Raw genomic sequence first — 57,671 nt, 5'->3', positions numbered from 1 at the left:
TGACTTAAGTAAATTAGTTACAACGAATAAGATCAATGATCTGCTCATTTTATATAATGTGAATACATTTTATAATGACTCATCCAATTAATTTGATGATTTTAAGATAACTATTGGGTACGGGGGTAGAAGCTTATGGATATTAGTAAATTAAAACGCTGGCCAATACTACTGGGCGTGATAATTTTTGTTGCAGTCGTCACAGGCGTTTCAATTTTTGTTTTTGCCGGTTCTAATAAAGCTCAGGCTTCAGGATCTCTACAGAGTCCTGCAACTGGAAACAATACAATCTCGGATTCCTCCAACATAGAATCGACGGCTTCAGCAAATACCGCTCAAAAGGATTCCCCAAATACTGCTGATGCGCAAGAAACAAAATCACAACCCGTAACTTCTGCCAATGAGCCTGCGACTCAACAGGCCTCGGATTTTAAAGAATTCTTTAAGGATGATGCTTTCCTTGGTGATTCTATAACGGAAGGATTATCATTTTATGATTATTTAGATGACAGCAGAGTTATTGCTGAAATGGGTCTTAGTATTACTAAAGGTATTGATGAGGCTGATAAAATCATAGCTCTCAAACCTAAGCGTGTCTTTATACTAATAGGTTTAAATGAAGCAGATGACAGAACTTCAAGCAAAGTCCTTGTAGACGACTATACGAAATTAGTAGAAAAGTTAAAAGCCAACCTGCCAAATTCTCAAATATATGTCACTTCTATGCTTCCTGTTTTGGAGAACGTTGTTAAAAACCCCCACCTCAACAATGCTCATATTAAAGAATGCAATAATGGACTCATTGCGATGACAAATAAAGAAAATGTAAATTATGTTAATTTAGGCTCGATTTTGAATGACAGCAATAAAAACTTATATGAAGATGATGGTATTCATTTTAAATCGGATTTTTATCGGATGTGGCTAACCTATCTTGAGAACCTTCTTAAATAGCTCTTAATTTTATCTAATCGTGAGACTCCCACTTCTACAAGTGGGAGTGGCCCCCGTTCTCCGCTTCGGTGGGGGTAGAGTCCCCCACCGAAGCCCCGATGTTCAGCTTTAGCTGAACGAGTTCACTCACTAGACCTTGAGCCTAAGAACCAACCCGTCAAGTCCAAGTCAAAGAAAGGCATGGCGGGTTGGTTTAATTGCATCTAACAGGTGCTAATTACTAATCTTCTGGAAAAATCTTGATTTGGGTTTTGAGCGAATTTTCTTTAGGATAAGATTATACGCTTGTCAAAGTGAAACTTCATAAAGGGAGGCTTGAAAATGTATTCAAGTCTTTTTAAGCAGCTTGCCTTAAACACAAGTTTTATAATTACTATTGCCTATTTATTAAGCCTTACTCCCTTATTCAAAAGGACAATACAAGGAATGATTAATACAAAAGAAAAAATCATTCTCATCTTACTATTTGGAAGTGTAGGGATTGTTGGAACCTATATTGGTCTGCCGACAAAAGGAGCTTTAGCAAATTCTCGAATAGTGGGAGTCGTCGCCGGAGGACTTTTAGGCGGTCCGATTGTAGGTTTGGCTTCAGGGATTATTGCCGGAGGGCATCGACTGCTCTTGGGGGGATCAACAGCCGTGAGCTGTGGGATCGCGACAGTACTCAATGGTTTTTTAGCCGGAATACTAAGTAAACATGCTTCCAACAAAATGTTAACTTGGAAGCAAACTGTCTTAATTGGCATTGGTTCTGAAATCCTGGAGATGGCTATGATTTTGTTGGCTCAACCCACCTCTGCAGGTTGGGATGTCGTCAAAACCATGGGCCCTCCCATGATTGTGATGAATGGAATAGGAATTGCTATTTTTTATGGAATTGGGCAAAAGTCTATTCTTGAAGAGGAACGAATTGGTGCTCTGCAGGCACAAAAAGCATTATATATCGCGAACTTGACTCTCCCTATCTTACGGCTCGGACTCAATGAAGAAACGGCCAGGAAAGTCTGTGATATTATTATTGAACGCTCCGATTTTACTGCTGTGTCGATTACCGGAGATCATAATGTATTGGCCCATGTGGGCAAAGCGGCGGAGCACCAAACAGATGCCCTGGGGTTTATGGCTAAAGAGACGATGGAGAGTATACGAACGAGTGAAATAAAATTGGCTGTGAGTGGGGAAGAAAGCGGATCTTTTGAGAATACTGGCCTTCAGGGTTCGGCCTTAATTGTTCCTTTAAAGTTCAAGAACATTGTTGTAGGCACACTCAAAATATTCAGGCAAGGAAAAGGAAGTTTAACGAAAGTTGATTGGGAATTTGCCGAGGGGCTTGGGCAGTTATTTTCGACTCAATTGGAACTGTCGGCTTTAGAAACAAAGGCTCGCTTGGTTAGTAAAGCCGAATTGAAAGCCCTCCAAGCTCAGATTAATCCTCACTTTCTGTTCAATGCTATCAATACCATTGTGTCCTTCTGCAGAACAAACCCTGGTAAAGCTAGAGATTTATTATTACAGTTAGGTGACTTTTTTAGAATAAATTTGCAGAGTGGTAATCGTTTTGTCTCTTTACGGGAGGAATGTGATCATATTCGTGCTTACTTAGCAATTGAGCAAGCGCGATTTTCCGATCGCTTAAATGTCCAGGAACAAATTGCGGAGGAAACTTTAAATTGGCAAATTCCAGGATTAACACTTCAGCCATTAATCGAAAATGCCATTAAACATGGGATTTATCCCTTAAATTCAGGCGGACAGGTGATTATTTCGGCTGTTGAGGAGGAAGGTTATCTTGTGATAAAAATCACTGATAATGGAGTAGGTATACCCGAAGAAACCTTAACATTATTGCAATCAGGAGTAACCGTTCAAAGTAAAGGGTTAGGCATTGGCCTTAAAAATATTGAGCAGAGATTGAAATATGCCTACCATGGGCAGGCAAAATTCACAATTAAAAGTGATCTTGGCAGAGGGACTGTGGTGACTTTGAAAATTCCTGAAGTATCCCATTTGGAAATCGCCTAAGGAGTAGAATGCAATGAGAGTTATCGTAGCAGATGATGAACAGCCGGCCCGGGACGAACTTGTTTATTTACTGACTAAAATGCAGGGCGTTATGGTCATTGGTGAAGCCTCAACTAACGAAGAAGTATTGCATAAAGTAAGAGAATTGAAGCCTGATGTTGTTTTTCTGGATATAGAAATGCCTGACGGCTCCGGTATTGATACTGCCTTGAGAATTTCGAAGGATAAAGAATTTGCTGTCAAGCCTGCCATCGTTTTTGCTACTGCTTATAATCATTATGCTGTACAGGCTTTCGATTTAAACGCTGCAGATTATTTGCTTAAACCTTTCAAAGAGTATAGGCTGTTTGAAACGCTTCAGCGACTAAAAACTCGCATAGAAATAGAGAGAGATAAAGGATCTCTGTCCAGCGAGTTTAAAGACAAGTTAGATAGCATTTACGCCCTTCTTCGGACGAATAACGATAAATCGAAACTCAAAGTCGAAGAAAATGAAACGATATATTTAATTCCGATCGAAAACATTCTCTATGCAACGATTGAAGAGCGATCTGTCAGGGTGTTTGCAGATGATGGCAGTTATCTAACCCATTATTCCTTAAATGAACTGGAGAGTATTTTGGGAGACTCCTTTTTAAGAGTTCATAAGAGTTATATCGCCAATCTCAATAGAATTAGGGCTATTGTTCCTTGGTTTAATAACACATTCAATTTAACGATGGAAGATGATTCGAAAATTCATGTTAGTCGTACGCACGTTAAATCGTTAAGGCAACGTTTAAAACTGTAAATAATCCGTTCGGACAGGATTTATGGCTGTTTAGACATAATATCCTGTCTTTTTTGTTGAATTAAAGTTTAGTGAACTTTTTCTTTGTAAAATACAATCAGAATTGCAAATTTTGTTTGATTTATTAATGAAAGGCGGTGCGTAAAGAGACTAAATTTCTAAGATACTCTTTTTCTAGGGTGGTTCCTGTACTTAAATAATTGGTAAAGGAATGAATGACATGCACTGGTTACAGAATTACTCAGCATTAGGAAACACTGGTCTAACCGCATTAGTTGTTGCGATCCCGATCTTTTTCTTATTCTGGGCCCTAGCCATAAAGCGTATGAAGGGTCATGTCGCCGGACTTTTAACATTATTAATAGCAATTATTGATGTTGTACTCGTTTATAAAATGCCAGTTGGTGCTGCCGTTTCCTCCACAATCTTAGGGGCGGTCAATGGACTGTTTCCCATTGGCTGGATTATTGTTTCAGCCGTTTTCTTATACAATCTTACCGTTGAAGCTGGACAATTCGATATTATTAAAAGTTCTATTTCTTCAATCTCCAGCGATCGCCGAATGCAGGCCTTGCTGATTGCCTTCTGCTTTTCAGCCTTTATGGAAGGGGCAGCCGGTCAGGGTGCACCCGTAGCCATTGCTGCCGCTATGTTAATCGGTTTGGGTTTTGATCCCTTATGGGCGGCTGTGATTTGCCTTGTGGCCAATGTTCCGCCGGTTCCTTTTGGGCCTGTAGGAACTCCAACGATTATGATGGGGTCGGTCACCGGTATTAACGAAAATATTATTACTGCGGCTGTTGGTCGTGAAGTTTCAATTGTAGCCATTATTATTCCTTTTGCTATGTTAATCGTCATGGCCGGATGGAAAAAAACAGTAGAGGTTTTGCCGGCGGTTCTAGTGGCTGGGATTAGTTTTGCAATTCCCTTTTTCATTGTAACGAATTACCTGGGACCAACACTTCCAAGTATTGTTTCCCCGATTGTCTCTTTGTTTTGCATGACGTTGTTTCTGCGTTTTTGGAAACCCAAATCTATTTGGCGTTTTCCAAATGATCAGGAAATATCAGCGGCTAATGAACCTCACTATACAGGAGGTCAGGTTTTTAAGGCCTGGTCACCCTTTTTAGTGTTAACCCTCGTCATGGGATTTTGGAGCACGTCTATGTTTAAAGATTGGGTGGCGAAGGATTTAAAGTGGTTTGTTAATATTCCTCATTGGCCGGGTTTGGACGGTCTTGTTTATAAGGCTGCACCCATTGTAACTAAACCTGCCGTCTATGCAGCGAACTACAAATGGGATTTCTTTGCCGCACCAGGAACGGCTATGTTAGTTGCCTCAATTATCTCAATGATTATTTTAGGAATTAGTCCGGCAACCGGAGTAAAAGTTTTTAGCAAAACCTTAAAACAATTATTCTTCTCGCTGGTGACTATTGCCTCAGTACTTGGCCTGGCCTACTTAGCCAATTATTCGGGCATGTCGTATACGTTAGGTCTGGCGTTCGCTTCAACCGGTGTTATTTTCCCCGTATTCTCTCCGATTTTAGGTTGGTTAGGTGTGTTCCTTACCGGTTCTGTTACTTCTTCGGCCGCCTTATTTGGTAAACTACAGCAAGTTACAGCGGGCCAACTTGGCTTAAATCCTATCCTAACTGTGTCTGCCAGTTTAACCGGCGGAATCATTGGTAAGCTTATTTCTCCTCAATCTATAGCAATTGCTTGTGCGGCTGTAGGGTTAGTCGGGAGGGAGACAGATATCTTCAGACGTACTCTGAAATATTCGGTAACACTTTTGGGCATTGTTATTGTTATGATCTTAATTTTTGCCTATGTCATTCCGGGAGCTCTTCCTGTAATTGCTGCCCAGTAGAAAATCAGAAGGGGGTTATGATGATGAACGATAGAGTATTTGATTTGGAGCACCTGGCGAAATTTGATAAGAATGTTCCTCAGAAAGTGTCAGTCTATGAATCTGATAAAACACTGGCTGCCATGTGGTGCCTCGAACCAGGGCAAGAGGTTTTTTTGCATGCCCATCCAAATGCTGACGATGTTTGGATATGTTTAGAAGGGGAATCAGGACTTTACTTTGCCGGTGAAGGGCAAGAGGTGAACATTAAAAAGGGTATGGCTATTTTGGCCAAAGCGGGTCAAACTCATGGGATGAGAAATACAGGAACCAATCGCTTTGTTTTCGTGGGTGTTTGCGGACCTGTTCCCGTTGAGGTTATAAAACTGTAATTTTTCAAGCCTTAAGGTATAAGGACTTAGGTCAAACGTTTTTTCTTTGACCTAAGCCCTTTTTTGTTGCCTGAGTTCATGGCTTTTTTAAGATATTCGTATGTCCTCTTGCTGGGATAGTATATAATATGACTAATTCGTATGGTCAAACAGTGGTTCTTTCGCTGAGGACTTTGTTCTGCTGCCAGAAAGTATAACGTTCGGTTGTATACTTCACTCTAGTATAAGTGCTATTGTCTTGCCGCTTTTGCCAAAGGCAAACAAGCGCGAAGGCAGTGTCTTTGAGCAACAACTAAGCATTTAACGAGAACTTTTGGGAGGACTTATGGACTATTCGCGTGTTTTATTTGTCGCCCCTTATGAAGAGCTTGCCGAAGAGGCTAGAAAAACTGTTAAGGTACTGAAAAAGCCATGCTGCGTTATCGTGGCTGATATGAGCGAAGGGGCGGCGGCTGCCAAAAAGGCCCTTAATGATGGGGTTGAAGTAATTATCAGCCGTGGAGGAACAGCTTCCTTAATTCGTCAAGCCGTAACTATTCCTGTCGTTGACGTTGAGGTGACCGGTTATGATATCTTGCGGGCATTCTATCCTTTGAGGAATATAGAAGGTTCTTTCGGTATTATTGGTTTTCCTTCCGTTATTAAAGGCTGTCAAACTGTTGCTGAAATGTTTGGGCTTAACTATTTTATCTATGAACTTGAAGAAGAAAATGATTCGCTGCAGTCTCTGAATAAAGAAGAGTTGGCGCAAACAAAACTAATTATCGGTGACACTCTTGCTGTTCGCTATTCGGAAATTTTAAATCGACCGGTGCATCTCATTAAGTCTGGGCCGGAATCAATTGCTGCGGCCATTTTACAAGCTGAGCGGCTTATTGAAGCCCTGGAAAGGGATCGTGCCAAAACAGCTCTCAGTACTGTAATTCTTAATGCAGTTCATGAAGGTGTTGTTACTATTGATAAAAACGAGGCAATTGTTAACATCAATGCAGAAGCTTTAAAAATGCTGGAGCTTACTCCGGATATCTTAGGGAAGCCGGCCAAAATTCTATTCCGATCTCAATTGCTGGAGGGGATTCATTCAAAAAAACTCACGGGCCACCCTGAAAGGGTAAATGGAAGAGATTTAGTTATAAATCTTTACCCCATACTTGTTCGGGATATCCACTTAGGCACAGTAGTGACTTTGCAGAATGCCCAGGAGATTCAGCAAGCTGAATATAATATTCGCCGAAAGCTCTATCACAAAGGATTAATTGCCAAATTCTCTCTAAAGGATTTTATTGGAGACAGCAATTCTGTACGTTTGGTACTAAATCAAGCCCAAAAATACGCTCTTACAGACAGCAGTATTTTGATTCAAGGGGAGTCGGGTACGGGAAAGGAAATTTTAGCCCAGGGAATTCATCAAGTGAGCCTGCGTCAAAATGGTCCCTTCGTGGCTGTAAACTGTGCCGCCTTGCCGGAGAATTTGTTAGAAAGTGAACTGTTTGGGTATGAAGAGGGGGCTTTTACCGGGGCTCGCAAAGGCGGAAAAGCCGGACTCTTTGAATTAGCTCACAGAGGAACTCTTTTTCTTGATGAGGTCGGAGAATTGCCCCTTCATGTCCAAGCTCGTTTGCTGCGGGTTTTGCAAGAAAAGGAAGTCATGAGGGTTGGGGGTGACCGGGTAATTCCGGTGGATGTACGGCTTATCTCAGCAACTCATCGCAAACTGAATGAAGCCGTAGAGAAGAACGAATTTCGAGCGGATTTATTCTACAGGTTACATGTTTTAGGGTTAATGGTTCCCCCTCTAAGGGAACGAAAAGGAGATATCCGGCTTTTGATGAATCAATTCCTTCATGAGCTTGCTCCTAAATTGGGAAAGTCCAAGCTCAACTATACCGAAGAAGTTTATCAAGCCTTTGAAAACTACCATTGGCCCGGAAACGTTCGGGAATTAAGAAATTGCGTTGAGAAACTTATTGTTCTGTCTGAAACCGATTTGATCCCTCCGGAAAGTTTAATGGCTATTTCCTTTATTAAAAACCAAAACGAATCTGCCCATCTCTTTGGTCGATCTAATCTGAATGCTGAAAGCCAGCAAACGGCTCATTTTTCTCAGCTGCCTGAGACATCTGATCCTGCTGAAATCGTTATATCCATTCAGGGAAGCTTAAATGACATCGAAAAACGTGTGATTGAGAAGGTTGTGCTGTTAGAGAATCATAATCTTACCCGTGCTGCCAGACGTCTTGGCATTGACCGTTCTACTCTATGGCGCAAAAGACGCCAGGAGTGACAGGAGTGTCAGGGGGACGGTCCTTTTGACACACTCTTGCCATATTCAGAACAGGGCGTAATAGTGATTTTACATAGATTATTGCATAAAGCAGCACTGTTTTAATTTGCAACGCGACGTTGTTGAATTATAAAACAACGCTGCTTTTTCTGTGATGTAATCTATGAGCAAAGAATAATAATCTTGGCTCCAAACACCTAATTAGCCTGGATTTGAGTCTCTTAAGCTGCAATTTTAACAATTATTAAAATATGGCATGTTTTTTGCGTGACTAAATTAGGTATTAAATTTGGAGGTGAATCTCTTTGAAAAAACAAGCAGTGGTGATTAATGTTAAAGACAATGTAGCCACCTTAGTGGACGATTTTACATCGGGTACCGAAATTCATTATTTTATAGGAGAACAAGAACAATCGGTAATTCTTCTTCAGGATATCCCCCTTGGTCATAAAGTGGCTATTCGGGAGATTAAAAAAGGTGAAGAGGTTATTAAATACGGAGAAAGCCTTGGAGGCGCAACTGCAGATATTAAAATCGGCCAGCACGTTCATGTTCATAACATGGAAAGCTTGCGCGGTCGTGGAGATAAGTAAAAAGGGAGGATTTTATGATGGAGATTTTGGGATATAGACGTCCTGATGGTAAAGTAGGAATTCGTAATCATATTGCTATAATTCCAACGGCAGTATGTTCCAGTACAGTTGCAGCTAATATTGCAGCTCAGGTTCCCGGAGCGGTAGCTCTTCCCAATCAGCATGGCTGTTGTCAAATTGGAGCTGATCATGAACAGACTGTTCGCACATTGATTGGCCTTGGTAAGAATCCGAATGTTGCAGCAGTTCTAGTCGTCGGACTTGGCTGTGAAGGTGTTCCTATTCGTGAGGTCGCTGATGAAATCGCCGCTACCGGGAAACCAGTAGAGGTAATAGTAATTCAGGAAGTTGGCGGGACGCTCAAAGCCACGGCTGAAGGGCTCCGCAAAGCTGGTGAACTTGCCCGCAAAGTCGCCCATTTACAGCCCGAAAAAATAGACGTTAGTGAACTTGTTATGGCTATCGAATGCGGCGGTTCTGATTTCACCTCCGGCTTAGCTTCTAATCCGGCTTGTGGAATTGCCTCAGATATGCTTGTTGCCGCAGGCGGTACTTCTATGCTTTCAGAGACCACAGAATTTATTGGCGCCGAACACGTTTTGGCCCGTCGCTGCAAAACGCCGGAAATCGGAGAAAAATTAATCCGCTATGTCCGCGAATGTGAAGAGAGGGCAAAACTCCTGAACGTCGATATACGCGGCGGTCAACCAACACCGGGAAACATTGCCGGCGGAATAAGTTCAATTGAGGAAAAATCTTTGGGATGTATCCATAAAGCAGGACATGCCCCTATTCAGGATGTTTTGGCCTACGGAGAAGTTCCCAAGGGCAAGGGCCTGTATGTTATGGATTCTCCTGGTCAGGATATCGAGTCAATTACCGGTATGGTTGCAGGCGGAGCTACCGTCGTTATCTTTACTACCGGGCGAGGAACTCCAACAGGCTGCCCGATTGCCCCGGTCATTAAAATCACTGGCAACGAGCGGACATTTAAAATGATGGAAGACAACATGGATATTGATGCTTCAACCATTATTTCCGGCGAAGAAACAATTGAACAAGTCGGAAAAAGAATCTACGAGATGGTCGTTGAGGCAGCCAACGGGCATATGCCTAAGGCCGAAAGTCTTGGTCACAAGGAGTTTGGAATTTATAAAATTGCTCCGACCTATTAAGGGCCTGCCCAGGAAGGATAACAGGATATAGGAATTCGAAATATTCGACATGAGCTAAGGATTTTACGGATATACGTCTTAAAGAAGGGCTTCCACGATGTGGAGACCCTTCTTTTGTTGGCACTTTGCAAACGTTAGAACAAATTCTTCGATTTGGATCCAGTAACTGCAGGACGCTTTGGGCGTCTTTAAGTTATGGCGAGATCAATTAATGAATAGAGAAACAGCTATTTGTAAACTTTAAATCATTATCAACCTATGTCGAAAAAAATCGGAAAAATTTTTAAGAAAACTGCATTTAATTCTTGATTTATAATTAAATTAATTATAAAATAATAACAAGATAAATGCTCCGCTTTTCGTTGATAACCAATCAGCTTAATACTTAAAATCATTATATTAAGGGGGAAAAGACAATGAAAAAATATCAATGTACTGTTTGTGGTTATGTTTATGATCCGGCCCTAGGTGATCCTGATTCAGGAATTGCACCGGGCACTCCTTTTGAAGACATTCCAGAGGATTGGGTTTGCCCCACATGCGGCGTCAGCAAAGATCAATTTGAGCCTGTTGATTAAATGAGATTATGGAGGGATAAGAAATGACGAATTTGAGAGAATTATTTAAGTGTAGTATCTGTGGTAATGTGGTTGAAGTAGTAAATCCAGGAGCACCTGCCTTAGTGTGCTGCCATCAGCCCATGGAGAAATTGGAAGCGGGTGTTACCGAAGCCAGCACTGAAAAGCATATTCCCGTCATCGAACCGTCTGCTGGCTGGGTTAAAGTAAAAGTAGGCAGCGTTGCACACCCAATGGAAGAAAAACATTTTATTCGCTTTATTGAGGTGTTGACAAAAGATCAAGTACTTAGAGCGGAACTTAAGCCCAATGACCCACCTGAAGCACTGTTTAAAGTAAGTGCTTCAGAAGTCCTGGAAGTACGAGAATACTGTACAATACATGGTTTATGGAAAAATGCTCAGTAACTTAACAAAGATATATCAAAATGACAGACGGATTAATTTCCGTCTGTTTTTTGATCCAATCGCAAGAGGGGCTGTTGCATAATGAATATCTATCCGTTTTTATAAATAAAACCCTGCATATAAGTGGATTCGAACCACTATTTATGCAGGGTTTTGTTTAATGAGGGCGTTTATACATTTTGAAACACCCCCTGGTTCCCATACCTTGCTTCGGTGGGATAGAGTCCTCACCGGGCGCTGATGAAGAGTTGAAAAAAATGAGAAAATATTGCTTGGAGTTATAAAAGCCTAGTAAACTTATAAAGAAGGTATTTATATGTTTTTAAGGTATTACTCAATGGTTTTTTGATATAGAAGGGGAGGAGCAGGGAATATCTAAAAAGTATAGAATAATAAGAATATATTGATAACTAATTAAAACAGTTGGACCCTTTAACGGAATTGTGCAAGTTTCTCAGACTTCTCAAGAAGAAACTGATTTGAATAAAATTAAAGGAGTGATCAAATATGCTCCTGCGGGAAGGGACTAATAAGCGAATCTCATATTTAAACCTTGGCGACACTATTGCCAAGGCTGTGCGGATTTTCATGGATTTGAAAATTGCTATTATCCCCGTGTTAGATGGAAAAGGAAGTCTTGTGAGTATATTTAGCAGGAGCAGTCTCTATCGGGCGATCCTAAACGGAGCAACCCATCAAGACATTGTCGATCCTTACCTGATCAAAGAAGTGATCAGTATTTCCGAGGATATCTCCGACGAAGAGTTGGCCGATTTCGTAAAAGTGAGTCCCGTGGGCTCCGTTCCCGTCGTTAACAAGGAAGGCAAAGTCATTGGACTTTTATGCAAGGCGAACATGGTTATGACTTTGTTTAGGCACTCCGAACTGCTTAATGGTCAATTAAAAGCTATTTTAGATTCCATGCACAATGGTGTTATTGCCGTTGACAGTAAAGGCATAGTAACGCACCTGAATATTGGCGCCAGCCGTATATTAGGCTTAAAGTCTGAGAACTGTCTTGGGCGCGGGTGTAATAAGCTATTGCCGAATTTGGACTTAACTCCGGCTTTGGGCAAGGGTGAGGTTAAAATAGGATTAAAACATAAGCATGGCAACATTACCATGGTTGTTAACATAACTCCCTTAATTATCGGAGGCAGTATCGCCGGGGGAATTGTGATTTTTCAAGACCTAACAGATTTGGAGCAGGCTGCTAAAGAACTGGAGACGGTTAAAGCTTTAAACAAGACTTTTGATACAGTTCTTAATATTATTCATGATGGTATTATTGTGGTGGATGAAAAGGGAAAAACGGCATTAGTTAATCAGGCCATGGCAGATTTTTTAGCCTTACCTCCAAAGAGAATTATTGGAAAACATGTCACGGAAATTATGGCGGACAGCAGGCTTCATTTAGTAGCTGGTTCCGGTGTATCGGAAACAAGTGACGTTATGACAATTCAGGGTAAGCCGATTATTGTTTCCAGGTTGCCCATTGTTCGAGAAGGTGAGGTTGTGGGTGCAGTAGGTAAAGCAGTATTTCCCCAACTTGCTGAAGTCCGAGAACTTGCTGATAAAATAAGATTACTGGAAAACAAAGTAACTTTTTTTCAGGAAGAATTACAGAGAAACAAAACTGCTCAAGATATTATGAATAACATTGTTGCTGAAAGTACCGAAATGAAAAAGCTAAAGGAAGAAATAACGATTGTTGCCTCAAGCAGTTCCACTGTTTTAATTACCGGGGAGAGCGGCACGGGCAAGGAAGGAGTGGCTCAGGCTGTACATGCCTGTAGTGATCGCTGGAGAGGTCCCTTCATAAAGGTAAATTGCGCAGCCATTCCGGAAAACTTAATGGAAGCAGAAATGTTTGGCTATGTCAGGGGGGCCTTTACGGGAGCCGCACAGAGCGGAAAACAAGGACGATTAGAAATTGCCGATGGCGGTACTCTTTTTTTAGATGAAATCGGCGACATGCCTCTTGGCTTACAATCCAAGCTGCTCAGGGTTCTGCAGGATCGTGAATTTGAACGTTTAGGGAGTACTAAAAGCATTAAAGTTAATGTCCGGATTATTGCAGCAACAAATAAAAATCTTAATAGAGCTATTTCCGAAGGTCAGTTCCGAGCCGATCTTTTTTATCGTTTAAATGTTATCAATCTGCATTTACCCCCTTTACGGGAACGTTGGGAAGATATTAAACCTTTAACCTATTATTTCATCGCGAAATTCAATACTATTCTTAAAGGAAATGTTAAGGGTATTGCTGATGATGCCATGGCGGCCCTCTTAAACTATTCCTGGGCGGGAAATATACGTGAATTGGAAAATGTTATCGAGAGAGCTGTTAATTATACACGCAGCGGTTTGATTCGTTTAACCCATTTACCCAATCAAATTCTAAGCAACAGCACCTCTGAAAGTGAGGCAAATGTTGGCACGATCCGCTATCAAGATCAGATTGCCCGCATAGAACGGAACATGATTATCGTGGCTCTTGAGAAAGCCGGCGGGAACAAGACTAAAGCCGCCAAGATCCTTAATCTTAGTCGATCCAGGCTTTACGATAAACTGAATAAATATAACCTGAAAAACTAGCTGCTTCCCTACAGCCTATTTTTGTAAAGCGGCTCCTGTCGTCCCGAAAGCGGACACACTTTGAACAGATGTGTCCGCTTTTCGGGACGATTTTTTTTGTATCATCTGATGATTAGCAACGGCAGAGGCTGATGTATCAAGTGAATTTGAGATTAAAAAGGCCTACATTTGTCACTGGCACAGTAATTGCAAAATAATTCTTACGATTCGGACATATCAAAAATAATTATGATATTTGAATGGAGGAAGACAGATGCCCAAGGAAGTACAAAAGCTAAAAATAGTTAGAAAAAATTTCTACAAAGACGCGAAAATCTGTGCTTATGGCGAACGAAAGCCTGATTATTCAACTATGGGGCAGAAAATCGGCAATACCTTTGCGCGACAACGAGAGGTTGTATGCGTAGAGGCTTGCCGAACTCCGTATGGTAAATCTCTTGGGGCTTTAGTCGAGTATGATGCCGCTCAACTAGGAGCTTTAGCTATTAAAGAAGTGATCCGCAGAACTGAAGGCAAGGTTTCCCCTGGTGACGTTGACTATGTCATTATGGGTCACGTCGTTCAAGCCGGCTGCGGTCAGGTTCCCAGCCGCCAGGCCACTCTTTTGGCAGGACTTCCCGAACATGTACCTTCTATCACAGTGAATAAGGTTTGTTCTTCGGGCGTAAAAACCATAGATTTAGCCGCGCAAATGATTGCCCTGGGAAGAGCTGACATCGTCATTGCCGGCGGACAAGAGAGCATGAGCAACATTCCCTTTGCCCTTCCTGATATGAGACGCGGAAAGAGGATGGGTCTGCTCAATGCGGCCTGTGAAGACTTAATGGTTAAAGATGGCCTTTGGGATTCCATTTACGATCGGCATATGGCTATTCATGGTTCCGAAGTAGCCGATGAATTCGGCTACAGCCGCGAAGAACAGGACGAATGGGCACTTCATTCCCAATTGGCTGCCTCAGCTGCCATGGCTGCCGGAAAGCTTGATGATGAAGTTTTTCCCGTTGCTGTTAAAAAGGGTCAGGAGATTATGGAAAAGGATGAAGGGCCGCGTGCCAATTCTACCTTGGAAGGTTTGGCTAAGCTTGGACCGGTGTTCAATCATGTCAGTGCCGTAACCGGAAAGCCAGGGAGTGTAACTGCCGGTAATGCACCTGGTACGAATGATGGGGGAGATGTCTGTCTGCTGATGAGCCGCGCTAAGGCTGATGAATTGGGGATGAAGCCTCTCTTTACCATTGTGGATTATGCGGAAGTATCACAGCCCACGAAGGACATTGCCACAGTTCCCGGCCTTTCTATCAAGAAGGTTCTGGAACAAAACAAGATGCCCTTAGAGGATATTAAGCTCATAGAAATCAACGAAGCCTTTGCAGCCGTGGCTCTCGTAAGCGCCAGGAGTATTCTGGGGATGACCAAGGAAGAGATGTTTGCAAAGGTTAATGTCAACGGCGGGGCTATTGCCTACGGTCATCCCATTGGGGCCACTGGTGCCCGGATTGTCATGACCTTAGCCTATGAACTTAAACGTCGGGGCGGAGGGTATGGGGTTTGCGGAATCTGTGCCGGTCATGCTCAAGGCGACGCCATGCTGATTCGTGTGGATGCAGACTAAGGGCTTTAATGAGGTTATTAACACAAAAAAGATTGGAGTGGAGTTAGGATGGAATTTCAGCTCAGCGACGAAACCTTAATGGTCAGGGACATGGTAAGGAAGTTTGCCAAGAGTCAAGTTGCCCCTTTGGCTGAAAAAATTGACAAGAGCCATGAGTTTCCTATGGGAACCTGGAATAAAATGAGGGAATTGGGCCTGACGGGGTTTCCTGTTCCGGAAGAATGGGGTGGAGGAGGCGGTACCTATCTCGACTTTGCAATTATTGTTGAGGAATTAGCCAAAGCCTGTGCCTCGACGGCAGTTATTACCAGCGTACACACCGGTTTAGGCTGCATGAGTATTTACTTATATGGGAGTCAGCGTTTAAAAGAAAAATATCTGAAAAGACTGTCCACAGGCGAGATTATCGGGGCTTATGCACTGACCGAACCTAATGCCGGATCGGACGCTGGTTCGCTGAAATGCAGGGCCGAAGATATGGGTGACTATTTCCTGGTTAACGGCAGCAAAATATTTATCACCAACGGAGGTCAGGCAACAACCTATTGCACGTTTGTTAAAACTGATCCCTCACAGCCTAATGGTAAAGGGATTACCTGCTTAATCATTGAAAAGGACACTCCTGGATTTACCATCAGCAAGCCGGTTGAGAAAATGGGAATGCATGGTTCACCGACGGTGGAACTGAATTTCGAAAACGTGAAAGTTCCTAAAGAAAATGTCCTGGGAGAGATCAATAACGGTTTTGCTGTCGCCATGGGGCTTTTGGCCGGCGGCCGTATCACAATCGGTGCCCAGGGCCTGGGCATTGCTGAAGGGGCTTTGGAATATACTACTAACTACATCAAAGAACGACAACAGTTTGGCAAACCGCTGGCAGCGAATCAAGGTGTTCAGTTCATGATTGCCGAAATGGCTACTAAAATCGAGGCTGCCCAAATGTTAATTTATCGAGCAGCCTGGCTCAAGGACAATAAATTGCCTCATAACAAGGAAGCATCAATGGCTAAGTTTTTCGCCACAGATACTGCTATGGAAGTTACCACCAATTGCGTGCAATTGATGGGCGGATATGGCTATTGCTCGGAATACCCGGTCGAACGCATGATGAGAGACGCTAAAATCACCCAAATTTACGAAGGGTCTAACCAAATTCAGCGTATGATTATCGGACGGGAAGTTATCGGCCGCTTTTAGATTATTTGGAATTTACACGTTCGCTGAAGGAAGCATGAAATAACAGTGAGGGGGTTGTGTCATGGCTAGGCCTAAAGTTGTAAGCCTTACAGAAGCCATCGGGCAGATCAATGACGGGGATATGTTAACCTTCGGAGGATTTACAGTCTGGCGTCGTCCTATGGCTGCTATTTATGAATTGATTCGCCAGAAGAAGCGGAATCTTCACCTCGTAGAGGTCAATGGCGGGACACATGATGATATGCTTGTCGGCGCCGGCTGCGTTGGCATATGGGAATCGAGCTGGTGCGGGCATGAACTTTATGGGAAATTTGGCAGTAATCTTGCCCGCAGGATAGAAAAGGGTGAAATCTTATACGAAGATTGGGCCCATATCCATATTTTGAACCGGTTAACTGCCGGAGCAAAAGGTCTGCCCTTTTTGCCGACCTATTCTGCCATGGGCTGCGATATGTTGAATCCGGAGAATGACAATCTTGGTAAAGCGGGACTCCGTAATGGCTCCAATCCTCATATCGGCAAGCATAAATACATGATGTATAAAGAGCCCTTCACAGATTCTGAGATCGTCCTCGTTCCTGCCGCTAATCCGGACTGGTGCATCACCCATGTTCAAATGGCCGGTAATGAAGGAACTGTAAGAGTTGAGGGCTTAAAATTCAGTGACCAGGAAGTTATCAAGGCTTCGAAGCACAATATTATTATCACAGAACAAATTGTTCCAGAGGAATACTTGCGGCGGGAACCAACCCGCAATATGCTGCCGGGATACCTGGTTGACTATATTGTTGAGTTGCCTTGGGGTGCTCACCCAACGGGGTTATATGGGGTACATGAACCGGACGGTGAATTTATAGCCGACTTTTTTAAAGCGACTCGGACTCAGGAAGGCTTTGACCAGTGGGCTGAGGAATGGATCTTTGGTGTCAAAGATTTTCAGGAATATCTTAATAAGCTGGGGATCAGCCGTCTGGAGTCCCTAAGGGCCAATCCTGCTCTAGGCTATTCTTCGACAATGAAAAGGGGGTCGAGATAATGGAGAGCAAAAAAGGATATTCTAAACCCGGCGAATTTAAGCCCATGGATCTCTTAGCCTGTGCTGCTGCTCGAGAAGTTAAGGATGGTGAAATTGTCTTTGCAGGGACCGGTTTGCCGATGTTAGCGATCATGGTTGCTCAGCATACTCAAGCTCCTACAGCTGTATGCATTTATGAATCAGGTTCAATTGACGGCAGACCCATTGATCTGCCGACCTCGGTAGCCGATGCCCGCTGCAGTTATCAGGCAGCTGTGGCTGATGGTTTAACGGATGTCTTCGGGCAGCTCCAGTCAGGGAAGGTTGACTTGGCTTATCTGGGAGGGGCAGAAGTTGACCTCTATGGAAACGTTAACTGCACCTTTATGGGCGGTCCCACGGGCAAAAGGCTTACCGGCAGCGGCGGAAACTCAGATATTCACTCCCTGGCGAAGAGAAGTGTTTTAATTATGCCTCAGTTAGGTCAAAAACGGCGCTTTGTGGAAAGAGTCAGCTATATCACCTCGCCGGGTTGGAAAATTCCTCATTGGCCGGATAAAGAATGGGTTCCCAAACAACAAGTCTATGGCCCAGCCTTTAATGGCGGTCCGGCCGCTGTGATTTCTGATATGGGAGTCTATCGTTTTGACGAGCAGGGCGAAATGTACCTTGACACCGTTCATCCTGGTTTCACACCTGAGGAATGCCGGGAAAACTGCAGTTTCGAGCTTAATATTGCGCGATGTCAGGGTGAAACACTGACACCTACTTATGAAGAATTGGATTTACTTTACCAAGTCATTGATCCAGAAGGAATCATTATGAAATAAGAAGCGAGGAGTTTTGCGAAAATAGTAATAAGAAGAGGTTGATTTATCTTCCCGGGCGGAGATAAGTCAACCTCTTTACTATTGGGTGATAAATAACCTTGACAGGATCTTAAAATACCTACCACATAGTCATCACAATATCTTAATACAAATGCAATATCCTTAGTATGGGTGCGTGGTTATACTAACTGGTAGAATTTCTTGCGGATAAATTCTGTTAACCATTTGTTACATAGGTTTATCCCGAAGTTTTGATTTCTTGTGTTTAAGCTCTTGTGTTTAGCTCGATGAGGAAGAATTAGCTTTATTGATTTATTAATGTACGGTAAGGAGTTGAAAACCTATGATTCCCAAGGTCAAGCGCATCGATCCTTTCTTACTGGGAGCAGCATTACTCGCCGGGTTTTTAAATATTTATGGGATCTGGAAAGACCAATATGCCAATGCCTATTATACTGCGGCAGTAACAAGCATGCTGCAAAGTTTCCATAATTTCTTTTTTGCCTCCTTTGATCCAGGGGGATTTGTCACAGTTGATAAACCGCCGGTTGCCTTTTGGGTGCAGACACTTTTTGCTTCTATGTTTGGGGTTCATGGCTGGAGTGTTATCTTGCCCCAGGCTCTTGCAGGAATCGGGTCTGTTTTGCTGATTTATGTTCTTGTTAAACCTTCCTTTGGTCAAACAGCGGCTAGAGTTTCGGCTTTTATCTTTGCTTTTACCCCCATTGCAGCTGCTGTCAGCCGTACCAATAACGTCGACAGCTTGTTGGTTTTCACCCTCTTAGCGGCCGCCTGGTGTTTGTTTAGAGGGGCCAGAACGAGTAAACCAATCTGGTTTATGGCAGCTTTTGCTCTAGTCGGTTTGGGATTCAATATTAAAATGCTTCAAGCCTATATGGTGCTCCCTGCTTTTTACCTGTTCTATTGGCTGGCTTTTAAGGTTAATTGGCAGAGAAGACTAGCCATTCTCTCCGCCTCGACAGCGGTATTATTAGTCGTTTCCTTTTCCTGGGCTCTGGTTGTGGACAGTATACCTCCTGCGGATCGTCCTTATATCGGAAGCAGCCAAACAAACTCAGTTCTTGAACTGGCCTTTGGCTATAACGGTTTATCCCGTTTAACCGGGCAACATGGTCCGGGCGGCAATAAAAACCAAAGGCAAAGTATCAGAGGACAGTTTTCCGGCGGCTTTGCGCCGGATCAAGGTTTTGCCGCCAGGCCAAATAGTATCCAACGGAATAGCCCTTTTGGCGGTAATAATTCATCCGGCCGAACGGGACAATCAAGGCCGGAGGGAGGCGGCTTTTTCGGCGGCGGAGGCATGTTTAACACGGGGAAAGCCGGTCCTTTCCGCCTCTTCCAATCTCAATTGTCCGGTCAAATCAGCTGGCTGCTTCCTTTTGCCCTGTTGTCAGCGCTTGGTTTATTAATTGGAATCCGCAGAAAGCAGCTTTTGACGGACAAACAAAAGGAGAGTTTGTTTTGGCTGGCCTGGCTGCTGCCAATGATGGGATTCTTTAGTGTTGCGGGTTTTTTCCATTCCTACTATTTAATCATGCTGGGGCCTTCTATCGCTGCTTTATCAGGAGCGGGATGGGCAGAGTTCTATGGCTTCTATCGTAACCGCGAGGGTTGGAAAGGATGGCTGCTGCCCATAGGTGTTCTCGGTACAACCTTATTTCAACTCTATATTCTTTGGCCCTATCGGTTGCAAATTGGTTCTATTTGGACGATAAGCGTGGGGATTTTGGGATGTGTCTTTTCCCTGTATTTAGCTTTGTCTTTAATCAGGAGCAGGTCCGTAAGCTCAGAGCTTCCGCAACGTCAGCTTTTGTTCAGTCGAACTGCTGCCATCGGCGGATTGCTTGTTTTGCTGGCCGCGCCATTATATTGGGCTTCTACACCTCTTCTTTACGGAGGAAACAGTATGATACCTGAAGCCGGGCCTCAACTCAATCATGGCGGTCTCTCCAGGCTGACAACCCAGCCAGGGCGAGATGGGCGCCAAGGCTTCGGCGCCGATTCCATACCCGGTCAAGTACAAGATCAAAGGTCTAATTATCAGGGCAGGCAGGAGCAGTCCTTTAGTCAAGTTCCCGGACAGGGGCCGGGGCAGATGAGGGAAAATGTTGATACTCAATTAGTCACATATTTAGAAGCTCATAACACAGGCGAAAAGTTCCTGTTTGCTGCTGCCAATGCCGGTACGGCGGAAGCTTATATTATCCAAACCGGAAAGGCAGTAATGGCTATGGGTGGTTTTTCCGGTTCCGACCCGATTCTTACGGTGGACAAATTAAAGCAAATGATAGCTGCTAAAGAGGTTAAATATTTTCTGTTGTCCGGAGGAGGACAGGGAAGAGGCAGCTCAGATATTCAATCCTGGATTCGCCAAAATGGCAAGGAAGTTCCGCAGTCGGCTTGGCAATCCGGCTCGGGAAGCGCTCTCCAAGGAGGCAGAGGAATGTTTGGAGCTGGGACTTTATATGAAGTCAATCCGTAACAAGGAGGCAGAACTATGAGTACGGACATGCGTTATTCTATTGTGGTTCCGGTTTTTAATGAGGAAGCTGTCCTTGAGCAAACCTATCGGCGCTTAAAAAAGGTTATGGATGCGATCCAAGAACCTTATGAATTAGTTTTTGTTAATGACGGGAGCTTAGACCGTTCCGTTGAATTTATCAAAGGTTTTTGCGATCATGACAAATCCGTAAAGTTGATCTCCTTTTCCCGTAATTTTGGGCACCAAATCGCCATTACAGCGGGGATGGATTATGCTGTCGGGGCTGCGGTTGTTGTTATCGATGCCGATTTGCAGGATCCCCCGGAATTAATTATAGAGATGATTGCCAAATGGAAGGAGGGGTATGAAGTCGTTTATGCCAAACGCAGTGAGCGTAAGGGCGAAACACTTTTCAAAAAACTAACTGCTCGTCTTTTTTACCGAATTTTGCGTACCTGTACAGATATTGATATTCCTGTCGATACCGGTGATTTTCGTTTGCTGGACCGCAAAGTTTGTGATGCTTTGCAACAATTGCCTGAGAAGAACCGCTATGTGCGCGGCTTGGTAAGCTGGGTTGGTTTCAGGCAAACTGCCGTCGAGTACAGCAGAGATCCCCGTTTGGCCGGGGAAACGAAGTATTCTTTAGGAAAGATGATAAAGCTAAGCCTTGACGGTCTTACCTCTTTTTCTTTTAAACCGATCAAATTAGCGAATTATAGCGGGCTTTTTTTCCTGGTTATAGGTTTTGTATATTTGCTTTTTTTAATTGGCTTTGAGGCAGTTGACCATTCTCCAATCAGCGGCTGGAATCTTGTCTTAGCTTCTCAGTTTATATTAACGGGAATTCTTCTCACCATGATGGGAATTATGGGTGAATATATCGGTCGTATCTATGATGAAGCGAGACACCGTCCCTTATATATCGTGCAGGAATGTTATAGAAATGAAGAGAATGAACGGACAGTGAAGAAGATTGGCAAAGGTTACAAAGCGTCAACAGGAATTTCTTAAGTTTTGTGTCGTAGGAACCCTTAATTCCGCTATTGATTTGTCCGTTTTTGCCTTGCTCTTTGCCTGGGGAATTCCCTTGCTTCCGGCCCATACTCTTTCTTACAGCTGTGGCGTAATGAACAGTTTTTTGCTCAATCAGAAATGGACCTTTAAGGAATCTGCCCAGCAGCAGTCTATAAGACAACTTGTGCAGTTTATTGTCTTGAATCTAGTGACTCTGTCCCTAACTTACGGACTATTGCTTTGGGTTCACACCACTTGGGGATTTTCGATGCTTGTAAGCAGGCTTTTTTCCATAGCAGGAAGTGTAGTCATTAATTTTTTAGGCAGCCGTCTTTGGGTTTTTCGGTCGGCAAATAGCACAAGTGTTAATAGGCGAACTAAAATTTAGAACACTATTGATGTCTAAGCAATTCCAGAGTGTAATTTTACCTTTCAGGAGTTTAGATCCGGGTTAGTCAGATGAGTAAGTGTACCTAAGGAGTGTGAAGATTGTTGCCGGTCAAGAGGTCTTTATTCAGGTTAAGTGCGGTTCTGATCATTGCCGCCTCATTTTTTCTGTGTTTTTATGCTGTAGTTCATCATAATTCAAACACTGCATCCACTGGCAGAGTGTTTTCCCAAAATCAGTCTCAGAGCGTCCAGACTCCTCAGTTTAGCGGGCAACCCGCAGACCAGGGGCAAAATCAAATTAGACCCCATGAAAATGGAGTACAGGCTTCGCCCAACGGGCAATTTAACTCTAATGGCCGTTCCTTTAATCGGGGCACATTTCCCGGGCCAGGCAGAAGAAGCAATGCGGGTAATAGCTTTACCGTTCAGGTCGTTGCCTACACCGTATTATTTTTCCTGGCAGCTCTAGTTAGTTTCTTTATTCTTAAAAGTTCCCCAAAATATAAAGAGATTCTTGCCAAGCTGCTCATTGATAGAAGTAACCAAAGAATTATAATGGTGACTCTGATCTGTGCCGGACTATTACTTAGAATTGCCTTAGGTATCCTTATCGAAGGGCATCCCTTTGATCTCAATACCTTTAAATCCTGGGCCGCCTTAGCAGCCAATAATTTCTCCCAATTCTACGTAGGACGTCATGCCAGTGATTATCCTCCACTGTATATTTACATATTATATTTGATCGGTAAAATTGGCAGTCTCAAAGCGATGAGTGCTTATTATACCATTTTGCTTAAGCTCCCTTCGATCCTGGCGGATATAATCACTGCCCTCCTGCTCTTTAAGCTGGCCCGCAAATATCTCTCGGCGGAATTAAGTACCATGGTAGCAGCGTTCTATATCTTTAACCCAGCTGTTCTTGTCAACTCGACTATTTGGGGCCAGGTCGATTCCTTCTTTACTTTGCTTATCGTAACTGCGGTAGTTTTGTTAATGGAAAGAAAACTCGTTTATGCGGCCATCTTTTTCACGGCTTCAGTCCTTATGAAGCCGCAGGGAATCATTTTCCTTCCCATCTTATTTTTTGAGCTGGTAAGGCAGAAAAGCCTAAAAAGTATTGGTAAAGTTCTTATCTCCGGGTTGCTGACGGCGGTAACAATTATTTTGCCGTTTTCACTTCAGCAAAATCCCCTCTGGATTGTTAAGCTCTTTACAAGTACTTTGGGTGAATATCCTTATGCATCTGTCAATGCTTTTAATTTCTTTTATTTATTGGGCGCTAACTATAAAAAAGACACCTTGCCCTTCTTGTTCTTAAACTATCATAGTTGGGGATTGATTTTCATTGTTCTTGTAACCTTGTTGGCTTGGTTCGTATTTGCTAAAAGCAAGAAGGAGAGTTTTCTTTCGGTTTCAGCTCTCATTTTGATATCCGGCGTCTTTCTTTTTTCGGCCAGCATGCATGAGCGGTATTTGTTTCCTGCAGCAGCCCTGGCGCTTCTGGCATTTATTTATACCAAGGATAAGCGGTTTATGTTATTGTCAATAGGGGTAAGTGTTACGGGGTTTGTCAATACCTACCTTATTCTTTGCCAAACCAACGAGGGTATTAACCAAGCGGCTTTTAGTACTATACCGGTGATGACTTCAATTTTGAATCTTTGTTTGTTTTTATACCTTATTAAAATTGTGTGTGGGAAAAATATTTACGATTAGGTAGATTCTCCTGAAAAGTCCTTTTTGAGAGCTTTTCAGGAGAATCTTCTTATTAATAACAAACGGATTATTGACATTGGGTCTTGAATTTGCTTTTTTTCCTTAAAACATGTATGAGAGTTTTCCAATGACGAATACTAATTTAGACCAGATTCAAAGTTTTTTCAGAGGAGGCTCTCAGTGTGGCTAAGAAAATGAAAACAATGGACGGGAACCAAGCCGCAGCAGAAGCATCGTATGCTCTGACTGAGGTTGCAACGATCTTCCCAATCACGCCCTCTTCCCCAATGGCAGAAGGGGTTGACGAATGGGCTGCTCACGGCAAGAAGAATTTATTTGATCAACCTGTAAGAGTTGTTGAAATGCAATCGGAATCAGGAGCTGCCGCTGCAACTCATGGCTCCCTTCAAGCCGGAGCCCTGACGACAACCTACACTGCTTCTCAAGGATTACTGCTTATGATTCCCGAGATGTATAAAATGGCCGGAAACCTGGTGCCGGCAGTATTCCACGTTAGTGCCAGGGCTTTGGCGACCCATGCCTTATCAATTTTTGGCGATCATCAAGATATTAATGCTGCCCGGCAAACCGGTTTTACGATGATCTGCTCAAATGACGTTCAAGAAGCCATGGATTTGGGGTTTGTCGCTCATCTTGCAGCCATTAAATCAAGGGTTCCGGTTTTGCACTTTTTTGATGGGTTCAGAACCTCCCATGAGGTCCAAAAAATAGAAACGACAAGTTACGACGAGATTGGGAAGCTTGTAGATTATGATAAGATTAAAGAATTCAGAGATAGAGCTTTAAATCCCAATCACCCTGTTCTCAGAGGTACAGCCCAAAACCCCGACATCTATTTCCAAGGCCGGGAAGTTTCCAATCCTTTCTTTGAAGCCGTTCCGGATATTGTTGAAGATTACTTCAAAGAGATTAAGAAAGTAACCGGACGGGAGTATCATCCCTTCCAATATTACGGTGATCCTGGGGCGGAAACGATTATTGTCGCCATGGGTTCTGTCTGCAATACCATTGAAGAAACTATAGACTTCTTAGCCCAGCGGGGAGAAAAGGTCGGGCTTATAAAAGTACATTTATATCGTCCATTCTCCAAAAAATACTTTTTTGATGTTTTGCCTAAATCTGTTAAAAAAATTGCCGTTCTTGATCGGACAAAAGAACCAGGTTCGACGGGGGAACCTCTATACCTGGACATTGTTCAGATCTTTAATCATGAATCCTCAAAACCCATAATTGTGGGCGGGCGTTATGGTTTGGGTTCCAGAGACACTACTCCGTCACAGATAATCGCTGTTTATCAGAATTTGAAAAAGGCTCAGCCTAAGGATCGCTTTACCATTGGCATTATTGACGATGTGAGCAATACCTCGTTACCTATCGAGGAGACCGTTGACACCTCGCCGGAGGGTACTATACGCTGCAAATTCTGGGGACTCGGTTCTGACGGTACGGTTGGGGCTAATAAAAGTGCCATCAAAATTATTGGCGATAATACGGATCTTTACGTTCAAGGGTATTTTGAATATGACAGCAAGAAATCCGGTGGTACAACGATTTCCCATTTGCGCTTTGGCAAGAAGCCGATTAAATCCTCTTATATGGTGTTTGACGCTGACTACATTGCTTGTCATAATAGGTCATTTATTTATCACTATGACATTCTTAAGGGTTTGAAAAAAGGTGGAACATTTGTTTTAAACTGTCCTTGGAGTGCTGAAGAAATCGGAGATCATTTACCGGCTTCTTTAAAACGATATATCGCTAAGAACAATATCAATTTTTACATTATCGATGCTATTTCCATCGCTGGGGAAATTGGTCTTGGCGGGCGGATTAATATGGTCATGCAGGCTGCCTTCTTCAAATTAGCCAATGTCATCCCTGTTGAGGACGCTATTCAATACCTCAAAGACTCTATCCAGAAAGTCTATGGCAAAAAAGGCTCCAACATCGTAGAGATGAATCATAAGGCGGTGGATCGCGGAATTGAAGCTCTACATAAAGTGGAGGTTCCTGCTTCCTGGGCTGAAGTTCCGGATGAGGAAATGCCTGTCAAAGATGAACCGGAGTTTGTTAAAACTATACAAAGGCCTATGGCGCGTCACGAAGGAGAAGATTTGCCGACCAGTTCCTTTGTTGGGGTGGAAGATGGAACCTTCCCCTTAAGCACTACACGCTACGAAAAACGGGGAATTGCCGTCTATTTGCCTGAATGGCAAATCGATAAATGTATCCAATGTAATCAGTGTTCCTATGTTTGTCCTCATGCAACGATCCGTCCATTCCTCTTGGATGACAGCGAACTTGAGAAAGCTCCGGATACTTTCAAAACTAAGAAACCGATCGGCAAAGGGCTGGAAGGTTACCACTACCGTATTCAAGTTGCTCCCCTCGATTGTACCGGTTGTGCAAACTGTGCTGACGTTTGTCCTGCACCGGGTAAAGCCATTGTCATGAAACCTGCTGACCATGAAATAGAAATGGAATCCGAAAATTGGGAATACGCGATTAAACATGTTGCGGAAAAGCGTCATCTTATGGATGTTAAGTCCCTGAAAGGCAGTCAATTTGCCCAACCACTTCTCGAATTTCACGGAGCATGTCCAGGTTGCGGTGAGACACCTTATGCTCGCCTGATAACTCAGCTGTTTGGTGATCGCATGATTATTGCCAATGCCACAGGTTGTTCTTCAATCTGGGGGGGCAGCGCTCCTTCGGTTCCTTATACGGTTAATGCTGAAGGCAAAGGTCCTGCTTGGATGAATCCGCTGTTTGAAGATAATGCCGAGTTTGGTTATGGCATGTATTTAGGTTCTAAGCAGATTCGAGCAAAGCTTGCTCAATTAATGCGTCAGGGGTTAGAAAGTTCTCTCAGCGAGAATCTTAAAGATGCCTTCCGAGAATGGCTGGACAATATGGAAGACGGAGAAGGATCGAAAAGAGCTTCTGCCCGTCTGCTTGAAGTGATGGAGAGTGAAGATGCCGCAGGTAATCCGCTTCTTTGTGAAATCAAAGAAAAGAAAGACTATCTCATCAAACCCTCTGTTTGGGTTTTCGGTGGTGACGGTTTTGCCTATGATATTGGCTATAACGGCATTGACCATGTCATCGCCAGCGGTGATGATGTAAACATTCTGGTAATGGATACAGAAGTATACTCCAACACCGGCGGACAATCCTCAAAGGCCACGCAGACGGCAGCTATCGCAAAATTCGCAGCAGCAGGCAAGAAGGTCCGCAAGAAAGATTTAGGCCTTATTGCCACAACCTATGGCTATGTCTATGTTGCGCAAATAGCCATGGGAGCGAATATGAATCAAACGATTAAGGCGATTGCTGAGGCCGAAAGTTATCATGGCCCTTCGATCATTATTGCCTATGCTTCTTGCATAAACCATGGGATCAAATCCGGAATGGGAACAAGTATCCTTGAACAGAAAAAGGCTGTCGAAGCCGGTTATTGGCATCTCTGGCGCTTTGACCCCCGCCTTAAAGATCAAGGAAAGAACCCATTCACACTTGACTCCAAAGAGCCTACGGCTTCTTTCCAAGACTTCTTAAAGGGCGAAATCCGATACTCTTCTCTGCTAAACGTATTCCCGGATGTCGCACAAGAAATGTTCAACGTTGCCGAGGGCCATGCTCGGGATAAATACCAAACTTTAAAGCGTTTTGCAGAAATGCAATACTGAAAATCGGTTTATAAGTAAAGTGAAGAGTGAGGACGCTGCTTAAACCTTAGGTTTTTGTAACGTCCTCTTTCTTATTGGAGTTTACTTTACGGTCCCATGTCAGGTGCTATGCTTTTAGGTAAAGCGTGGGCAGCGAGGAGTATTTCAGTTAAAAAAGCAACGAATTATCCTACAAAGGGTTTACTTTTAGCAAGATATTGGTTAAACTTTATTAATTAGATCTACTAATTGGCTGATTTTATTAATCCTTTCGCATATGGCCTGATTTGGGTTTTTACGTTATTTCTTACAATCTTTTAGGCGTATAGTCTTATAATTCGGGGATACGTGGGGGATTGTAAATTTTAACCTTGAGTGAAGACTCATGGTGTAAGTTTAAGTTTTTATAATTTCGGTTAAAGTATGGAAAACAACGATGAAAAGGACAGTAGTTAAGAATCTGGTTCTTAGAGACATAATCCTTGGCTGAAAGATTATGACGAAGGTTCTTTATGAAGATCACCTTGGAGTTGGGCGGCTGAACTAATTAAGCTGCTCCGAGTGACATACGTTACATGTTTTGAGTGATTAACGGATTGTTTCTTGAGCAATCCATTAATAAAAAGGGTGGTACCGCGATAATTCGTCCCTAAGTCATAGACTTAGGGACTTTTGTTGTTATTGCCACAGTATTTTGTCACAATTAACTCATTGAGAAGGGAAGATAATCATGGCTGACTTCAAACCTTTAGCGGAGCAACACGTAGCTCATAAAGAAAGCGAAATAGCTGATTTCTGGGACAAAAATGAGATACTCAATAAAAGCATTCAAATTAGAGAAGGCAAGACTCCTTTTGTCTTCTATGAAGGACCTCCTACAGCTAACGGTAAACCGGGGATCCATCACGTTATCGCCAGAACTCTTAAAGATTCCGTCTGCCGCTTAAAGTCTATGCAGGGTTATCAAGTTAAACGCAAAGCCGGATGGGATACTCATGGACTTCCTGTAGAAATCGAAGTCGAAAAACAGCTTAAGCTTTCCAATAAACAGGAAATAGAAGCTTATGGTATTGCTGCATTCAATCAAAAATGTCGGGAATCCGTATTTAGCTATGAGAAACAGTGGCGGGAAATGACCAAACGGATGGGGTATTCCATTGATTTGGATCACCCTTACGTAACGTTGAATAATGACTATATCGAAAGCGTATGGTGGATTCTTGATCAGTTTTTCAAACAGGGTTTAATCTATGAAGGACACAAAATTCTGCCTTATTGTTCACGCTGCGGTACGGGGCTGGCTTCCCATGAAGTTGCCCAGGGATATGAGGAAATAAAGACCAATACTGTTTACGTAAAATTCAAGAAAAAAGATGCCGAGGAATACTTCTTAGTCTGGACGACCACGCCTTGGACTCTGCCTTCAAACGTGGCCCTGACGGTAAATCCCCAGGAACTATACCTGAAGGTCAGACAAAATAATGAAGTCTATTATGTTTCTAAGACGTTGTCGGCCAAAGTACTGGGAGAAGAGTTTGAGGTTTTGGACCAAGTCCTTGGCCAAGACCTTGAGCATGTAGAGTATGAACAGTTGATGTCCTTTGTAAAAACAGATAAAAAGGCCTTCTTTATTACCTTAGGCGATTATGTGACGACGGAGGATGGAACAGGAATCGTTCATACTGCTCCGGCTTTTGGTGAAGATGATTACAACACCGGGCGAAGGTATAACCTGCCTGTGCTTCAACCAGTTGATGAAACCGGTAAATTTGTGACTACACCCTGGGCAGGTACTTTTGTTATGGATGCTGATCTGGAGATCATCAAGTGGCTGCACGGGGAAGGAAAATTATACAAAAAGGAAAAAGTAGATCATAATTATCCCCATTGCTGGAGATGTCATACTCCGCTGCTTTATTATGCGAAACCGAGCTGGTATATTGAAGTTACCAAATTTAAGGATAAATTAGTCGAAAACAACAACCGTGTTGAATGGTATCCTGATTATGTGGGAGAAAAAAGGTTTGGCAACTGGCTGGAGAATGTCAACGATTGGGCACTGTCCCGCAGCAGATATTGGGGCACACCGCTTAATATCTGGAGATGCCAATGTGGGCATACCACATCCATAGGCTCCCGCAAAGAGTTAATAGAGAAATCTCTGGAGCCCCTGGATGAAACGGTGGAATTACACCGGCCCTTTGTTGATGGTATCCATCTTAAATGCGAGAAATGCGGCTCAACGATGACCCGTGTTACGGATGTAATCGATTGCTGGTTTGACAGCGGATCAATGCCTTTTGCCCAGCAACATTATCCTTTTGAAAACAGCGAGACTTTTGATCAAGTCTTTCCGGCAGATTTTATCTGTGAAGGGATTGACCAGACGAGAGGATGGTTCTATTCGCTGCTCGTGATCTCCACCTTTGTCAAAGGAGTTGCTCCTTATAAACGAGTATTAGTTAATGATCTGATCCTGGATAAGGATGGGCATAAGATGTCCAAGTCCAAAGGAAATACTGTTAACCCCTTTGAGTTGTTTGATCAATACGGAGCCGATGCTTTACGCTGGTATTTGCTCTATGTATCTCCTGCTTGGACTCCGACAAAATTTGATATTGAAGGGCTGAAAGAGGTGCAAAGTAAATTCTTCAGCACCCTCAGAAATGTTTATGCTTTCTTCTCCTTGTATGCCAATACGGATAAGCTGGATCCGAGAACGTTCTTTATTGAGTATAAGGATCGTCCAGAGCTTGATCGGTGGGCCATATCGAAATACAACAGTCTCCTTCGAGCCGTTGAGTCAGATCTCACTGTTTTTGATCTAACCAAAGCTGTCAGAAAGATTCAGGAGTTTGTCAATGAAGACCTTTCCAACTGGTATATCAGACGTGCACGCCGGCGTTTCTGGAGTACAGAACTAACGGATGATAAGAAAGCTGTTTACAATACCACCTATGAAATTCTTCTAGGTCTGTCCAAGCTGGTGGCGCCTTTTGCACCTTATATTTCTGAAGAACTCTTTAAGAGACTAACAGATGATCTGTCAGTTCATCTCGCAGATTATCCTGTCGTTGACGTACAGCTGATTGACAACGAGTTGGAAACAAGAATGGATTTGGTAAGAAATCTTGTAGGCTTGGGCAGAGCGGCCAGGGAACAAGTTAAAATTAAAGTTCGGCAGCCAATTCAAAAGATTTTGATCGATGGCAAATATCAACAATTAATAGACTATATGCTTCCCTTGATTCAAGAGGAATTAAATGTTAAAGAAGTTGTTTTTGCTCAGGATTTAAATCAATATATGAGCTTTAGCCTCAAACCCAATTTCAAAGTAGCAGGATCTATCTTTGGCTCGAAAATAAAGTCTTTAAGCAAAGTGCTGGCGACCCTGGACGCTTCTACGATCGTGCCTAAATTAGAAGCGGGGGAAACTGTTTCGCTTGAGGTAGAGGGAGAAACTATAGACCTGGTTAAAGATCATGTCATTACTTCGATTTCTGCCAAAGAAGGCTTTACAATGACCGTGGAGGACAATTTATTTGTAATCCTGGATACAACGCTTACGAAAGACCTGATTAATGAAGGATATGCGAGGGAGTTTGTTTCTAAGGTACAACAAATGAGAAAAAATAACGGCTACGAAATGATGGACAGGATTAATATCTTCTTTGATGGCGATGAGGAAATAAGCGAAGCCGTTACGTTGTTTGAAACCTATATTAAACGGGAAACTCTAGCCGTCACTATTGAGAAGGTTAATGATCCGAGTTTGGAAAGACAGAACCTTAATGGTCATAAGACAGGTCTGAAGCTGGAAAAACTATAATAATCAGCCGATTAACAGATACTCATAAAAAAACAAGAACTCCGTATCGCTTTCCACGGGTAGAAAGTGGTACGGAGTTCATTATTATTAGACTATAAAGTTTACGACAGATGTGTATGGGCTTGTTGCTCTCGCCGGTAATACTTAAGAAAGAGAATTTGTATCCACCCATTCTTTGGCGTTGAGTACGGATTCTTCACTGGGGATAGGAACATTCGATTCAGGTTTAACGTTTTCAATATGTCCACGCCAGGCTGCTGTATCGTGTCTTTCAATAGGGTTAGCGATAAACTTTTCCTTGGACTTATTTTCAGCCATTTCAATTACCTCCTTTAAAATTCAGGCTTAGTATTCCCGAATTTTTGATCTATAGTTTCTTAATTATTAAGGTCATAAGAGCCAATCATACTAGATAAAGAATGGCAGTCCTATTCTTGGAAGAGATAGACTGTCATTCTTATTAAATGCACCAAGGTATTATTTCTGAGACTCGTCTTTTTTCTCCGAAATGAAGGCATTAATACTCTCTTTGCGCCGCTCATTTTTGGATTCAATATCCTGTTTCTCATTTGCTGATAGTTCTTCAGCATGTTCATTAAGATATTCTTCAGCGGCATGCAATTTTGCTAGGGTATGGTTAATGTGTTCTTGCAAATGGACATCGTTATCGGCACGATTATCTGGTTTGGCCACCCTGATTCCCTCCCGCCCAAATTAGAATTCTTTTTATGATTTGCCTAATTTCTTCAATTTATACTGGAACGCTTCAAAACAATTTAAATTGATCTAATCGTGAGGGGCCGTTGCATAATGAATATCTATGCGTTTTTATAAATAAAACCCTGCATATAAGTGGATTTAAATCACAATTTATGCAGGGTTTTGTTTAATGAGGGACGTTTATGCATTTTGAAACAGCCCCTCACGATGTTCAGCTTTAGTTGAACGAGTTCACTTCTAACTTTTGCAGGTAATCTTTAAGTGTCCGTTTAAAATTGGCAGATTTTATGGTTCCTAAATCTGAAAAATGGGCCTTGTATGATGCATAATCGAACTCTTTGCCTAACTTTTCTCGAATGAGTGGTTCATACTTCAGGAGTAAGCGATTATTTAAGTTGTATTGATGGACTTCTATCGCTGGGCCAATCATTTCATTTGAGATGGATTGGCCCTGTTGAATCCTTCGAATGTAAAAGAGATTGCGTTCAATTAAATCATCTCCGATAATGCCGGAATGGGCTGAAATCTTAATTTTGGCAGGCAAGCTTTTAATAAATTCCAATGTTTTAATAAAGGCATCGAGATCATAATAGTCGAGATAGGGAATAGGGAACTCAACAAGATCTCCGACAAATAAAACAGAATCTCTCTGATCAAAACATAGTGAGGAGTCTATAGTATGTCCTGGGGCATAGATGAAATTAATATCTTCATCGGCTAAAGAGAGTTTTTCGCTAAATGTTAGTGTTGGATACTTTAGTTTGATTACCCCTTGATGGAATTTCCTTAATCTATTTAATTCAAAATCTCCGATCTCCTGCATCCGTTTTTTTGCTGTGTCATGAGCAATGATAACGGCATCTTCGAAAGCACAATTTCCCCAGATATGATCCCAATCTGAATGAGAATTAAAGATAAGGAGATCTTTGGGTGTTAATTGAGAAGTGAGATATTCCTTGACGACATTCATTGATAGAGGTCCTAAATGAGTATCACACAAAACATAGTGATGATTTCCCTTAATTAAATATATAGAAATATCGTCTTCGAAGGTAAAAATAATGCCTCGCTTGCCGATCTCGCGAATAATCATACGGTTTATCAACTCCAGATAAATTGTTGTCATCAATTATATCGTTTCGCAACTGCTTTGTGAACTCGTCATTTAGATGGAATGGAAAGAATAACAAGGTGCTTTACCATTGAGAGCAAAGCACCTTGTTTAAATTAAAGGGATATTTGGTTGACTAGCTATTGACTTTAAATTTCAGAATTTCTTCGGTAAGCTGTTTAGCAACCTTATCCAGTGCCTCTGCGGTTTCAGCAACATGCTCAACAGCGGTTGACGTTTGCTGCATTGAAGCCGTAACTTCTTCAGAGGCCGCTGCTGTTTGTTCAGAAACTGCAGATATGTTTTGTAAAACTTCAACGACTTTAGCATTGTTAGTTGAAGCTTCTTTCATATGATCTGTATTTTGTTGGATAATGCCATGAATCGTCTCAATTGCTTTGGAAATATCTGAAAATGACGAATCGACTTTGGTTACTGCAGACATTTGGGCAACAGTTTGTGTTTGAACCTCCTGCATAACCCCGACAGTATGCTGACTTTCATTTTGAATATCTAAAACAATTTGGCGGATGCCATTTGCCGAATCTGAGGACTGTTCTGCAAGTTTTCGTATTTCTTCGGCTACTACAGAAAAGCCTCTGCCCGCTTCTCCGGCACGTGCAGCTTCGATCGAGGCGTTAAGTGCCAGGAGGTTTGTCTGTTCAGAGATAGTAGTAATAGCTTGGAGAATGGTACTGATAGCTTGCACTTTATTATTGAGGAGAGAAATAACACTTTCGATTTTGTCGATAGAATCTTTATTGGCTTGAGATGTTGTTGTAAGCTCGTTAACCGAATCGATACCTCTTTGATTAGCTTGAGCGGCCTCTTGGGAGGCCTCCAGCATATTATTGCTGCTCATTTCCAATGACTGAAAATTATTAGATACATGTTCCACAAACAGAGATCCCTGTTCTGCCTGAGTTGCTTGATCTGAGGCGCCGGTGGCAATCTGGCTTACGGTTGTTGATACTTCTTCCGCAGATTTGCTCGTTTGCATAGCAGTATTTGCTAAATCATGGGCCGACGTACTGACGTGCAGGGAGAGATTTTGAATGTTTTTCATCAGAGCTCCAAGTTCTTCAACCATTCCGTTAAGAGTTGCAGCTAAAATTCCTGTTTCATCTTTTGAGGTCAGTTTACAACGTACGGTAAAGTCCCCATTTCCGATTTTTTGGGCATCCTCAACTAATAGATTTAAAGCTTTGGTAACAGTTTTAGCAAAAAGAATTCCAATAATGATAGCCAAAATAGCTAAAAGTATTGAAGCAATGGCAGTATGATGGAGGATTTGGGAGGTCGAGGCTTGAACTTCAGTGTAACTCATAATTCCTACAAATTTCCAACCTGTTTTGTTAAAGGTAGCAAAGCTTCCGAAATACCGCTTGCCACTTACTTTAAAGTCTGCCACTCCGGAAACACTGTTTGCCAAACCAATCTTGAGTTCAGGGATCGAAAGATCTTTTCCTAATTGAGTCTTGTCAGGATCTACCATGATTTTATTATTTTTGTCCAGCATAATTAAATAACCTTGCTGACCGATTTTCATCTGTGAGATAATTTGAGTGAGTGAATTCAGGGAAATATCAATGCTCATAATTCCAAGAAGATCATTTGTTTGTGGATTGTAAACAGGTTTAGCAACAGTAATGATCAGCTGGTTAGTTCCTGCATCGACATAGGGATCAGTCCAAACAATCCCCTTTGCCTTCACAGCTTGCGTGTACCAAGGACGTGTTGTCGGATCATAACCATTCGGGAGTTGAGTTGACGGGTAGAGAATCATGCGTTTGTCCGCAGTACCAAAATAAACATTTAAGACGTCGTTGTTGGATTCTTTGTAGGCTTTAAAAACGGCTAAGGCCTGAGATCCGTCGCTCCCTGGTGTTATTCCCATAACGCTGGGATCATTGCTTAAGCGGTTGACATCCTGCTCAATCCCCTTCATAAACATGTTCGTTGTTTCTTCGACTTTAGTGACCGATTGAGACGTGGAGGTTTTAAGTTCTGAAGCAAGAACTGAATTAGCATTCTCATAACTATAGAAACCTAAAATTGAAGTTGGCACTAGGGATAAGACCAGTATTAAGACAACTAATTTTCGTTGCATTGACCCTTTCATGGTTTGCCTCCAATTATTCTATATAGTCATTCGTCAAATCGCAAAGCAATATAAGGTTGAAGTTTAGAAATTGTCGAGTTTTATGTTGTATATAAATAAAACAAAATTTTTTCTGTTACAAAATTAAATTTATTATTCCAATAATCATCTTTTTGAATTAATTACCTTATTTTCCAACAGCTTCGCTCCTTTGCGGGTTTTTTCCTTATATTTCTTGCATATTTCATTTTAACTTGTTTCATTAAATTAGAATAGTTTTTTTGTCATGAGTTAAATGCAAAAATCATAATATCAAATGCAAATATCTTAAACTACGTGTAATTAAACAGATACAGTCTCACGTTGTTGTTAGGGTCGACTTAGCATTTTTTGAAACGAGGTGGTGAGATGAATCGCCGCCCCCAAATTATTGCCGAACACTCATCCCTGATTCGTTCTTGTTGTGGATAACGATAACGAATATAGAGGAGGTTCAAGTCTTAATATCAATAGTAAAAAGTATTTAGATTGCGGAGGGATTAAATTGGAAACCAATTATCGAGTTGCCTATGACAAATATTGGAGTGACATAAAGAAAAAGCTTCCTGAGGAGGTTGCCGCCTATCGTGCTGTAACATTTAACAGCGTCAACCATCAATTTGAACTGAGCTTTTTTGGTTCGACATATGTTTTAGACTGTCTCAGTGAAAGGATTTGTCGTAAAGGAGACAAGTATGTTCCCGATATTATGGGGTCAATAATCATGTTGAATTATTTAGCTTATGCAGGGCCATTTAGAAAAAGTGAAAACAGCTGGGTTAGCCTCAAAGAAATCGCTAATGGTGGAGCATTGTTTTATCCAGCATTTCATAAGAACTCGATTATTCCTCTTATCAAGGCATTTGGCCAGCAATCTCAGAAGTTGTTAGTAAGTGCTGCCACCATGAATGGAAAACCCACGAACTTTGGTGACACAGCCGTGACTTTTCAAGCCTTTCCCGAGATTCCCATGTGTGTAATCGTTTGGGAAGGGGACGAGGAAGTCCAGGCTAACGCCACAATTCTATTCGATCCCTCTGTTGAAGATTTTTTGCATATTGAGAGTATTATTGGACTTGGTATGTATCTTTCCGAAAAACTAGCAAAACAAAAATAATTCGCACCGATGCAAGGTATGGGAACCACTCCCACGAGAAGTGGGAGTCTCACGATCGGACACTACATGAAAATATATACTCTATAACCAAATTGTGGTATCATATTAGAAATAGATTACAACATAAAATTTGATAAAAACTGCAGCTAAAGAACACTCTTTGCTTCTAACCTAAGAAGCTGGTCTTTTTACTGAATTATGTAAATATATCCAAATTGTTAGGAGAAGTTATGAAAAAAAAGCTTTTGATAATTTCCGGGGTTATTATCGTGTTAATAGCCTTTGGAGGAGTATGGGGATATAATAAATATTTCAGACCCAACCCTGTAATTCAAAAACAACTGCAAAATCAGTTTGGGACCAATTTTTTTAACATTGCCCTTCCCAAAGAGTTAACTGGTTCAAATGCAGCTGATAATGGCAAAACGGATAGTGACCAGACCAGACAGAGTGATACAAGGGGAGAAAATTCTCAGTCACATACGGCAGCTGAGCAAGATGATAAAAAATCACTTACCTCAACGTTTGCGAGTGCAGCCACGAGCGCCAAAGGGCTTACGCAAGATGAGATCATTAAAAAATATACGCCGCAGTTTGGTTATCTGCAAAATCTTGCCTTGAGCCGCTTAAACGCTTTGTACGCAGCAGCTGTGCAAGAGTATAAACAAGGGGAAAAATCCGGGACATTAAATCGCTCTGCGCTTGCTGAAAAATATATTCAGGCCGGGAACATGCTTGAGGCCAGTGTGGACAATCAATTCTACCGAACTCTAGATGCGATGCAGGCTGAACTAATTGCCAATCATCTTTCAACCGATATTATTAATGCCGAAAAAAGGGAATATGAAAAAGCTAAATCTGCCGAACGATTTCAGTTATTATCCAAAGCTCGATCATAGTTTTATGCTATTAGCTAAACGATTACGAACAAAACAAAATAGAAAGAGGCCACTCACTTAAGAGCGGTCTCTTTCTATTTTGTTTTTAAGGCCCCCACTTCTATAAGTGGGGGTGGGTCCGAGTTCACTGGCAGGATTTAAATGAGCTATCTATCACTTAAAGATAACTTGTCCATTTTCGATTGAGTCGATGATGGCCAAAGATTCTAATTGAATACCTTTTTCGAGGATGCGTTTTCTGCCTTCTTGAAATGTTTTTTCAATAACGACTCCTGCTCCGGCAATTTCCACATCACTCTGGGACAGCAAATTAATCAATCCGATAAGTGCACTTCCACTAGCTAAAAAATCATCGATAATTAATACCTTGTCATTAGGAGTTAAGAACTCCTTTGATATCTTTATCGTATATTCCTGTTCTTTGGTATAGGAATAAATTTTTGCTTCGTAAACATCTTGAGTCATGTTAATACCAGCATGTTTTTTAGCAAATACAACGGGTACAAAGTTAAAGTATTGAGCAACAATACTTGCAATAGCAATACCAGAGGTTTCGATGGTAACTATTTTTGTAACCTCTTTATTTGCAAATCTATGTTTGAATTCCTTACCTATTTCATTGAATAGCGAAATATCTAACTGGTGATTTAAAAAGTTATCAACCTTAATAATGCGATTTTCAATGATTTTTGCTTCGTTCCTGATTTTATCTTTTAAAAGCTGCATAATGACAATTCCCTCCTCCCATGAAAAATTCCTTGTAAGTTTAGGAAAATATAATAATAACAAGAATAACTTGATTGTCTTAAAAAATCAAATAAAGTTTTTTTCCAGTGAATTTTTGTTATTAAACATTGAATTGAGATCAGCATCTTGACAGGATACTATGATTCAAGTACACTTATACCTAATAGGGGTATACCGTAATAAATATAACCGTTGCTATTATTTATTTGCAAGGAAGGTGTTTTTATGAATGTGTCCATTAACAAAGATAGATGTCCTCAAAATCATCCTTGTCCTTCAATAAGGGTCTGTCCAGTGGGGGCGATTGAACAAATTGGTTTTAATGCTCCAAAGATCGATCAGGATAAATGTATCAGGTGTAAAAAATGTGTGAAATATTGTCCGATGGGAGCTTTTCAAGTAAGCGAGTGAACTCGTTCAGCTAAAGCTGAACAGCGGGGCTTCGATGACGAAAGTGTCCTGTGGACACTTTGCCGAAAGCGCCTAGCCCATAACAAATGCTATCGCGCTGAAGGATGGACTCTACGTTCACCGAAGCAAGGTATGGGAACCACTCCCACTAGAAGAAGTGGGATCAAAACAAAAATGGAAATCCTTTGCGAATAAGGGATTTCCATACTAGTTATAATTTATAAAGGTTAAAGCGGACTTATAAAGCGGACTTTAGGATTTGGAGGACGTCCTGACTATTAATGGGGCGAAATTCACCTAAAGTCCCATTTTTTGTGGCAGCGTTGGCCATGAGTTCAAGCTTTTCTTCATCAATATTGACTGATCTTAGTGTTGTGGGAAGCCCTAAGGTGACAAAGAATTCTTTCGTTTTGGAGATGGCTGTTCTCGCTATTGTATAATTATCTTCATTAGGGTTTAAGCCCCAAACGTTGATACCGTAGTTCTTAAAGACTTCAACGGTACTATCTTCTAAGACATGTCCCATCCAATGCGGTGTGATAATGGCAAGTCCCACCCCATGAGTGATATCATAATAAGCGCTCAGCTCGTGTTCGATAGGATGACAGCTCCATTTCCGCATTTTTCCGTAAGACAGAAGCCCATTGATAGCTAAACTAGAGGCCCACATTAAGTTAGCCCGAGCTTCATAATTATCGGGTTCCTCCAGAGCGATGGGGCCATAATGAATACAAGTTTTCAAGATAGCTTCGGCTAATCGGTTCTGTAAATATGCACTTTTTATATTGCTGAAATATGCTTCGAAAACATGACTCATAATGTCAGCAATGCCTGCAGCAGTTTGACTTTTGGGGACAGAATAGGTGTAAGTTGGGTCAAGGATTGAGAACTTAGGCGCCATTAGGGGATGTCCCATTCCAAGTTTTTGGTTTGTCTCAGGATTACTGATGACTGCGATAGGATCCATTTCGGAGCCTGTCGCAGCTAGAGTTAGAATTGTGCCGATGGGCAGGGCATTCTCAAATTGTCCTTTACCAATCATCAAATCCCAAGGATCGCCGGAATAATAATAACCTGCGGCAACGAGTTTCGCGCAATCAATGGTACTTCCTCCTCCAATAGCTAAGACGAAATCGATTTGATGGTTATGGCAAAGGTCAATTCCGCGGCGAACACTCTCAATCTTTGGATTCGGATCTACTCCGGAAAGTTCCCAAAAGGGGATGTTAGTTTCCCTTAATAGCTTTATTGCCTGATCATATAATCCGATTTTTTTAATACTTCCTCCGCCGTAGATAAGAAGTGCCCGTGAACCAAATTCTAAAATTTGTCCTGGTAGTTTCTGAATCTGGTCTTTGCCAAAGAAAATTTTAGTGGGGATTGAGTAATCAAAGTTTAACAAAATTTAGACTCCTTTCTCTTAGTTCTGTTGAAATAACATTATGGATTAAGGCTGATCCTCTGAATTATAGTCGTTGCGAAAATGAGATTTAAATGTTACCTTTTCAATAAATCCTTCTATTTGAGGAATAGTGAAGCCGCTCTTATACAAAGAAAACCAATGATCGGCTTCAGGAATTGCTGCAAATTCAATTAATGGGGATAATTTCGAACTTTCTTTTACTTTCCCATAAATAGGATCATTTTCTCCAGCCAGCATCAGGCATGGTACTGACAGAGTCCTTAAGAGCTCAGTGTTATTAGTTCTTGGTTCTTCGACTGCCGCTAATAACGCCATTCTATCGTTTAATAAAAACCGTCGTTTATGCTCTTCAGAGACATGGTGGTTCGGAACCCAATGCTCAAGGTTTACGACAGAGTCCCGTAAAGAAAGCATATCATTTTCGTAAGGGTGGATGGCATCCAGAATAAAAGATTTAAAGCGCGATGTGAACCACTTCATTAATCCAAAGGAAATCCAGCCTCCCATTGAATAACCGAAGTAATGACATTTGTCAATTTTCTCAGCATCAAGTACCTTAATTACATCCTGGGCCCGTAGATATAAAGAGTATTGCTCTGAACGATGAGGTTTATCGCTCTTGCCATGCCCTCTAGCATCAATTACTATTAATTTAAAGGTTTTCTTAAGCCGTTCAACATAATCATAGTCATACCAATCCTCTATACCGCCAAAAAAGCCATGCTGAAGAACCAGGCACTCTCCCTGGGGTGTTCCCTCAATTTCATAATTGATTTTTATATCATTGTTAGGAATAAATGGCATAATTCTCCTCCTGTAACCTGTAAATAATAATGCTGCGTATTCTGTCAAAATTCTATTTATAGATCAATTCCTTTTTTGGTTAATTTTCTCCACGATGTAATAAGATCTTGACCGAGGAGCTGTTCTGTGAACGCTTCCGTTACTTCATTTGTCTCTTGGTTTTGATTCTTTGGTTCTATTAAGTAAAAGGAACGAGTAAGTCGTTTTCCTTTAATTCTGAGAGACTTTAATTCTTTAGCATTTAATTCTTTCCGTACGATCCAGCGCGAGACAAGGGCAATGCCTAAACCAGCAATAACAGCTTGTTTAACTGCTTGACCACTGCCAAAAACATAACTTTTTCTGACGTTTATACCCCATTCTTTAATAAGTTTGTCGCTAAAAGCGCGGGTTCCCGAACCGCTTTCCCGGAGTATCCATACTTGATCCTGGAGATGCTCAGAGGTGGCAATAGGAAGTTTGGCTAAGGGATGTTGGTTGGGAACGACTAGGATAATTTCATCCTCCATAATAGAATGGATTTGAATGTCCGTATGATTGACTTCTCCCTCCACAAGGGCAACGTCTAATTGATTCCTTCGAACTGCTTGAATAATTTCTTCCGTATTAGCGATGGAAGTTTCAATTTCCACCCCTGGATAGTGGGCGGCGAATTCAGTGACGGCAAAAGGTAAAATGTATTCACCAATGGTATAACTTCCCCCAACTCTCAGGCTGCCTGTAACCATGTTGGTCAAATTTTTAATTTCTTCTTTCGACTTATCCTGTAAACTAATAATTTGTTTGGCATATTTATAATAAATCTCACCAGCCAGCGTAAGTTCCAGATGGTTGGAGGAGTCGGAAGAATTGTTAAAGAGTTTTGCCTCGAGTTCCTGCTCTAAACATTCAATTTGTGCATTCACGCTGGTATTGGAAAGATAAAGTTCTTCAGCAGTGTGAGAGAATTTCTTGAGTTCAACTACGGTAACGAAAGTTTTTATGGGATCGTTGATCATAGTTTACACCTCTATCAATTGAATTCTGAGTTAGATTCTAATTATAATACTTCTTTTTCTAGCATTTAACAATGTCATAGTAGTTACATTTTACTCTGAAGTGCAACGGAAGGCTATGGCGGTGGTATTAAGTATATACAGAGTAGATTCCTGGAATTCGGGTAACTATAAAGTAAACTATTTAAGATGGAGAAAATACCATGCAAATGTTTATTGAATTTGAGAACCATTTGTTAAATGACCGTAAACCCTCCAACTATTTTGATGAATTAAGCAGAACAGGGATATTTTCTCAGGAATATCCTTATACAATGCTCGGTGACTTAATGAGTACGCCTCAATCACCAAAACATCATCCCGAAGGGAGTGTTTGGAACCATACAATGATGGTTCTGGACAATGCAGCGGAAAGAAAAGATCTAAGCCAAAATCCGAAGGCATTTATGTGGGCAGCATTGCTCCACGATTTAGGCAAAGCCCCTGCTACCAAGTTTAAAAAGGGGCGGATTACTTCTTATGATCATGATAAATTGGGAGAGAGTCTTTCGGCAAAATTTCTTCAGGAGCTCACAAATGATAGGGATTTTATAAGCCGGGTTTCCAAATTAGTACGTTGGCATATGCAAATTCTATTCGTGACCAAGAAATTGCCTTTTGCCGATATAGGAAAGATGTCGTCAGAGGTTTCTATCCATGAGATCGCTCTTTTAGGGTTATGTGATCGTTTAGGAAGAGGTAATATGACCCCTGATAAAAAATTAGAAGAGGAAAAAAGTATTATAGCATTTTTAGAGAACTGCAGTAACTATTTAAATCCGGGAGTTCATGCTGATAATTTTCAGGATTTTATTAATAGAATTGATTAAATTAGGGCAAACCTCTTGGAAAAGTAGACCTTCTAAATGTCGATTCACAAAATCTTCACGTTAATTTTTGCTAAGCTTAAACCTATGGTAAAATGTATAAAGATTGTATTGAGGTGATCAAAAATGATCATAGGTTTTGGCTTTAGAGATCCAATTCGGAGTTTTCTCATGCTTGTATTCACTTCGCTGATTAGTTATAGTTTGTATTGGGGCTTGCGAAATTTAGGACGTGGGAAAGAAGAGAGGAAACAACGTGAGAGAAGTAAGTGTTGAACGTCTTAATGATGGTGATGTTCTGGCAAAAGAAATTTACACTTCCTATGGCAAAATATTGCTTGGAAAAGGTGTCGTGCTAAAAAAGCCCTACATTGATCGCTTAAAAGATATGGGGATTTATAGCATATATATCGAAGATGAATTAACAAATGATGTTATCATAGAAGATGTTATTTCTGATCAACACCGCTTCGATGCTTTGAAAGCAATCGAGAGCTCTTGTAAAACGATTCAAAGTGATAAAAATAAAGATAAAGAAATAGATATCAAAGAATCAGTAAGTAATATCGTACAGGATATTCTCTTTCAAAAGGATATAATGATTAGCCTAATGGATATGCGTAGTTTGGATAATCGGGTGTACTTTCATTCTGTTAATGTTTGTGTGTTGGCTACTGTCTTGGGCAAAGGGCTCGGTCTTCCGGTGGAGAAGCTCAATGATCTTGCTCAAGGTGCTCTTCTCCACGATGTGGGAATTACCACTTTGCCGAAAGAAATTATTAATAAACGAGGTCCCCTGACAAAGGAAGAACAAGAGATATACCAGACTCATACAATTCAAGGTTATGAACTTATCCGTAAAAGGCCTGAAAGCAGCATTATAACCGCCCATATGGCTTATCAGCATCATGAATGGACAAATGGTAAAGGTTATCCTCGGCAGCTGAAAGGCACCTCAATTCATCCCTTGGCGGAAATTATTGCCGTTGCCGATTTCTATGATTGTCTGATTCATGGTTCTCCCGGTATTCCTCGGGTATTGCCCCATGTGGCTTGTGAAATAGTGATGGCTAACGCCGGTGTTCGTTTTCGCCATGAATTGATAAATGTCTTCTTAAGGCATATAGCAGCCTACCCAACCGGATACACGGTGAAGCTTAACAATGGAGAAACCGGAGTCATAGTGGGACAAAATAAAGGCTTGCCAACTCGTCCTATCGTGCGTGTTTTTGAAGGAAAAGTTAACCTGAAGCAAGTGCGGGTTGTCGAACGCGATCTTGTTGAAGAGCGAACATTATTTGTGGAGTATATTATCGAATAACAAACGAAGGCCTTGACTGAGTTCAAGGCCTTCGTTTGTTATTCGTTTGGGTGTTTTGGTCGGCTAGAGTAAAACAATATTATAAAAAACGGTGCCGATAATGATTACCAATAAGGCTATTGCCGCTGTTAAACCACTTTGAAACAAATTATATAAGGGTTTTGATCTCCCCATTCTGAGGATTCTTTTGTAAAGTTCTGGCGCTAATTCTTCAAGAACCTTCAATTTTTCCGGTACTGTATTCGAATCTCCTGTAATATCCTCGAATTCATTGCATAATTGCTCATTTTTCCACTGAATAATCCACTCAAGGGCTTTATTTCGGGTAATTGGCTGGGGGGTATGAGGTGCGTCAAAATTGAAGCTCACGGTTGTTCCGAAATGAGTAAATTCCTCATCGGAGTAACCGGCATTTCTCAGCCCATCAATAAAGGCATCACGCATAATTGTGTTATCTAAAGTAATATTGATGGCCATGGATAATTCCGATGGTTGAGAGAATTCGCCCAGTTTGAAACCTGTTAACCACCAGTGACGGTCTTTTCTGGTAAAAAGTACGTTCCCGTTTTTCCTTAACGTAAAGGACATTTGCAAGAGTTCATTGTCGTCAGCACTTTTATAATAAGAACCCAGCATATAACTCAGGGGATTGCGATTCGGAGTCCTTCTATAGACCCCAATTTCTGCTCCGGAAACTAAATCATACTGACCTTTCCAAAAGCCGATCATCCATTGCTTGTCGTTATAGTCAAAGAAAATAGGTTCGCAGTCAATGATCATTCCCATTGGTGCGGCTGCCACATCGAAAAAATGACAATAGCCGATCTTCCTTTGCCAGGGGTCCATATTTGAATAAAAAATATCCTGGTTAGGATCATAAGAATAACCGGAAATTTCTATTATTTCATCAAGTGTTTTATTCCCTGTCTCATCAGGAATAGATGCTAATTTGTCGTAGCTTCCCCCTGAAAAAATTCCGCTGTTAAATAGCGTTAACTGTTCGGGCATAATGATACTCCCCCTTTTATATCATAGTACGGGCTTGGGGGAGCAGAGTTGCAAGAAATTATATGTTTTTTTTGTAAGTTGGTTGAATCAATGCAGGAGTTTGTTAATGCCTTTTCTTTCACCTCTTTCTTGTTGACCTTGACCAGAAAGAAGTGAAGTTAGATTGAGACGAGTGAAAGTAGTTTGTAAGAAAATAACGATAAGTGCTTATTATTAAGCCATAAACTAAATATTCTTAACATTCTAAATAATATAGTGTATTATATACAAATAAACGATAGGAGGAATATGGTTATGGAAGAGAAACGCCGTGAGGGATTATTGGAGGAAAAACGGTTGTTTTTCCCTCCTTTAGAGTTCCGTTCAAAAGCCGTTATTCAAAATTCGGAAGTTCATGAACTTGCCCATGATCGGGAGAAGTTTTGGAGCGAACAAGGGAACAGGCTGGACTGGTTTCAACCTTGGGACAAAGTTTTAGAATGGAACCCTCCTTTCGCCAAGTGGTATGTCGGCGGAAAAATAAATGCAGCCTATAATTGCCTGGACCGGCATTTAGAAGGTGCGCGCAGAAATAAAGCGGCCTTGATATTCGAAGGGGAATTGGGTGACCGGAGAGTTTTAACGTATCAAGATCTTCAGCGTGAGGTATCTCAGTTTGCCAACGTTCTAAAGTCATTTGGGGTAGAAAAGGGCGACCGTGTGACAATTTATATGCCGATGATACCTGAGGCTGTTATTGCGATGCTCTCTTGTGCCCGAATCGGCGCTGCCCATTGTGTCGTTTTTGGGGGCTTTAGTTCTGATGCTTTAAAAGATAGAATTCTTGATGCTCAGGCAAAAGTGGTCGTTACCTCAGATGGGAGCTATCGTCGTGGAAATATTATACCTTTAAAAGAAAATGTGGATCAAGCGTTACGTGGTGTTAATTGCGTGGAAAAAGTTGTAGTTATTCAGCGGACGGGACACCCTGTGGACATGAAAGCCGAAAGAGACTTGTGGTATCATGAAGTCATCAGGAATGTGCCTTATGTTTGTCCCGCAGAACCCATGGAAGCCGATGATATGCTTTTTATTCTCTATACCAGTGGAACGACCGGTAAACCTAAAGGGGTGGTTCATACAGTCGGCGGTTATATGGTAGGTGTATCGACAACTCACGAATGGGTATTTGATATTAAGGAAGAAGATGTTTATTGGTGTACGGCTGATATCGGCTGGATAACGGGGCATAGCTATTTGGTTTATGGCCCTTTGTCAAATGGGGCAACAGTAGTAATGTACGAAGGAGCACCTGATTACCCTGAAAAAGACCGTTATTGGGAAATCATTGAAAAATACAGAATAAGCATTTTATATACGGCTCCAACTGCGATTCGTACCTTTATGAAATGGGGGGAAAACTATCCTGCGGGCAGGGATCTCTCAAGCCTGCGGCTTTTAGGGTCGGTAGGAGAACCGATTAATCCTGAAGCTTGGATGTGGTATTACAAACATATTGGGGGAGAGCGCTGCCCAATAGTTGATACCTGGTGGCAGACAGAAACCGGTATGATTATGATGACGCCTGTCCCTGGGATTACTCCTTTAAAGCCGGGGTCGTGCACAACCTCCTTTCCGGGTGTTCGTGTTCAAATAGTCGATCCCTCAGGTAATCCGGTTCCTAAAGGCGAGGGCGGGTATTTAGTAGTTTGTGAGCCATGGCCGGCAATGCTGAAAACAGTCTATGGCAATGATAAACGTTATGTAGATACCTATTGGAGCGATATTCCAGGTGTTTATTTCACCGGGGATGAAGCAAAGTGGGATGAAGATGGATACTTCTGGATAATTGGGCGTGCCGATGACGTTATTAATGTTTCAGGGCACAGAATCGGAACAGCTGAAGTAGAAAGTGCTTTGGTTGATCATCCATCAGTTGCCGAAGCTGCTTGTGTTGGCAAAACTCACGAAATCAAAGGTCAATCAGTATTTGCCTTTGTCAGTATCAAAGAGGGAATCGAGATAGGAGATCAACTTATTAATGAACTTAAATCTCATGTTGTGCTGAAAATTGGTTCGTTAGCTCGACCGGATGATATTTTTTTGACAGCTGAATTACCCAAGACCCGAAGCGGAAAGATCATGAGACGGCTTCTCAAAGATATTGCTGAGGGCCGAACCATGGGTGATACAACGACTCTGGCCGACGCTACGGTCATTAATTTCCTTAAAAAGAATATCGATGCTCAAAAGATTCGCGATGCTCGTAAGGCTGCAATGAGATTAGGAAATAGAATTTTGATTCCTGATACAGCTATTTTTAACCATTGCCAAGAAGAGTCCTATGATGGGTATAGTTATACCGTATGGTTTTCAACTCCTGCCAAAGATGGCTCACTTCATCCAGTTACTAACTTTTATTGTTTTAAGTGGATAGGACGATTAAACCTCCCGGCGGAAGTGGCACTGGCAATCTCCAACATTATGATCAATAATACTAGCGCCTGCGATGCAATATTTGGTAATGGAGAACCGGATTTTAGCAATGCACTAATCAATGAGGGGAATATTAAGGATGACTTATCTGAAGAAGGACAAATTTGCTTCTGTGGCTCAGCGGGTTAAGAAGGTGTAGACTAAGCATTTCCCAAAATCCCTTAATAATGAAGCCCGTTTTTTGCGATGCGAAGAACGGGCTTCATTCGGTTTTTGAGACCCCCGCTTCTATAAGTGGGGGTGGGTCCTTCGTTAACTTCAGGTGGGGTAGAGTCCTCCTTCGCCGCTAAGTATTCCTATTGGGAAAGGCGGCTCGGCAATAATGTCCACTGGACATTATTGTATCTGAAGCCCCGATGTTCAGCTTTAGCTGAACGAGTTCACTGTTTTATGGCTTGTAAGAGGCTTTTGCAATTATTGTCAACCAGCCGTTGAATTAGTTTGCTTAGAGGGTTAAGATATTAAATATCCTGCAGGTATATACCAGCAATAATTACGATGTTAAGCCCATACCCTCCAAAGAATATACAAAGGAGTCTTAGCAATGTACAGTTTTAAAAACGACTATAGTGAAGGTGCCCATCCAAGATTATTAAAAGCTTTGGGTGAAACAAATTTTGAACAGGTTGAAGGCTACGGGGAAGATCTCTATTCACAAAAAGCGGTTCAATTGTTAAAGCAAACAATAGGGAGAGATGACATTGACATTCACCTGCTTTCGGGGGGGACACAAACAAACCTTACCGCCATCTCAGCCTTCTTAAGACCTCATGAAGCAATCATTGCGGCCAACACCGGACACATATTGGTTCACGAAACGGGAGCCATTGAAGCAACGGGACATAAAATCATTTCGGTTGAAGCAGGGGATGGAAAACTAAATCCTTTGCATATCAAAGGTGCTCTTGATTTACATACAGATGAACACATGGTAAAACCAAAATTAGTTTATATTTCAAATCCAACTGAAATTGGTTCGATCTATACAAAGAAGGAACTCGAAGAGATCAGTGTCTGTTGTCACGACAATAATCTATTTCTATACATGGATGGAGCAAGACTGGGCTCAGCCCTGTGTTCAGATGAAAATGATCTGGAGCTCTCCGTCTTGGCAGATCTCGTAGATGCTTTTTATATCGGCGGAACTAAAAATGGAGCACTTTTAGGAGAAGCTCTTGTAATTTGTCGCGAATCACTTAAGGAAGATTTTAGATTCCATATGAAGCAGAAAGGAGCTATGCTTGCTAAAGGTAAGATCCTGGGTATTCAATTTCTTGAGCTTTTCCGAGATGATTTATACTTTGATATGGCTAGACATGCTAATAAAATGGCCGGTTTGCTTCGGGATGAAATAACGAAAGCCGGCTTTAACGTTTTGGTACATTCACCTTCGAATCAAATTTTTCCTATCTTTCCGGATATAATAATCTCTGAATTACAAAAGAACTATGCGTTTTATGTTTGGTCAAAGGTTGACATCAATCATTCGGCAGTTCGTCTCGTTACCTCTTGGGCAACCAAAGAAGAAGAAGTGTTAGCTTTTATCAAGGATTTAAAGGCTGCGCTGCAAGTTTTGCCCTAATCGGACGGATGGGAAGGTGAAACCAGGATGAAGACTACGGTAGAAGTAGGCGCTGCTATCATTATCAGGGATAAGAACATTTTGATCGCTCAACGGGCACCGGGTGAGAATTTAGAGGGGAAATGGGAGTTCCCGGGGGGGAAGATTGAACCCGGCGAAACTCCGCAAGATTGTTTAAAACGTGAAATCCGGGAAGAATTTGAGGTGGAGATCAAAGTCCTGGATTTTTTCGGAGAAAGTATTTATGATTATCCTCAGGGCACTATCAAACTGCTTGCATTCAGATGCCAATGGCTTTCGGGTGTTTTTACGCTAAATGTTCATAGCCAGATTGCCTGGATTAGTTATGACGAATTAGACAACTATGATTTTGCTCCGGCAGATATCCCTTTGGCAGAAAAGCTAAAGTCACAGATTGTAAAAGCATAAAGCAGCGTTGCTTTTGGATGATGTCAATGACAATTGCAACTTACTTGAGTGCAGTCTCAAAGAAAATTAATTTAACCCTAAGCCTGTTGGCCTAGGGTTATTAATTGTTTTAATACACGGCTATTGTTTATATTGGGGTTCTTGTTGTTGAATGTATTGCTCTCTGCCTTTTAAAACGTTAAGAGCAGAATCAAAGGTTTGGGCAAGCTGTTCAAAGGTCTTTTTTGCTTCCTGATCTTGGGTTTCTAAAGCAAATGTTTTCATGGTTGCTGCTGCGCTTTGAACTGTAGCAATCGCTTGTGTCATTTGTGTTCCAACAGTCATTTCTCAATCACCTCCTTAATAAAATATCCAAAGGCTGAATAATCAGGTCCAACAGAGTTTTAAACAAAAATCTTATATACTTTAGTTCTTATCCTTTAGGCCTAAAAATAAGTGCTCCCATGAAGCCAAAGATGATCGCCGCCGATATTCCTGCACTCGTGACTTCAAAAATGCCCGTAAGGACTCCAATGGGACCCACTCCCGCATATTCATTCAAGGCTCCTTTGACCAGGGAATTTCCGAAACTGCTGATAGGAATAGATGCTCCGGCACCGGCAAATTTAATCAGAGGATCGTAAAGACCAAGCCCTCCAAGTATTGCTCCAACTACAACTAATGCACATGTTGTATGAGCAGGAGTTAGTTTAAGCCCGTCTAATAAGAGTTGTCCGATGACACAAATGCCTCCTCCGATCAGAAAAGCCCAGATAAATTTTTCCATTGTACCGCGCTCCTTATAGTTCAATACTTACCGCGTGAGCAACACAAGGAATACTTTCCTTTTGCTGAAAGGACATGGGGGATAATAAGGCTCCTGTAGCTACAACCAAAAGCTTCTTTAAGTCTCCTTTTCTCATTCGCTTTAAGAAATGTCCAAAGGTTGTTGTTGCCGCACAGGCACATCCGCTTCCTCCTGCTAAAACGACAGGCTGGTCTTCTTTATAGATTAGAATTCCACAGTCTGTAAAAATTTCTTCCGGTATTTCTAAACCGTGTTTTTTTAATAAGTCTCCGGCGATCCTATGTCCTACTCTGCCCAGATCGCCTGTAGCGATGACATCATAATAGGACGGTTCTCTGTTTAAGTCTCTAAAGTGAGCTTCAATAGTATCTACTGCTGCCGGTGCCATGGCAGCCCCCATATTAAAGGGGTCGGACAATCCCATATCGATAACTCTGCCAATGGTTGCTGACGTAACTTTTGGGCCTTCTCCTTGATCGGATACCAAGGCCGCTCCAGCCCCTGTAACGGTCCATTGTGCTGTAGGAGGCTTTTGCGCTCCGTATTCCGTGGGGTATCGGTATTGTTTTTCTGAGGCAGCATTATGGCTCGAAGTACAAACAAGAACATGTTTGGCAAATTTGCTGTCGACAAGCTGAGAGGCCAGGGCTAAGCCCTCCATTGAGGTAGAGCAGGCGCCATAAAGCCCGAGAAAAGGAACTCCGAGAGTGCGCGCAGCAAAACTGCTGGGAACTGTTTGATTGATTAAGTCTCCGCTTAATAAAAACTGAACATCTTCCTTTTTTAGCGCCGCTTTTTTGATAGCCAATTCAGCAGCCTGTTCTTGCAGTTTTCGCTCAGCCTTTTCAAAGCTGTCTTGCCCCAGCCATATATCTTCGTGAAGAAGATCGAAATCGTCAGCTAATGAACCACGGGCTTCATGAGGCCCGCCGACAGCAGCTGAAGCAATTATGGTAGGTTTGGAATCAAAAATCCATGACTGATGACCATGCAACATTTACATCACACCCAATGCTCTTAACGTTATGACGACTAGTGAGACTACAAAGGCAGAAAAAACGCCATAGACAATAACAGGGCCAGCTAGTTTAAACATATTGCCGCCTACTCCAAGAACAAATCCCTCACTTCGGTGTTCAATAGAAGATGAAGCTATGGTATTGGCAAAACCGGTTACAGGAATTATGGTGCCGGCTCCTGCCCATTGAGCGATATGATCAAAAACGCCGAACCCGGTAAGCAAGACCGTGATTATAATAATAACTGCCCCAGTGGGATTTCCAGCATTCTCTTGGGAAAAATGATAATAGGTCATAAAAAACATTTGTATCCCCTGAGCAATGACGCAAATCAGACCTCCTACGAAGAAAGCCCTTACGCAGTTAAGAAAAATAGGCCTCTTAGGCTCTCTGTCCTGGGCGAATTTCTGGTACTCCTGTTGAGTGGGAGATAATTTCTTCTTCTTTTTGTCGGACATGGTAACACCTCTTAATGTAATAAGTAAGGACGTAATTTATTAATAAGATGATCAAGCTTCTGAGAATTGCGGAGATACATACCTTTAGCGCTTTTGTTTTCCGTTTGCAAAGAAAAGGCTAAGAGGTCTGCCTGAATTTTTTCCAGGTTGGCATAGAGTAATTCCCTAACTTTAGGCTGGGGAATTTCAACAGCATCGTTGAAGAGGTCAAGGAATAATTCACCGGAGGAATCAACCTGGCAAATAAATACGTTCTCAAGAGCTACTCCCATTTTGTCAAGTTCAGTTTTCAGCCAATCTTGATTAAGTCCCAGGGAGGAAAGAGGTTCGGCAAGGATGTTCCCGTCCATAATAACAGTTTGAGGTTCAGCTTGTGGGGCCACCTTCTGTCCGACATCATGGGCGGTAATTGGCTTCTTGTCAGCTTTTAAATAAGCATTAATTTCACCGTTAGATTCCATTACAGCGAATTCAACATCAGTGAGGTTGAAAATATTCTTTGACCGCAGTTCGGCCAACAGATCCTCTCCTGTCATTCGGACCTGAAGAAGATTTTCTTCCATAATTTTTCCGTGTTTAATTAAAACAGTTTCCCTTCCGTTAATAAACTGGTGAATTACCTGACTCTTGATACCCAGAAAATCAAGGGCCAGAGGAAGAACAACCCAGGTTATTAAAACGACAAATCCCGAGCTCAGGTTTATAAGGTTTAAGGACATTAATGTTACTACAACGGCTATAATGATATAAGATAGAAAATTAAAAGGTTTTACTTTAGTAATGTTCCGTTTGCCAATAAGCCGCATAGATAACCAAGCTATACAAAATAACGCGAGCGATTTTAAAATTAAATAAAGAGTTTCCTGCATACCGTACCCGCCTTTTTAATTGCCTTTGTATTGCGGCTCTTCAAATTCAAGAACCTTGATTCGATCTTCCAAATCTTTAATGATCACATTGGTAATTTCTAAGGAATTATTATAAACGGACTGAGCATTTTCATCCTTTGCTTGAACGTTATAGGTTCTTAATGTTCCTTGAACTCCTTTTAAGGTTGCTAAGGTTTGCTTTACCTGAGAAGCAACCGTCATAATTATCACCTCCCGAGAGTTATTATCTCTCTTGGTTATTTTTTAATGCCTTAACAAAGCTGGAAAGTGAAGGCAGTTCGTATAAACATCAAATTAGAGTGACAAGACCATGAGCAAGAGGCAATTATCGTTGGAAATTGTGTGATAACTTTGTGAATTAGTCAAATGGCCAAAGGTTTTGCGGAATTCTTGTCGAATATAGGAGCATAGACACTTGAGCCCTTGTCCAAACTATAAGGATAAAAAAAACAAGGCTGAAGCTGAAGCTGGCCTTGATTTAGGTTATTGGTTATGGTTTATAGTTTAAAATATTTCCAAATCATCCGGACTTTTGTCTTTCGTCGGGTTTAGGGTGTCTCTCTCTTTTTCGTTGGTATTAGAGGGCGAGTTTTTAGGATTTTGCATAGAGGCAGGTTTATTAGTCCTTTGCTGGGGCACTTTATTCCAATTTTGATTCAATTTACAGTTCCTCCTTTTTGGAATTTGTGTGTTTTGACAGCTTATAGTCAAATAGGTTTTAACCTAATATAGCTAAGTATGGTTCTGGATTGATCCAATTATGTAAGTAACGGTAAAACCTTTTTTAAGCTTTACCGTTACTTACATAACCAATAACTGTTAGTACTTCAGATAAACTAGGGGAGGCTGTCTTTCATTTCCAGAGTTAAGGTCTGAATAGCCCTCTTTTCAATTCGCGAGACGTAAGAACGAGATATCCCGAGAATGTCGGCTATTTCTTGTTGTGAATGTTCGTTCTCTTCCAATAATCCGAATCTTAAATGAAGAACTTGACGGTCAAGAGGCGGGAGCTTTTTAACATTTTCCAGTAATAGACGCTGATCTTCTTCGTCAGCGATTTGTTCAGGTATGGGGGTAGTATCAGCCGAAAGGCTTTCTAAAATACTCAATTCGCCATCACTAGTATCTTGACCAATGGGTGTATAGATGGACATTTCGCCGCGGCGCTTTTTTAAGATGCGAAAGTGCATCAGGATTTCGTTATTAATGCAGCGAGCTGCATAGGTGCTTAACTTGGCCCCTTTTTTCAGATTAAAAGTATTAATAGCTTTAACTAAGCCAACAATACCGATGGAAAACAAATCCTCGGTTCTTTCTTCAGGACCTTCATATTTTTTAACAACATGAGCGACTAAACGTAAATTGTGCTCGATTAATTTATTGCGAGCAGTTTCAATGCTCCTGCTGAGAGCGGTGTCTTCAGGAGAAGGGTTTGCGCGACTTGTTTCTAATAATTGTAGGTAGTGTAATTCTTCGTCTTTGTTAAGAGGATGTGGGAATGCGTTATTGTTAACATAGGAAACGAGCAGACTGGCGCCTTTTAGGACAGAGAGGGCAAAACTGACTAGAAGAGCCTGTAGAAACATCCGTTTCACTCCTTTCACATCAAGTTATCCTATGTGAAAGGAACGAAACTTGTGATTTAAAGAATCAGGCAGCAATAATTTTTTGTTTAGTGTTTAGAAGCAAAATATAAAAGCTCCCGCTAAGCAGGAGCTCAATGAACGCTGTTTTTAGGTTAAATTAAAAATGGTAAGGGTCTGTAATTTCTTGCATTCCAGGTTGAGGACATCCGACAGGGAAATGTTCAAGGCATTAGCTAAGGCAGCTATGTAAAAGAGTTGTTTGCCCATTTCCGCCTCTATAATGTCTCTGCAGTTATCGCAGAGATCCCCTTCGAGTTGGCTGTCTAAGAGGTCTTTTAAATCGGCAAGGCTTGCATCGGGGGGGATTGACTTCTTGTGCGCATTCACTGAATGACAACCGCAATTGGTTACCGATTTGACAACGGCTCTGTTAACACGTGCTGAAGTTTCTTGGCCTTTGGACAGGATGTCCAAAATACTTTGGTGTCGGATTAACAGAGACTTCACGATATTTTGGAATTGGTCAGTGAGTTGTTCCACCGAGTATCCTCACTCCTTTCTGCCATTTCTATTATAACGAGATGGTTAGGTCGTTGTCAATTTTCAGGAGCGTAAGAGAACAAAAAGGGAAATTGACAGGCTTAAGACTTGTGTGATATAATTTTAAAATTTTGACCCGGACATGGTAACTTGTTATAATGGTAAGAAGGGGGTGGCTGAATGTTTCATGTTGGTGATAAAGTTGTTTATCCAATGCATGGTGCCGGGATCATTGAATCCATTGAGGAACGGGAAGTTCTCGGCGAAATAAGCCAATATTATGTCATGCATCTGCCTGTGGGTAATATGAAGTTATTTATACCTTTGAAAAATGTTGAAAACTTGGGCTTGCGGCAAGTTATATCACCGTCCATGGTTAAAGACGTCTTAGAGGTATTAAAGACAAAAGACACGGCGACGACCCTGGCCTGGAATCGACGTTATCGTGCCAATCTGGAAAAGATAAAGAGCGGCAATATTTTTGAAGTTGCTAATGTAGTACGCAGCCTTGCTCAAAGGGAAAATGAAAAAGGACTTTCAACCGGGGAAAAGAAGATGTTTGAAAACGCTTGCCAGATCTTGATTAGTGAGCTTGTTCTGACGGAAGGATCTGAAGAGGATGCGGTTAGGCAATGGGTTTCTAAAGCCCTGGCTTAAAGGATTATATTCCCTTTGCTTGAAAATAAATGGAATTAACTGTATAATTGGAAAGACTTTTAGTCAGACTATGATAAAAGAAAAGGAGGTGAAATGATGATTCGCAATTTAATTCGCGGGATCATCACCCTATTATTTGGCGCTTTAGGATTTTATGTAGATTACCTATTACTGCGTCTTAATCTTTTACAATCGTTTAAATGGAATTTCTCCCCTGTTTGGACCTATGTTGCTATGATTTTCCTCTTTGCTTGTCTGGGTTTTCTAGTGGCACCTGTGACTATTCGTTCTGTTCTTAAACTGATGCGGTGGCTGGATTCCCGCTTAACCAGAGTCCCGACTCATGATTTGATGGGTGGGGCTATTGGTGGAATTATTGGACTTATTATTTCAAGTTTATTTAGTAATTCGTTTATTAGTATCACCTTTTTCGGTCCGCTCCTTGCGGTACTTTTAAGTCTTTTCTTAGGTTATCTTGGCGTTACAATAGGTATGAAACGCAAAGAGGATGTTTTGGGATTCCTTAATTTCATTCCTAAATTCAGAGATCGTGGAGAAAAACAGAAGGAAGTAAAGGCCGATCAGATTTTGGAGACTGGGGAGAGTATTGATGTTGAGGGCCCTCACTATAAAATTCTTGACACAAGCGTAATTATAGACGGCAGAATTGCTGATATTGTAAAAACAGGGTTTATTGAGGGAACCTTACTTATTCCAAGCTTTGTATTAGAAGAGCTTCGCCATATAGCAGATTCTTCTGATCTGTTGAAACGAAATCGAGGACGCCGAGGGCTGGATATTCTTAATCAGATCTCTAAGGAAACAGCCATTAGGGTTCATATACACGAGCAGGATTTCGATGATGTTAACGAGGTCGACAGTAAACTGGTTCGTTTGGGTCAAGTTTTGGATTCGCCTCTTTTAACCAATGACTATAATTTAAATAAAGTCGCTGAACTTCAGGGCGTCAAGGTTTTGAATATTAATGAATTAGCCAATTCCCTGAAACCAATTGTTCTCCCTGGGGAAGAGATGCTGGTTCAAGTCATGAAAGAAGGAAAGGAACCGGGTCAAGGGGTGGCATATCTGGATGACGGAACGATGATTGTAGTGGATACGGGTCGCCGTTATATGGGACAAAATATTACCGTATTAGTAACCAGTGTTCTGCAAACAGCTGCCGGCCGCATGATTTTCGCAAAACCTAAAAGTTCTCTGGAAAAAAAGTCGATGGGTCTTCGTCCAACGGATGAGGTGAATGCGATTGGCTGATTTAGGCATCGTTATTCCTGCAGCGGGTCAAGGTAAACGGATGGGGGCCGAAGGCAATAAACAATTTCTTAGCTTAAGGGGACAACCTATTTTAGTCCATACGATAAGAGTATTTCAAATGTCCGACTGCGTCTCGGAAATAGTGATCGTTGGGGCAGAAAACGACCTTGCTTTGATCAAAGACCTTGTTATTCAGTATAAGTTAGATAAAGTAGCAAGGATTTGCCAAGGTGGAGTCCAACGTCAAGATTCCGTTCGCTTAGGGGTACTAGCGCTCAGTTCCACTATTCAACGAGTAGTGGTTCATGATGGGGCTAGGCCCCTTTTGACATTGAAGGATTTTCATCGCTTTTTACAAGCCGCCGAAGGGTTTGCGGCAGCGACTATGGGGATTCAGGTCAAAGATACCATTAAGCAGATTAATGATTTCGGAAGTGTGACAGATACCCTGCCCAGAGAACGTTTACGGGCAGTACAAACACCTCAAATTTTTGAACGTCAGACGTTAGAGGCAGCACATCTTCGTGCCGCTTCTAAAGGGTACTATGGCACAGATGACGCATCTTTGTTAGAATGGATGGGGTATCCGGTCCAGGTAATTGAGGGCTCTCGGGAGAATATCAAGGTTACTACGCCGGAGGACCTCTGGTTAGCGGAACGCATTTTAACAATGCGCGAAACATAGATTGGGGTGTTGAAAATTAGAGTTGGAATAGGTTATGATGTTCATGCTTTGGTTGAGGGGAGACCTTTGATCTTGGGCGGCGTGGAAATTCCCTATGAAAGAGGTTTGCTTGGACATTCGGATGCGGATGTTTTAATTCACGCTCTTATGGATGCCTTGTTAGGGGCATTGGCACTTGGAGATATAGGGTCTCATTTTCCTGATCATGATCCCCGGTATGCCGGAATTTCCAGTCTTCTCTTGTTGGAGCGAGTTGTCGAACTGATTAAAGGTCAGGGTTACTGCG

Annotated in this window: 52 protein-coding genes and 1 other annotated feature (2 of these 53 running past the window's edge); of the genes, 34 read left to right on the top strand and 18 right to left on the bottom strand. The window is 41.8% G+C overall.

What is annotated here, in order from left to right:
- From B5Y67_RS20330 to ileS, 22 genes are all read left to right on the top strand, one after another.
- Window positions 1-91, top strand: partial view of a DHHW family protein gene (locus B5Y67_RS20330; RefSeq protein ID WP_242976056.1) — the final stretch only. The gene continues 989 nt to the left of window position 1, outside the view; 91 of the gene's 1,080 nt are visible here — the last part of the coding sequence; its start codon lies off the left edge, out of view; it ends in the stop codon at window positions 89-91.
- Window positions 92-135: 44 nt separating this feature from the next.
- Window positions 136-954 carry a GDSL-type esterase/lipase family protein gene (locus B5Y67_RS20325; RefSeq protein ID WP_088228215.1) on the top strand — a complete coding sequence of 273 codons (819 nt, stop codon included), beginning with the start codon at window positions 136-138 and terminating at the stop codon, window positions 952-954.
- 321 nt (window positions 955-1,275) lie between these two features.
- Entirely contained in the window at window positions 1,276-2,976 is a 1,701-nt protein-coding gene (locus B5Y67_RS20320) for a LytS/YhcK type 5TM receptor domain-containing protein (RefSeq protein WP_088228214.1), read from the top strand.
- 13 nt (window positions 2,977-2,989) lie between these two features.
- On the top strand, window positions 2,990-3,766 hold the full coding sequence (locus tag B5Y67_RS20315) for a LytTR family DNA-binding domain-containing protein (protein ID WP_088228213.1): 777 nt from the start codon (window positions 2,990-2,992) through the stop codon (window positions 3,764-3,766).
- A 220-nt stretch (window positions 3,767-3,986) separates the two neighbouring features.
- Window positions 3,987-5,639, top strand: a complete 1,653-nt coding sequence (locus tag B5Y67_RS20310) for a lactate permease LctP family transporter (protein WP_088228212.1) — start codon at window positions 3,987-3,989, stop codon at window positions 5,637-5,639.
- Window positions 5,640-5,662: 23 nt separating this feature from the next.
- Complete coding sequence (locus B5Y67_RS20305) at window positions 5,663-6,010, top strand: cupin domain-containing protein (RefSeq protein ID WP_088228211.1); 348 nt, start codon at window positions 5,663-5,665, stop codon at window positions 6,008-6,010.
- Window positions 6,011-6,335: 325 nt separating this feature from the next.
- Entirely contained in the window at window positions 6,336-8,294 is a 1,959-nt protein-coding gene (locus B5Y67_RS20300; protein ID WP_088228210.1) for a sigma 54-interacting transcriptional regulator, read from the top strand.
- Window positions 8,295-8,599: 305 nt separating this feature from the next.
- Window positions 8,600-8,887 (top strand): UxaA family hydrolase, encoded by a 288-nt coding sequence (locus tag B5Y67_RS20295; protein ID WP_088228209.1) that lies wholly within the window; start codon window positions 8,600-8,602, stop codon window positions 8,885-8,887.
- 17 nt (window positions 8,888-8,904) lie between these two features.
- Window positions 8,905-10,062: a UxaA family hydrolase gene (locus B5Y67_RS20290; protein ID WP_088228208.1), complete on the top strand. Its 1,158-nt coding sequence runs from the start codon at window positions 8,905-8,907 to the stop codon at window positions 10,060-10,062.
- A gap of 416 nt (window positions 10,063-10,478) precedes the next feature.
- Entirely contained in the window at window positions 10,479-10,640 is a 162-nt protein-coding gene (gene rd / locus B5Y67_RS20285; protein ID WP_088228207.1) for a rubredoxin, read from the top strand.
- A gap of 23 nt (window positions 10,641-10,663) precedes the next feature.
- Complete coding sequence (locus B5Y67_RS20280) at window positions 10,664-11,047, top strand: desulfoferrodoxin (RefSeq protein ID WP_088228206.1); 384 nt, start codon at window positions 10,664-10,666, stop codon at window positions 11,045-11,047.
- Between the two features lie 507 nt (window positions 11,048-11,554).
- Complete coding sequence (locus tag B5Y67_RS20275; RefSeq protein WP_088228205.1) at window positions 11,555-13,645, top strand: sigma-54-dependent Fis family transcriptional regulator; 2,091 nt, start codon at window positions 11,555-11,557, stop codon at window positions 13,643-13,645.
- Window positions 13,646-13,898: 253 nt separating this feature from the next.
- Window positions 13,899-15,257, top strand: a complete 1,359-nt coding sequence (locus tag B5Y67_RS20270) for a thiolase family protein (RefSeq protein WP_088228204.1) — start codon at window positions 13,899-13,901, stop codon at window positions 15,255-15,257.
- A gap of 48 nt (window positions 15,258-15,305) precedes the next feature.
- Entirely contained in the window at window positions 15,306-16,454 is a 1,149-nt protein-coding gene (locus B5Y67_RS20265; protein ID WP_088228203.1) for an acyl-CoA dehydrogenase family protein, read from the top strand.
- A 61-nt stretch (window positions 16,455-16,515) separates the two neighbouring features.
- Entirely contained in the window at window positions 16,516-17,490 is a 975-nt protein-coding gene (locus B5Y67_RS20260) for a CoA transferase (RefSeq protein WP_088228202.1), read from the top strand.
- Entirely contained in the window at window positions 17,490-18,299 is an 810-nt protein-coding gene (locus tag B5Y67_RS20255; protein ID WP_088228201.1) for a CoA-transferase, read from the top strand. Before B5Y67_RS20260 ends, B5Y67_RS20255 begins: the two co-directional genes overlap by 1 nt.
- Before the next feature lie 343 nt (window positions 18,300-18,642).
- On the top strand, window positions 18,643-20,802 hold the full coding sequence (locus B5Y67_RS20250) for a glycosyltransferase family 39 protein (protein ID WP_088228200.1): 2,160 nt from the start codon (window positions 18,643-18,645) through the stop codon (window positions 20,800-20,802).
- A gap of 15 nt (window positions 20,803-20,817) precedes the next feature.
- Entirely contained in the window at window positions 20,818-21,816 is a 999-nt protein-coding gene (locus B5Y67_RS20245) for a glycosyltransferase family 2 protein (protein ID WP_088228199.1), read from the top strand.
- Entirely contained in the window at window positions 21,779-22,207 is a 429-nt protein-coding gene (locus tag B5Y67_RS20240; protein WP_088228198.1) for a GtrA family protein, read from the top strand. The genes B5Y67_RS20245 and B5Y67_RS20240 overlap by 38 nt, the downstream gene beginning before the upstream one ends.
- Before the next feature lie 101 nt (window positions 22,208-22,308).
- Window positions 22,309-23,925 (top strand): glycosyltransferase family 39 protein, encoded by a 1,617-nt coding sequence (locus B5Y67_RS20235; RefSeq protein WP_242976055.1) that lies wholly within the window; start codon window positions 22,309-22,311, stop codon window positions 23,923-23,925.
- A 182-nt stretch (window positions 23,926-24,107) separates the two neighbouring features.
- Entirely contained in the window at window positions 24,108-27,635 is a 3,528-nt protein-coding gene (gene nifJ / locus B5Y67_RS20230) for a pyruvate:ferredoxin (flavodoxin) oxidoreductase (protein ID WP_088228197.1), read from the top strand.
- A 406-nt stretch (window positions 27,636-28,041) separates the two neighbouring features.
- Window positions 28,042-28,268, top strand: a binding site (T-box leader).
- Between the two features lie 76 nt (window positions 28,269-28,344).
- Window positions 28,345-31,443 (top strand): isoleucine--tRNA ligase, encoded by a 3,099-nt coding sequence (ileS, locus tag B5Y67_RS20225; protein ID WP_088228196.1) that lies wholly within the window; start codon window positions 28,345-28,347, stop codon window positions 31,441-31,443.
- A 144-nt stretch (window positions 31,444-31,587) separates the two neighbouring features.
- Here ileS and B5Y67_RS20220 read toward each other — a convergent pair whose 3' ends face one another.
- The 4 genes from B5Y67_RS20220 to B5Y67_RS20205 all read right to left on the bottom strand — a co-directional run bounded on the left by B5Y67_RS20220 (window position 31,588) and on the right by B5Y67_RS20205 (window position 35,396).
- The gene (locus tag B5Y67_RS20220; RefSeq protein WP_083995852.1) at window positions 31,588-31,761 is read right to left on the bottom strand and encodes a DUF3787 domain-containing protein; all 174 of its coding nucleotides are present in this window, start codon (window positions 31,759-31,761) and stop codon (window positions 31,588-31,590) included.
- Window positions 31,762-31,920: 159 nt separating this feature from the next.
- Window positions 31,921-32,136: a small acid-soluble spore protein Tlp gene (gene tlp / locus B5Y67_RS20215; protein WP_088228195.1), complete on the bottom strand. Its 216-nt coding sequence runs from the start codon at window positions 32,134-32,136 to the stop codon at window positions 31,921-31,923.
- Window positions 32,137-32,380: 244 nt separating this feature from the next.
- A complete protein-coding gene (locus B5Y67_RS20210) occupies window positions 32,381-33,256 on the bottom strand; it encodes an MBL fold metallo-hydrolase (protein WP_088228194.1) in 876 nt (291 codons plus the stop codon).
- 154 nt (window positions 33,257-33,410) lie between these two features.
- The gene (locus tag B5Y67_RS20205) at window positions 33,411-35,396 is read right to left on the bottom strand and encodes a methyl-accepting chemotaxis protein (protein WP_088228193.1); all 1,986 of its coding nucleotides are present in this window, start codon (window positions 35,394-35,396) and stop codon (window positions 33,411-33,413) included.
- 523 nt (window positions 35,397-35,919) lie between these two features.
- On the opposite strand from B5Y67_RS20205, the gene B5Y67_RS20200 reads away from it, so the two are divergent.
- Window positions 35,920-36,531 carry a DUF3786 domain-containing protein gene (locus B5Y67_RS20200; protein WP_088228192.1) on the top strand — a complete coding sequence of 204 codons (612 nt, stop codon included), beginning with the start codon at window positions 35,920-35,922 and terminating at the stop codon, window positions 36,529-36,531.
- 230 nt (window positions 36,532-36,761) lie between these two features.
- Window positions 36,762-37,430, top strand: a complete 669-nt coding sequence (locus tag B5Y67_RS20195) for a hypothetical protein (RefSeq protein ID WP_088228191.1) — start codon at window positions 36,762-36,764, stop codon at window positions 37,428-37,430.
- A 153-nt stretch (window positions 37,431-37,583) separates the two neighbouring features.
- Here the strand turns inward: B5Y67_RS20195 and B5Y67_RS20190 are convergent, their stop codons facing one another.
- Window positions 37,584-38,156, bottom strand: coding sequence for a xanthine phosphoribosyltransferase (locus B5Y67_RS20190; protein ID WP_088228190.1), 573 nt, complete (start codon window positions 38,154-38,156; stop codon window positions 37,584-37,586).
- Between the two features lie 246 nt (window positions 38,157-38,402).
- Here B5Y67_RS20190 and B5Y67_RS26400 point away from each other — a divergent pair, with 246 nt between their 5' ends.
- Entirely contained in the window at window positions 38,403-38,588 is a 186-nt protein-coding gene (locus tag B5Y67_RS26400; protein ID WP_088228189.1) for a 4Fe-4S binding protein, read from the top strand.
- Between the two features lie 238 nt (window positions 38,589-38,826).
- Here the strand turns inward: B5Y67_RS26400 and B5Y67_RS20180 are convergent, their stop codons facing one another.
- The 3 genes from B5Y67_RS20180 to B5Y67_RS20170 are packed head-to-tail and all read right to left on the bottom strand — an operon-like array spanning window position 38,827 to window position 41,813.
- Entirely contained in the window at window positions 38,827-39,990 is a 1,164-nt protein-coding gene (locus tag B5Y67_RS20180; protein ID WP_088228188.1) for an iron-containing alcohol dehydrogenase, read from the bottom strand.
- A gap of 45 nt (window positions 39,991-40,035) precedes the next feature.
- Window positions 40,036-40,815 carry an alpha/beta hydrolase gene (locus B5Y67_RS20175; RefSeq protein WP_088228187.1) on the bottom strand — a complete coding sequence of 260 codons (780 nt, stop codon included), beginning with the start codon at window positions 40,813-40,815 and terminating at the stop codon, window positions 40,036-40,038.
- Window positions 40,816-40,871: 56 nt separating this feature from the next.
- Window positions 40,872-41,813, bottom strand: a complete 942-nt coding sequence (locus tag B5Y67_RS20170; RefSeq protein ID WP_088228186.1) for a LysR family transcriptional regulator — start codon at window positions 41,811-41,813, stop codon at window positions 40,872-40,874.
- A 200-nt stretch (window positions 41,814-42,013) separates the two neighbouring features.
- Between B5Y67_RS20170 and B5Y67_RS20165 the strand changes: the two genes are divergently transcribed.
- Together B5Y67_RS20165 and B5Y67_RS20160 are read left to right on the top strand one after the other, a co-directional pair.
- Entirely contained in the window at window positions 42,014-42,679 is a 666-nt protein-coding gene (locus B5Y67_RS20165; RefSeq protein WP_088228185.1) for an HD domain-containing protein, read from the top strand.
- A 253-nt stretch (window positions 42,680-42,932) separates the two neighbouring features.
- Complete coding sequence (locus B5Y67_RS20160; protein ID WP_088228184.1) at window positions 42,933-43,997, top strand: HD-GYP domain-containing protein; 1,065 nt, start codon at window positions 42,933-42,935, stop codon at window positions 43,995-43,997.
- 63 nt (window positions 43,998-44,060) lie between these two features.
- On the opposite strand, the gene B5Y67_RS20155 is transcribed toward B5Y67_RS20160, so the two are convergent.
- Complete coding sequence (locus B5Y67_RS20155) at window positions 44,061-45,005, bottom strand: DUF4474 domain-containing protein (RefSeq protein WP_088228183.1); 945 nt, start codon at window positions 45,003-45,005, stop codon at window positions 44,061-44,063.
- Between the two features lie 294 nt (window positions 45,006-45,299).
- On the opposite strand from B5Y67_RS20155, the gene acs reads away from it, so the two are divergent.
- From acs to mutT, 3 genes are all read left to right on the top strand, one after another.
- Window positions 45,300-47,609, top strand: a complete 2,310-nt coding sequence (gene acs, locus B5Y67_RS20150) for an acetate--CoA ligase (RefSeq protein WP_088228182.1) — start codon at window positions 45,300-45,302, stop codon at window positions 47,607-47,609.
- 415 nt (window positions 47,610-48,024) lie between these two features.
- Window positions 48,025-49,062 (top strand): aminotransferase class I/II-fold pyridoxal phosphate-dependent enzyme, encoded by a 1,038-nt coding sequence (locus B5Y67_RS20145; protein WP_088228181.1) that lies wholly within the window; start codon window positions 48,025-48,027, stop codon window positions 49,060-49,062.
- Window positions 49,063-49,089: 27 nt separating this feature from the next.
- On the top strand, window positions 49,090-49,491 hold the full coding sequence (gene mutT / locus B5Y67_RS20140; protein WP_088228180.1) for an 8-oxo-dGTP diphosphatase MutT: 402 nt from the start codon (window positions 49,090-49,092) through the stop codon (window positions 49,489-49,491).
- 120 nt (window positions 49,492-49,611) lie between these two features.
- Here mutT and B5Y67_RS20135 read toward each other — a convergent pair whose 3' ends face one another.
- The 9 genes from B5Y67_RS20135 to B5Y67_RS20100 form a co-directional block, all read right to left on the bottom strand.
- Entirely contained in the window at window positions 49,612-49,815 is a 204-nt protein-coding gene (locus B5Y67_RS20135; RefSeq protein WP_088228179.1) for a DUF1657 domain-containing protein, read from the bottom strand.
- Between the two features lie 88 nt (window positions 49,816-49,903).
- Window positions 49,904-50,257 carry a stage V sporulation protein AE gene (spoVAE, locus tag B5Y67_RS20130; RefSeq protein WP_088228178.1) on the bottom strand — a complete coding sequence of 118 codons (354 nt, stop codon included), beginning with the start codon at window positions 50,255-50,257 and terminating at the stop codon, window positions 49,904-49,906.
- Window positions 50,258-50,270: 13 nt separating this feature from the next.
- A complete protein-coding gene (gene spoVAD / locus B5Y67_RS20125) occupies window positions 50,271-51,275 on the bottom strand; it encodes a stage V sporulation protein AD (protein WP_088228177.1) in 1,005 nt (334 codons plus the stop codon).
- Window positions 51,276-51,755 carry a stage V sporulation protein AC gene (spoVAC, locus tag B5Y67_RS20120; protein ID WP_088228176.1) on the bottom strand — a complete coding sequence of 160 codons (480 nt, stop codon included), beginning with the start codon at window positions 51,753-51,755 and terminating at the stop codon, window positions 51,276-51,278.
- 11 nt (window positions 51,756-51,766) lie between these two features.
- Entirely contained in the window at window positions 51,767-52,624 is an 858-nt protein-coding gene (locus B5Y67_RS20115) for a DUF421 domain-containing protein (RefSeq protein WP_088228175.1), read from the bottom strand.
- A gap of 15 nt (window positions 52,625-52,639) precedes the next feature.
- A complete protein-coding gene (locus tag B5Y67_RS20110; protein ID WP_088228174.1) occupies window positions 52,640-52,846 on the bottom strand; it encodes a DUF1657 domain-containing protein in 207 nt (68 codons plus the stop codon).
- Window positions 52,847-53,149: 303 nt separating this feature from the next.
- A complete protein-coding gene (locus B5Y67_RS25460; RefSeq protein WP_170932753.1) occupies window positions 53,150-53,305 on the bottom strand; it encodes a hypothetical protein in 156 nt (51 codons plus the stop codon).
- 176 nt (window positions 53,306-53,481) lie between these two features.
- Window positions 53,482-54,231 (bottom strand): RNA polymerase sporulation sigma factor SigK, encoded by a 750-nt coding sequence (gene sigK, locus B5Y67_RS20105; protein WP_088228173.1) that lies wholly within the window; start codon window positions 54,229-54,231, stop codon window positions 53,482-53,484.
- Between the two features lie 147 nt (window positions 54,232-54,378).
- Entirely contained in the window at window positions 54,379-54,771 is a 393-nt protein-coding gene (locus B5Y67_RS20100) for a DUF1573 domain-containing protein (RefSeq protein WP_088228172.1), read from the bottom strand.
- Window positions 54,772-54,951: 180 nt separating this feature from the next.
- On the opposite strand from B5Y67_RS20100, the gene B5Y67_RS20095 reads away from it, so the two are divergent.
- The 4 genes from B5Y67_RS20095 to ispF all read left to right on the top strand — a co-directional run.
- Window positions 54,952-55,428: a CarD family transcriptional regulator gene (locus tag B5Y67_RS20095; protein WP_088228171.1), complete on the top strand. Its 477-nt coding sequence runs from the start codon at window positions 54,952-54,954 to the stop codon at window positions 55,426-55,428.
- Window positions 55,429-55,524: 96 nt separating this feature from the next.
- The gene (locus B5Y67_RS20090) at window positions 55,525-56,700 is read left to right on the top strand and encodes a PIN domain-containing protein (protein ID WP_088228170.1); all 1,176 of its coding nucleotides are present in this window, start codon (window positions 55,525-55,527) and stop codon (window positions 56,698-56,700) included.
- Window positions 56,693-57,385 carry a 2-C-methyl-D-erythritol 4-phosphate cytidylyltransferase gene (gene ispD / locus B5Y67_RS26040; RefSeq protein WP_242976054.1) on the top strand — a complete coding sequence of 231 codons (693 nt, stop codon included), beginning with the start codon at window positions 56,693-56,695 and terminating at the stop codon, window positions 57,383-57,385. The genes B5Y67_RS20090 and ispD overlap by 8 nt, the downstream gene beginning before the upstream one ends.
- Before the next feature lie 9 nt (window positions 57,386-57,394).
- Window positions 57,395-57,671: the 5' portion of a 2-C-methyl-D-erythritol 2,4-cyclodiphosphate synthase gene (gene ispF / locus B5Y67_RS26035; RefSeq protein ID WP_242976053.1), read on the top strand. Its footprint extends 209 nt past the window's final position; the window shows 277 of its 486 coding nt (coding positions 1-277); its start codon is at window positions 57,395-57,397; its stop codon lies off the right edge, out of view.

The organism is Desulfosporosinus sp. FKB, from assembly GCF_002196705.1.
In the GTDB taxonomy this organism is placed as follows: domain Bacteria; phylum Bacillota; class Desulfitobacteriia; order Desulfitobacteriales; family Desulfitobacteriaceae; genus Desulfosporosinus.
Note: the sequence above shows the minus strand (reverse complement) of the source record. Positions and strands in the feature narration are given on the sequence as shown.

Excerpts from the sequence above, each read along its gene's own strand:
- B5Y67_RS20325 (WP_088228215.1), top strand. The coding sequence starts at position 136 with ATGGATATTAGTAAATTAAAACGCTGGCCAATACTACTGGGCGTGATA.
- B5Y67_RS20320 (WP_088228214.1), top strand. The coding sequence starts at position 1,276 with ATGTATTCAAGTCTTTTTAAGCAGCTTGCCTTAAACACAAGTTTTATA.
- B5Y67_RS20315 (WP_088228213.1), top strand. The coding sequence starts at position 2,990 with ATGAGAGTTATCGTAGCAGATGATGAACAGCCGGCCCGGGACGAACTT.
- B5Y67_RS20310 (WP_088228212.1), top strand. The coding sequence starts at position 3,987 with ATGCACTGGTTACAGAATTACTCAGCATTAGGAAACACTGGTCTAACC.
- B5Y67_RS20305 (WP_088228211.1), top strand. The coding sequence starts at position 5,663 with ATGAACGATAGAGTATTTGATTTGGAGCACCTGGCGAAATTTGATAAG.
- B5Y67_RS20300 (WP_088228210.1), top strand. The coding sequence starts at position 6,336 with ATGGACTATTCGCGTGTTTTATTTGTCGCCCCTTATGAAGAGCTTGCC.
- B5Y67_RS20290 (WP_088228208.1), top strand. The coding sequence starts at position 8,905 with ATGGAGATTTTGGGATATAGACGTCCTGATGGTAAAGTAGGAATTCGT.
- rd (WP_088228207.1), top strand. The coding sequence starts at position 10,479 with ATGAAAAAATATCAATGTACTGTTTGTGGTTATGTTTATGATCCGGCC.
- B5Y67_RS20280 (WP_088228206.1), top strand. The coding sequence starts at position 10,664 with ATGACGAATTTGAGAGAATTATTTAAGTGTAGTATCTGTGGTAATGTG.
- B5Y67_RS20275 (WP_088228205.1), top strand. The coding sequence starts at position 11,555 with ATGCTCCTGCGGGAAGGGACTAATAAGCGAATCTCATATTTAAACCTT.
- B5Y67_RS20270 (WP_088228204.1), top strand. The coding sequence starts at position 13,899 with ATGCCCAAGGAAGTACAAAAGCTAAAAATAGTTAGAAAAAATTTCTAC.
- B5Y67_RS20265 (WP_088228203.1), top strand. The coding sequence starts at position 15,306 with ATGGAATTTCAGCTCAGCGACGAAACCTTAATGGTCAGGGACATGGTA.
- B5Y67_RS20260 (WP_088228202.1), top strand. The coding sequence starts at position 16,516 with ATGGCTAGGCCTAAAGTTGTAAGCCTTACAGAAGCCATCGGGCAGATC.
- B5Y67_RS20255 (WP_088228201.1), top strand. The coding sequence starts at position 17,490 with ATGGAGAGCAAAAAAGGATATTCTAAACCCGGCGAATTTAAGCCCATG.
- B5Y67_RS20250 (WP_088228200.1), top strand. The coding sequence starts at position 18,643 with ATGATTCCCAAGGTCAAGCGCATCGATCCTTTCTTACTGGGAGCAGCA.
- B5Y67_RS20245 (WP_088228199.1), top strand. The coding sequence starts at position 20,818 with ATGAGTACGGACATGCGTTATTCTATTGTGGTTCCGGTTTTTAATGAG.
- ileS (WP_088228196.1), top strand. The coding sequence starts at position 28,345 with ATGGCTGACTTCAAACCTTTAGCGGAGCAACACGTAGCTCATAAAGAA.
- B5Y67_RS20220 (WP_083995852.1), bottom strand. The coding sequence starts at position 31,761 with ATGGCTGAAAATAAGTCCAAGGAAAAGTTTATCGCTAACCCTATTGAA.
- B5Y67_RS20210 (WP_088228194.1), bottom strand. The coding sequence starts at position 33,256 with ATGATTATTCGCGAGATCGGCAAGCGAGGCATTATTTTTACCTTCGAA.
- B5Y67_RS20205 (WP_088228193.1), bottom strand. The coding sequence starts at position 35,396 with ATGAAAGGGTCAATGCAACGAAAATTAGTTGTCTTAATACTGGTCTTA.
- B5Y67_RS20195 (WP_088228191.1), top strand. The coding sequence starts at position 36,762 with ATGAAAAAAAAGCTTTTGATAATTTCCGGGGTTATTATCGTGTTAATA.
- B5Y67_RS20190 (WP_088228190.1), bottom strand. The coding sequence starts at position 38,156 with ATGCAGCTTTTAAAAGATAAAATCAGGAACGAAGCAAAAATCATTGAA.
- B5Y67_RS26400 (WP_088228189.1), top strand. The coding sequence starts at position 38,403 with ATGAATGTGTCCATTAACAAAGATAGATGTCCTCAAAATCATCCTTGT.
- B5Y67_RS20175 (WP_088228187.1), bottom strand. The coding sequence starts at position 40,815 with ATGCCATTTATTCCTAACAATGATATAAAAATCAATTATGAAATTGAG.
- B5Y67_RS20170 (WP_088228186.1), bottom strand. The coding sequence starts at position 41,813 with ATGATCAACGATCCCATAAAAACTTTCGTTACCGTAGTTGAACTCAAG.
- B5Y67_RS20165 (WP_088228185.1), top strand. The coding sequence starts at position 42,014 with ATGCAAATGTTTATTGAATTTGAGAACCATTTGTTAAATGACCGTAAA.
- B5Y67_RS20155 (WP_088228183.1), bottom strand. The coding sequence starts at position 45,005 with ATGCCCGAACAGTTAACGCTATTTAACAGCGGAATTTTTTCAGGGGGA.
- acs (WP_088228182.1), top strand. The coding sequence starts at position 45,300 with ATGGAAGAGAAACGCCGTGAGGGATTATTGGAGGAAAAACGGTTGTTT.
- B5Y67_RS20145 (WP_088228181.1), top strand. The coding sequence starts at position 48,025 with ATGTACAGTTTTAAAAACGACTATAGTGAAGGTGCCCATCCAAGATTA.
- mutT (WP_088228180.1), top strand. The coding sequence starts at position 49,090 with ATGAAGACTACGGTAGAAGTAGGCGCTGCTATCATTATCAGGGATAAG.
- B5Y67_RS20135 (WP_088228179.1), bottom strand. The coding sequence starts at position 49,815 with ATGACTGTTGGAACACAAATGACACAAGCGATTGCTACAGTTCAAAGC.
- spoVAE (WP_088228178.1), bottom strand. The coding sequence starts at position 50,257 with ATGGAAAAATTTATCTGGGCTTTTCTGATCGGAGGAGGCATTTGTGTC.
- spoVAD (WP_088228177.1), bottom strand. The coding sequence starts at position 51,275 with ATGTTGCATGGTCATCAGTCATGGATTTTTGATTCCAAACCTACCATA.
- spoVAC (WP_088228176.1), bottom strand. The coding sequence starts at position 51,755 with ATGTCCGACAAAAAGAAGAAGAAATTATCTCCCACTCAACAGGAGTAC.
- B5Y67_RS20115 (WP_088228175.1), bottom strand. The coding sequence starts at position 52,624 with ATGCAGGAAACTCTTTATTTAATTTTAAAATCGCTCGCGTTATTTTGT.
- B5Y67_RS20110 (WP_088228174.1), bottom strand. The coding sequence starts at position 52,846 with ATGACGGTTGCTTCTCAGGTAAAGCAAACCTTAGCAACCTTAAAAGGA.
- sigK (WP_088228173.1), bottom strand. The coding sequence starts at position 54,231 with ATGTTTCTACAGGCTCTTCTAGTCAGTTTTGCCCTCTCTGTCCTAAAA.
- B5Y67_RS20095 (WP_088228171.1), top strand. The coding sequence starts at position 54,952 with ATGTTTCATGTTGGTGATAAAGTTGTTTATCCAATGCATGGTGCCGGG.
- B5Y67_RS20090 (WP_088228170.1), top strand. The coding sequence starts at position 55,525 with ATGATTCGCAATTTAATTCGCGGGATCATCACCCTATTATTTGGCGCT.